46 protein-coding genes (1 of these 46 only partly in view) are annotated in these 51,892 nt (G+C 64.4%); 23 read left to right on the forward strand and 23 right to left on the reverse strand.

Annotation, left to right across the window (positions count from 1 at the left end; genetic code table 11):
- Nucleotides 1-363, reverse strand: partial view of a DUF1236 domain-containing protein gene (locus tag NKH17_RS21505; RefSeq protein WP_352647978.1) — the 5' portion only. It extends 426 nt beyond the left edge of the window; only the first 363 of its 789 coding nucleotides appear in the window; the start codon lies at nt 361-363; its stop codon lies off the left edge, out of view.
- Nucleotides 364-564: 201 nt separating this feature from the next.
- Between NKH17_RS21505 and NKH17_RS21510 the strand changes: the two genes are divergently transcribed.
- The 4 genes from NKH17_RS21510 (at nt 565) to NKH17_RS21525 (ending at nt 3,857) form a co-directional block, all read left to right on the forward strand.
- Nucleotides 565-864 (forward strand): DUF1236 domain-containing protein, encoded by a 300-nt coding sequence (locus NKH17_RS21510; RefSeq protein WP_254815751.1) that lies wholly within the window; start codon nt 565-567, stop codon nt 862-864.
- 309 nt (nt 865-1,173) lie between these two features.
- Nucleotides 1,174-2,022 (forward strand): MetQ/NlpA family lipoprotein, encoded by an 849-nt coding sequence (locus tag NKH17_RS21515; RefSeq protein ID WP_352898337.1) that lies wholly within the window; start codon nt 1,174-1,176, stop codon nt 2,020-2,022.
- Between the two features lie 100 nt (nt 2,023-2,122).
- A complete protein-coding gene (locus NKH17_RS21520) occupies nt 2,123-3,220 on the forward strand; it encodes a methionine ABC transporter ATP-binding protein (protein ID WP_352898335.1) in 1,098 nt (365 codons plus the stop codon).
- Nucleotides 3,201-3,857: a methionine ABC transporter permease gene (locus tag NKH17_RS21525; RefSeq protein ID WP_352898333.1), complete on the forward strand. Its 657-nt coding sequence runs from the start codon at nt 3,201-3,203 to the stop codon at nt 3,855-3,857. Before NKH17_RS21520 ends, NKH17_RS21525 begins: the two co-directional genes overlap by 20 nt.
- 37 nt (nt 3,858-3,894) lie before the next feature.
- Here the strand turns inward: NKH17_RS21525 and NKH17_RS21530 are convergent, their stop codons facing one another.
- Nucleotides 3,895-5,637, reverse strand: coding sequence for a hydantoinase B/oxoprolinase family protein (locus NKH17_RS21530; RefSeq protein ID WP_352898331.1), 1,743 nt, complete (start codon nt 5,635-5,637; stop codon nt 3,895-3,897).
- 1 nt (nt 5,638) lies between these two features.
- Nucleotides 5,639-7,723 (reverse strand): hydantoinase/oxoprolinase family protein, encoded by a 2,085-nt coding sequence (locus NKH17_RS21535; protein WP_352898329.1) that lies wholly within the window; start codon nt 7,721-7,723, stop codon nt 5,639-5,641.
- A 218-nt stretch (nt 7,724-7,941) separates the two neighbouring features.
- Between NKH17_RS21535 and NKH17_RS21540 the strand changes: the two genes are divergently transcribed.
- The 5 genes from NKH17_RS21540 (at nt 7,942) to NKH17_RS21560 (ending at nt 14,288) form a co-directional block, all read left to right on the forward strand.
- On the forward strand, nt 7,942-8,769 hold the full coding sequence (locus NKH17_RS21540; protein ID WP_352898327.1) for a ferredoxin--NADP reductase: 828 nt from the start codon (nt 7,942-7,944) through the stop codon (nt 8,767-8,769).
- Between the two features lie 163 nt (nt 8,770-8,932).
- Nucleotides 8,933-9,982, forward strand: a complete 1,050-nt coding sequence (gene deoC, locus NKH17_RS21545) for a deoxyribose-phosphate aldolase (RefSeq protein ID WP_352476913.1) — start codon at nt 8,933-8,935, stop codon at nt 9,980-9,982.
- A 13-nt stretch (nt 9,983-9,995) separates the two neighbouring features.
- Nucleotides 9,996-12,368: an aldehyde dehydrogenase family protein gene (locus NKH17_RS21550; protein WP_352898325.1), complete on the forward strand. Its 2,373-nt coding sequence runs from the start codon at nt 9,996-9,998 to the stop codon at nt 12,366-12,368.
- A gap of 177 nt (nt 12,369-12,545) precedes the next feature.
- Nucleotides 12,546-13,277 carry an SDR family oxidoreductase gene (locus tag NKH17_RS21555; protein WP_352898323.1) on the forward strand — a complete coding sequence of 244 codons (732 nt, stop codon included), beginning with the start codon at nt 12,546-12,548 and terminating at the stop codon, nt 13,275-13,277.
- Nucleotides 13,278-13,442: 165 nt separating this feature from the next.
- The gene (locus tag NKH17_RS21560) at nt 13,443-14,288 is read left to right on the forward strand and encodes a fumarylacetoacetate hydrolase family protein (RefSeq protein ID WP_352898320.1); all 846 of its coding nucleotides are present in this window, start codon (nt 13,443-13,445) and stop codon (nt 14,286-14,288) included.
- 44 nt (nt 14,289-14,332) lie between these two features.
- Here the strand turns inward: NKH17_RS21560 and NKH17_RS21565 are convergent, their stop codons facing one another.
- From NKH17_RS21565 to NKH17_RS21590, 6 genes are all read right to left on the reverse strand, one after another.
- Nucleotides 14,333-15,331 (reverse strand): ABC transporter ATP-binding protein, encoded by a 999-nt coding sequence (locus tag NKH17_RS21565; RefSeq protein ID WP_352476910.1) that lies wholly within the window; start codon nt 15,329-15,331, stop codon nt 14,333-14,335.
- Between the two features lie 15 nt (nt 15,332-15,346).
- Nucleotides 15,347-16,408, reverse strand: a complete 1,062-nt coding sequence (locus tag NKH17_RS21570) for a Gfo/Idh/MocA family protein (protein ID WP_352647997.1) — start codon at nt 16,406-16,408, stop codon at nt 15,347-15,349.
- A complete protein-coding gene (locus NKH17_RS21575) occupies nt 16,405-17,244 on the reverse strand; it encodes a carbohydrate ABC transporter permease (protein WP_254815738.1) in 840 nt (279 codons plus the stop codon). The genes NKH17_RS21570 and NKH17_RS21575 overlap by 4 nt, the downstream gene beginning before the upstream one ends.
- Before the next feature lie 8 nt (nt 17,245-17,252).
- Nucleotides 17,253-18,176, reverse strand: coding sequence for a carbohydrate ABC transporter permease (locus tag NKH17_RS21580; protein ID WP_023718922.1), 924 nt, complete (start codon nt 18,174-18,176; stop codon nt 17,253-17,255).
- Nucleotides 18,177-18,416: 240 nt separating this feature from the next.
- Complete coding sequence (locus NKH17_RS21585) at nt 18,417-19,676, reverse strand: ABC transporter substrate-binding protein (RefSeq protein WP_352648349.1); 1,260 nt, start codon at nt 19,674-19,676, stop codon at nt 18,417-18,419.
- 2 nt (nt 19,677-19,678) lie between these two features.
- Nucleotides 19,679-20,638 carry an N-acetylmuramic acid 6-phosphate etherase gene (locus NKH17_RS21590; RefSeq protein ID WP_352648351.1) on the reverse strand — a complete coding sequence of 320 codons (960 nt, stop codon included), beginning with the start codon at nt 20,636-20,638 and terminating at the stop codon, nt 19,679-19,681.
- A gap of 199 nt (nt 20,639-20,837) precedes the next feature.
- Here NKH17_RS21590 and NKH17_RS21595 point away from each other — a divergent pair, with 199 nt between their 5' ends.
- Genes NKH17_RS21595 through nagA form a run of 4 tightly spaced genes read left to right on the forward strand, consistent with a single transcriptional unit; the run spans nt 20,838 to nt 24,701 of the window.
- Nucleotides 20,838-21,719 carry a glucosamine kinase nucleotide-binding domain-containing protein gene (locus NKH17_RS21595; protein ID WP_352476905.1) on the forward strand — a complete coding sequence of 294 codons (882 nt, stop codon included), beginning with the start codon at nt 20,838-20,840 and terminating at the stop codon, nt 21,717-21,719.
- Nucleotides 21,716-22,498, forward strand: coding sequence for a GntR family transcriptional regulator (locus NKH17_RS21600; RefSeq protein ID WP_352898313.1), 783 nt, complete (start codon nt 21,716-21,718; stop codon nt 22,496-22,498). Before NKH17_RS21595 ends, NKH17_RS21600 begins: the two co-directional genes overlap by 4 nt.
- Nucleotides 22,495-23,526, forward strand: a complete 1,032-nt coding sequence (locus NKH17_RS21605) for an SIS domain-containing protein (RefSeq protein WP_352898311.1) — start codon at nt 22,495-22,497, stop codon at nt 23,524-23,526. Before NKH17_RS21600 ends, NKH17_RS21605 begins: the two co-directional genes overlap by 4 nt.
- A complete protein-coding gene (nagA, locus tag NKH17_RS21610; protein ID WP_352898308.1) occupies nt 23,523-24,701 on the forward strand; it encodes an N-acetylglucosamine-6-phosphate deacetylase in 1,179 nt (392 codons plus the stop codon). The genes NKH17_RS21605 and nagA overlap by 4 nt, the downstream gene beginning before the upstream one ends.
- On the opposite strand, the gene NKH17_RS21615 is transcribed toward nagA, so the two are convergent.
- The 3 genes from NKH17_RS21615 to NKH17_RS21625 form a co-directional block, all read right to left on the reverse strand.
- Complete coding sequence (locus NKH17_RS21615; protein WP_352898305.1) at nt 24,698-26,221, reverse strand: malonate--CoA ligase; 1,524 nt, start codon at nt 26,219-26,221, stop codon at nt 24,698-24,700. The genes nagA and NKH17_RS21615 overlap by 4 nt on opposite strands.
- Before the next feature lie 40 nt (nt 26,222-26,261).
- Nucleotides 26,262-26,939, reverse strand: coding sequence for a ribulose-phosphate 3-epimerase (rpe, locus tag NKH17_RS21620; RefSeq protein ID WP_352701094.1), 678 nt, complete (start codon nt 26,937-26,939; stop codon nt 26,262-26,264).
- Between the two features lie 160 nt (nt 26,940-27,099).
- Nucleotides 27,100-27,291 (reverse strand): hypothetical protein, encoded by a 192-nt coding sequence (locus NKH17_RS21625; RefSeq protein ID WP_352476899.1) that lies wholly within the window; start codon nt 27,289-27,291, stop codon nt 27,100-27,102.
- A 411-nt stretch (nt 27,292-27,702) separates the two neighbouring features.
- Here NKH17_RS21625 and dnaK point away from each other — a divergent pair, with 411 nt between their 5' ends.
- From dnaK to pmtA, 3 genes are all read left to right on the forward strand, one after another.
- Nucleotides 27,703-29,619 carry a molecular chaperone DnaK gene (gene dnaK, locus NKH17_RS21630; protein WP_023679851.1) on the forward strand — a complete coding sequence of 639 codons (1,917 nt, stop codon included), beginning with the start codon at nt 27,703-27,705 and terminating at the stop codon, nt 29,617-29,619.
- Between the two features lie 212 nt (nt 29,620-29,831).
- The gene (gene dnaJ, locus NKH17_RS21635) at nt 29,832-30,968 is read left to right on the forward strand and encodes a molecular chaperone DnaJ (protein ID WP_254815727.1); all 1,137 of its coding nucleotides are present in this window, start codon (nt 29,832-29,834) and stop codon (nt 30,966-30,968) included.
- Between the two features lie 110 nt (nt 30,969-31,078).
- Complete coding sequence (pmtA, locus tag NKH17_RS21640) at nt 31,079-31,678, forward strand: phospholipid N-methyltransferase PmtA (RefSeq protein ID WP_352879165.1); 600 nt, start codon at nt 31,079-31,081, stop codon at nt 31,676-31,678.
- 34 nt (nt 31,679-31,712) lie between these two features.
- On the opposite strand, the gene NKH17_RS21645 is transcribed toward pmtA, so the two are convergent.
- Complete coding sequence (locus tag NKH17_RS21645) at nt 31,713-32,708, reverse strand: alpha/beta hydrolase (RefSeq protein ID WP_352898301.1); 996 nt, start codon at nt 32,706-32,708, stop codon at nt 31,713-31,715.
- Between the two features lie 128 nt (nt 32,709-32,836).
- On the opposite strand from NKH17_RS21645, the gene NKH17_RS21650 reads away from it, so the two are divergent.
- From NKH17_RS21650 to NKH17_RS21660, 3 genes are read left to right on the forward strand one after another with little or no spacing between them, the layout of a single operon-like run.
- A complete protein-coding gene (locus NKH17_RS21650; protein ID WP_352898298.1) occupies nt 32,837-33,433 on the forward strand; it encodes an NADPH-dependent FMN reductase in 597 nt (198 codons plus the stop codon).
- Nucleotides 33,430-34,143 carry an orotidine-5'-phosphate decarboxylase gene (gene pyrF, locus NKH17_RS21655; RefSeq protein WP_254815723.1) on the forward strand — a complete coding sequence of 238 codons (714 nt, stop codon included), beginning with the start codon at nt 33,430-33,432 and terminating at the stop codon, nt 34,141-34,143. The genes NKH17_RS21650 and pyrF overlap by 4 nt, the downstream gene beginning before the upstream one ends.
- Before the next feature lie 27 nt (nt 34,144-34,170).
- Nucleotides 34,171-34,458, forward strand: coding sequence for a DUF1330 domain-containing protein (locus tag NKH17_RS21660; RefSeq protein WP_254815722.1), 288 nt, complete (start codon nt 34,171-34,173; stop codon nt 34,456-34,458).
- On the opposite strand, the gene NKH17_RS21665 is transcribed toward NKH17_RS21660, so the two are convergent.
- The 6 genes from NKH17_RS21665 to NKH17_RS21690 form a co-directional block, all read right to left on the reverse strand.
- Nucleotides 34,455-35,513 (reverse strand): D-alanine--D-alanine ligase family protein, encoded by a 1,059-nt coding sequence (locus tag NKH17_RS21665; protein WP_352898294.1) that lies wholly within the window; start codon nt 35,511-35,513, stop codon nt 34,455-34,457. The genes NKH17_RS21660 and NKH17_RS21665 overlap by 4 nt on opposite strands.
- 106 nt (nt 35,514-35,619) lie before the next feature.
- Nucleotides 35,620-36,501, reverse strand: a complete 882-nt coding sequence (locus NKH17_RS21670; RefSeq protein WP_352898291.1) for an SMP-30/gluconolactonase/LRE family protein — start codon at nt 36,499-36,501, stop codon at nt 35,620-35,622.
- A complete protein-coding gene (locus NKH17_RS21675) occupies nt 36,501-37,139 on the reverse strand; it encodes a 2-dehydro-3-deoxy-6-phosphogalactonate aldolase (protein WP_352972224.1) in 639 nt (212 codons plus the stop codon). The genes NKH17_RS21670 and NKH17_RS21675 overlap by 1 nt, the downstream gene beginning before the upstream one ends.
- The gene (locus NKH17_RS21680; RefSeq protein ID WP_352898450.1) at nt 37,136-38,086 is read right to left on the reverse strand and encodes a 2-dehydro-3-deoxygalactonokinase; all 951 of its coding nucleotides are present in this window, start codon (nt 38,084-38,086) and stop codon (nt 37,136-37,138) included. Before NKH17_RS21680 ends, NKH17_RS21675 begins: the two co-directional genes overlap by 4 nt.
- Entirely contained in the window at nt 38,086-38,853 is a 768-nt protein-coding gene (locus tag NKH17_RS21685; RefSeq protein ID WP_254815718.1) for an SDR family NAD(P)-dependent oxidoreductase, read from the reverse strand. Before NKH17_RS21685 ends, NKH17_RS21680 begins: the two co-directional genes overlap by 1 nt.
- A gap of 132 nt (nt 38,854-38,985) precedes the next feature.
- Entirely contained in the window at nt 38,986-40,788 is a 1,803-nt protein-coding gene (locus tag NKH17_RS21690; protein WP_352898288.1) for a GtrA family protein, read from the reverse strand.
- A 128-nt stretch (nt 40,789-40,916) separates the two neighbouring features.
- Here NKH17_RS21690 and NKH17_RS21695 point away from each other — a divergent pair, with 128 nt between their 5' ends.
- The 4 genes from NKH17_RS21695 to NKH17_RS21710 all read left to right on the forward strand — a co-directional run bounded on the left by NKH17_RS21695 (nt 40,917) and on the right by NKH17_RS21710 (nt 45,160).
- Nucleotides 40,917-41,924: a glycosyltransferase gene (locus NKH17_RS21695; protein WP_352476889.1), complete on the forward strand. Its 1,008-nt coding sequence runs from the start codon at nt 40,917-40,919 to the stop codon at nt 41,922-41,924.
- An 8-nt stretch (nt 41,925-41,932) separates the two neighbouring features.
- Complete coding sequence (locus NKH17_RS21700) at nt 41,933-42,307, forward strand: GtrA family protein (protein WP_352898284.1); 375 nt, start codon at nt 41,933-41,935, stop codon at nt 42,305-42,307.
- 216 nt (nt 42,308-42,523) lie between these two features.
- Complete coding sequence (gene gshB / locus NKH17_RS21705) at nt 42,524-43,465, forward strand: glutathione synthase (protein ID WP_352898282.1); 942 nt, start codon at nt 42,524-42,526, stop codon at nt 43,463-43,465.
- A gap of 162 nt (nt 43,466-43,627) precedes the next feature.
- Nucleotides 43,628-45,160 (forward strand): YifB family Mg chelatase-like AAA ATPase, encoded by a 1,533-nt coding sequence (locus NKH17_RS21710; protein WP_352686193.1) that lies wholly within the window; start codon nt 43,628-43,630, stop codon nt 45,158-45,160.
- A 223-nt stretch (nt 45,161-45,383) separates the two neighbouring features.
- On the opposite strand, the gene NKH17_RS21715 is transcribed toward NKH17_RS21710, so the two are convergent.
- The 4 genes from NKH17_RS21715 to NKH17_RS21730 all read right to left on the reverse strand — a co-directional run bounded on the left by NKH17_RS21715 (nt 45,384) and on the right by NKH17_RS21730 (nt 51,626).
- Complete coding sequence (locus NKH17_RS21715) at nt 45,384-47,558, reverse strand: malate synthase G (protein ID WP_352898280.1); 2,175 nt, start codon at nt 47,556-47,558, stop codon at nt 45,384-45,386.
- A gap of 254 nt (nt 47,559-47,812) precedes the next feature.
- Entirely contained in the window at nt 47,813-49,840 is a 2,028-nt protein-coding gene (locus NKH17_RS21720; RefSeq protein WP_352898278.1) for a hydantoinase/oxoprolinase N-terminal domain-containing protein, read from the reverse strand.
- Nucleotides 49,841-50,000: 160 nt separating this feature from the next.
- A complete protein-coding gene (locus NKH17_RS21725) occupies nt 50,001-50,711 on the reverse strand; it encodes a hypothetical protein (RefSeq protein WP_352898276.1) in 711 nt (236 codons plus the stop codon).
- Between the two features lie 291 nt (nt 50,712-51,002).
- Complete coding sequence (locus NKH17_RS21730) at nt 51,003-51,626, reverse strand: CDGSH iron-sulfur domain-containing protein (protein WP_352898274.1); 624 nt, start codon at nt 51,624-51,626, stop codon at nt 51,003-51,005.
- Nucleotides 51,627-51,892 lie beyond the last annotated feature (266 nt).

The raw sequence follows: 51,892 nt of genomic DNA on the forward strand, positions 1-51,892 counted from the left end.
GTCGGTTTTCATTTTGGTGTTGCCCGTGGCCTGCTGGTCAGTCGTGGCGCCAGCCTTGCCCTGAGCTTGCTCGTCGGTCTTCATTTTCGGCTTGCCCTGAGCCTGCTGGTCAGTCGTAGCGCCAGCCTTGCCCTGGGCTTGCTCGTCGGTCTTCAGCTTTTTGTTGCCCTGCGCCTGTTGTTCAGTCGTAGCGCCGGCCTTGCCCTGGGCCTGCTCGCCCATCTTGGCGCCATTTGGACAGTTGGCAGTGCCGGCTGCGCAATTGGCGCCGGACTGGTCGTCGGTCGACTGCTGCGTCTGGGCAAGTGCCGCTCCGCAGCTGACGCTGATTGCTAGCATGCTGGTGATCAGAACGCCTTTCATCAGAGATCTCCTTGGAAAATGCGTCCCTTCACCGCGTAAAACTGCGGCTAAAAAACTTTGTTCCAAATTAACCGAGCGAAACGGCAAGCGATCCGAGCGGCGGAACAAGCTCTACCCGGTGACGTTACCGACCTAGCGACCCCGTTGCGAACGGCATGACGCCGCGCAGCGCAGAGGTGGCTCAGACGAAAGGAGACGATCATGAGAATGCATCTTTCCGCAGCCGCGGCTGGGTTCTTGTTGCTAGCGGGCGTCGGCGCCGCTGCCGCCCAGGACGTGGTCATCGAACCGCAGCAGGAGACGATCGTACGCGAGTATGTGAAAAAGCAGCCTCTGGCGTCCGTCCAGCTTCCCGGCGTGGAGCTCAATGTCGGCTCGACACTGCCCGATACCGTCGAGCTTCATGAAGTTCCCAGCGTCAAATACCGCTACGTCGTCGTCGACAATCGGACCGTCCTGGTCGATCCTGGCACGCGCAGGATCGTGAAAGTCATCGAGTGAACAAGCGCGCCGCTTTGAAGGGACATGCGGCGCGTCCAGCGTTGTCGACATCCCAGACTGCTGCCCTCGTTGGGCATTCCGACGCAGAAAGGCCCGCCGTTCCGACGCACGGCGGGCCACATAGCCGAGTCAGCACGCCAGGCGGCAGGGTCCTGTGCTCGCCAGGCCAGAAACTTTGAGAGAATATTCCCGGCTCCCCATCTGGCGTGAAATACTGTTCTTTGATCTGGAGATCAGCATTTCCGATGATGCCCGCAAGGCTTCGCATTCCGCCTGGCCGCAACGATTGCAGAACCGATAGGATTGACCATGCCTGGGAACACCAACACTTTGCTTCCATTCTTCTCGGCAACTATAAGCCGGCGCGCCGGCCTCGCTGTACTTATCGCATCAGCGGTTGCGATTGTCAGCCTTGCTGCGCCGTCGTTCGCCGAGGACAAGACGGCGGTCAAGGTCGGCATCATGAGCGGCGAGGACGAGGACGTCTGGCGCGTCGTCACCGCCCAGGCGGCGGAGAGGGGCCTGACGATCGAGACCGTGGTGTTCAACGACTATACCCAGCCGAATGAAGCGCTCGAGCGTGGCGAAATCAACGCCAACGCCTTCCAGCACAAGCCCTATCTCGACAACCAGATCAAGACGCAGGGCTATCACATCGTCCCGGTCGGCTATACCGGGGTCTGGCCGATCGGCCTTTACTCCAAGAAGTACGCGAATATTGCCGACCTGCCCGAAGGCGCGGTCATTGGCGTGCCGAACGACCCGTCCAATGAGGGCCGCGCACTGCGCGTCCTGCAGAGCGAACATCTGATCAAGCTCAGGGAGGCCACAGGCATTCTTGCGACGACCACCGACATCGCCGAAAACCCGAAGCACTTGGTCATCAAGGAGCTGGACGCAGGCATCGTCGGGCGCTCGGTGGAAGACCTCGACGGGGCCGTAGTCAACACGGATTGGGCGCTTAAAAGCGGCCTCACACCGGAGAACCGCATCGCCCAGGAGGCGGTGGCCGACAATCCCTATCGCAATTTCATCGCGGTCAAGGCCGGCAATGAAAACCAGCCCTGGGTAAAGACATTGGTCGCCTCCTATCAGAACGAAAAGGTGAAGGCCGAATTCGACCGGGTCTACAAGGGAACCGGCATCAGCGCCTATTGATGCCGAGCTCGACTGGGCGCTGAAGCCCGGCATGATAAAGCGGTCCGCGCTTCAACGCGGACCGCGATCGCGTTTGCGGGACACCAATACAGGAACTTTTATGAACCAGCATTTCGCCTCGGTCACCGAAGTCACGCATCCCGTCGGCGGCCGCTCCGCGGGACCGAACGATGTCGTGCGCCTCATCGAGCTGAAGCGCCGTTTCGGCGCGACAGCGGCGCTGGACGGCGTGTCGCTCAGCGTGCGCCAGGGCGAGATCCTCGGCATCATCGGCCGCAGCGGCGCCGGCAAGTCGACGCTGATACGCTGCCTGAACGGTCTGGTGCGGCCGGATTCAGGACAGGTCTTCATCGAAGGCCGCGACATCAGCCGGCTCGGCGAGCGCGAATTGCAGCCGCTGCGCCGGCGCATCGGCATGATCTTCCAGCATTTCAACCTGCTGTCCGCAAAGACGGTCGAAGACAATGTAGCGCTGCCGCTCAAGATCGAAGGCCGGCCCAGGGCCGAACGCCTGGCGCGCGCCGCCGAGCTGCTCGAGCTTGTCGGCCTGTCGGAAAAGGCGAAAGCCTATCCGGCGTCGCTGTCGGGCGGGCAGAAGCAGCGCGTCGGCATTGCCCGGGCGCTTGCGGCGCGCCCGGCGCTGCTGCTGTCGGACGAAGCGACCTCGGCGTTGGACCCGGAGACGACGCGCTCCATCCTTGCCTTGCTCAGAGACATCAACCGGCAGCTCGGCCTGACCATCCTGCTCATCACGCACGAGATGGAGGTGATCCGTTCGATCGCCGATCGTGTCGCGGTGATCGACGCCGGGCGGATCGTCGAGCAAGGCCCGGTCTGGTCGATTTTTGCGGACCCCAAGTCGGCGATCACGCAGAGCCTGCTCGGCGGCATCCGGCCGCAATTGCCGGCGGAGATCGCAAGCCGGCTAACGCGGAACGCCGGCGTGGAGGCGATCCTCAGGATCGACGTGGCCGGTGAGGCCGCGCGAAGCCCGCTTTTGTCCGATCTTGCCTCGGCAGTTCCCGGCTCGTTCCGCCTCGTGCATGGCGGCATCGATCACGTCCAGCAGCAGCCTGTCGGGACACTGTTCCTTGCGGTCGCCGGCAGCAATGAAGCTCACCTGGCAGAGGTGATCGCGTTCTTGAAAGCCCGCCAAGCGCGGGTGGAGGTGCTTGGCCATGTCGCCGGTTCTGTTTGAGCTTCTCGTCCGTTCGATCTGGGAAACGATCCTGATGACGGCCGCCTCCGGCCTCATCTCGCTGGTTTTCGGGCTGCCGCTCGGCCTGGCGCTGGTCGCCACCGACCGCGGCGGCATCGCCGAAAACCTGTGGGTGAACCGCGTGCTTGGCGCTGTCATCAACGGCTTCCGCTCTGTGCCTTTCATCATCCTGCTGGTTGCGCTGATCCCGGTGACGCGGCTGATCGTCGGCACCTCGATCGGCACCTGGGCAGCGATCGTTCCGCTGTCGATCGCGGCGACGCCCTACTATGCCCGGATCGCCGAAGTGTCGCTGCGTGAGGTCGACCACGGGCTGATCGAAGCGGCGCGCGCCATGGGCGGCAACCGCTGGACGATCATTCGCGAGGTGCTGGTGCCCGAAGCGCTGCCCGGCATCGTCGCCGGCTTCACGGTGACGCTGGTGACGCTGATCGGCGCCTCGGCGATGGCCGGCGCCATCGGCGCCGGCGGGCTCGGCGACCTCGCCATCCGCTACGGTTACCAGCGCTTCGAAACGTCAGTCATGATCGCCGTGGTCATCGTCCTGATCGTCCTGGTCTGCGGCATCCAGTGGGCCGGCGACCGGCTGGTCGCGAGGCTGGATTACCGCAACTGATCGTTGGCCGCAAATGAAGGAATCCGAGGCCGCGCCGTCATCCGGCGCGCCTCTTTTCCGTGGCTGCCCGGTCGATCCCCAATCCATCCGCCGAGAGAGCGACCCCGAACTTTTCGGCGGCTTCTGCGGGCGTGTAATAGCCCAGCGCGACATCCCTCGCCACCAGATCGACGTCCCGCTGCAAGGGATCGCCGTAGCCGCCGCCGCCCGGCGTGCCGACGCGCACGCGGTCGCCGGCCTTCAACGCGATGTCCTGCTCCTTGGACAGGTGCGGCGGCACATGTTCCTTGCCGTCGCGGAACACGGCGACCGTGTTGACCGCGCCGTCCTTGCCGCCGAGCGCACCTTGCGGGCCGAAGCGGCCGTGATCCATGACGAAAGAGGCACGTGCGTCGCCGCGCAGGATTTCCACCTCATAGGCGAGCCCGAAACCGCCGCGATGCTTGCCGGCGCCACCGGAGCCTTCGCGCAGCGCATAGTGGCGGTAGAGCACCGGAAAGGCCTGCTCCATGATTTCGACCGGCGGCGACTTGGAGATGCCTATGGTCGAGCAGCCATTGGTCAGGCCGTCGTGACCGGCATTGCCGCCATAGCCGCCGCCGGAGATCTGGTACATGACATAATCGCGGCCGCGCGCCGGGTCGTTGCCGCCGAGTGCGAAATTGCCGCTGGAGCCAGCCGGAGCCGCCGTCACCCTGTCCGGCAGAGCCCGCACCATCGCCGCGAACACCGCCTCGGCGATGCGCTGCGAAACCTCGGCTGCGCAGCCCGACACAGGGCGCGGATATTTGGCGTCGAGGAAGGTGCCTTCCGGCCGCTTGACGATCAGCGGTTCGAAGGCGCCGGCGCTGATCGGCACATCCGGGAAAATATGGCGCATGGCGAGATACACCGAGGACAAGGTCGTCGCCAGAACGCTGTTCATCGGCCCGGCGCAGGGTTTTGATGAGCCCGAGAAGTCGAAGCTGAGCGTGTCGCCTTTTTTCTCGACTGCCAGCGCGATGATCAGCGGCTCGTTTACCACGCCGTCTGAATCGACGAAGGCCTGCGAGCGATAGATACCGTCGGGAATGGCCGATATGTTGACGCGCATCTGTTCAGCGGCGCGGCGCCGCAATTCGGCGATCGCTTCGACCGCCGTTTCGTCTCCGTAACGATCCAGGATTCCGTTGAGCCTGTCCTGGCCGATCAGCAGTGCCGCCGCCTGCGCGCGGATATCGCCAATGCGCTGGTCGGCAACACGGATGTTGGAGCAGATGATGGCGTAGATCTCCGGGTCGAGCACGCCCTTCTTGAACAGTTTCACCGGCGGCAACCGCAAGCCTTCCTGCTCGACCGCCGTTGCCGAGGCGGAGAATCCGCCCGGCACCGAACCGCCAATGTCGGGCCAATGGCCGGTGTTCGACAGCCAGCAGAAGATCTTCCCGTCCCGGTAGACCGGCATGGCGAAGCGCACATCCATCAGATGGGTGCCGCCGAGATAAGGATCGTTGACGATGTAAATATCGCCCGGCTCGGGCGGCAGGCAGCGTCCGTCGGCGATCATCTCGATCACCGTTTTGGTCGAATACTGCATGACGCCGACGAACACCGGCAGGCCCTGGCTGCCTTGCGCGATCAGCGAACCATCGAGCGCCGAATAGATGCCATCCGAACGGTCATTGGCCTCGGCGATAACAGGCGAGAAGGCGGCGCGCGAAAACGTCAGGTCCATTTCGTCGCAGACCTGCTGCAGGGCCGCCTGGAGGACCGAAAGCGTAATAGTGTCAAGCTGCGCCATCTCAGGCCTCGCCGATATCGATGATGATGTTGCCGTCGGCATCCGACCGCGCCCGGTCGCCGGGCTCGAGCACTGTGGTGGCGTCCATCTGTTCGAGGATCGCCGGCCCCATGATGACTGCGTCGAGCGGCAGCTTTTCCCTGCTGTAGACCGGCGTATCGTACCAGCGCCCGCCATACCAGACCGGCCGGATTTCGCGCCGCGCCTCTTCGAGCGTTTTGGCGCGCCCAGCCGGGTCGATCAGCCGCGACAGATCGATTGCCGGCCGTACGCCGGTGACCGAGGTGTTGAGGTTGACCAGATTGGCGCGGATTTCCGGCAGCTCGACCTTGAAGCGGGCGAAATAGGCCTTCTCGAACAGTTGCTGCAGGACCTCGCGCGTCACCGCAGACGACGGCAGCGGCACGTTAATAATATGCGTCTGGCCGACGAACTGCATGTCGGCGGAATGCGTGACGCGGATCGTCTCCGGCTTCACCGCTTCCTTGCCGATCAACTCTTCGCCTTCGTTTCGGTGCCGTTCCAATATAGCTTGGAGCTGGGCTTCATCGAGCCCCGCCACCGGCTGGTTAACCGTGTTGACGAAGTCATGGCGCAGATCGGCGACGACGCAGCCGAGCGCATTGGTAATGCCCGGCCGCGCCGGCACCAGCACCCGGGGCAGGCCGAGCTCGCGCGCCAATGCCGTCGCATGCAGCGGACCGGCGCCGCCGAAGGCGAACAGCGCGAAATCGCGCGGGTCGTGGCCGCGCGACACCGAGACCATGCGGATGGCGCCGGCCATCTTCACGTTGCCGAGCCGCAGCACCGCACCCGCCGCTTCGACGCCGGACAAGCCTGTGGCGCGGCCGATCCTGTCCTCGAATATGCCGGTGACCCGTTCGACGGTGACCGGGTTTTCCACCGCGAGCAGCTTCTTCGGCGCCAGCCTGCCGAGCACCAGATTCGCGTCGGTGATGGTCGGCTCCAAGCCGCCGCGTCCGTAGCAGATTGGCCCGGGATTGGCGCCGGCGCTTTCCGGGCCGACCTGGATCAGGCCTGCCGCATCGACCCGGGCGATCGAGCCGCCGCCGGCGCCGACCGTATGCACCGCCACCATCGGCACGTGGATCGGCATCGCATATTCGATCTCGATCTCGTTCGACACTGCCGGCTCGGCGTTGCGGATCAGCGCCACGTCGGTCGAGGTGCCGCCCATGTCGTAGGTGACCAGGTTTTCGAAGCCGGCGCGTTTGCCGGTATAGGCGGCAGCAATGACGCCGGAAGCGGGGCCGGACATGACGGTCTTGGCCGACTCACGTGTGACAAAGCGGGCCGAGATCATGCCGCCATTGCCGTTCATGATCAGGAAGTCGCGGGCGTAGCCTTTTGACGCCAGCTCCTTGCGCAGCCGCTCGACATAGCGTTCGAGGATCGGCTGCACCGAGGCGTTGACCGAAGCGGTCACCCCGCGCTCGAATTCGCGCGCTTCCGAAAGCAGGGCGTGGCCTGTCGTGATGTAGCCGTTCGGCCAAAGCTCGGCCGCTGTCTCGGCGGCGCGCCGCTCATGCGCCGGGTTGGCATAGGAATGCAGGAAATGGATGACCAGGGATTCGCAGCCGGCTGCGATCAGTTGTGAAACCGCTGTCCGCATTTCGGCCTCGTCGAGCGGGATGCGCACCGCGCCCGAGGCCTCGACCCGCTCCGACACTTCGAGCCGCAGATTGCGCGGAATGATCGGGACGAAGGTGCCCGTCATGCCATAAGCCTGCGGCCGTGTCCGCCGGCCAAGCTCGATGACGTCGCGAAAGCCGCGCGTGGTGATCATGCCGGTCTTGGCCAGCCGGCGCTCCAGGACCGCGTTGGTGGTCGTCGTCGTGCCGTGCACGATGAGGTCGATGCCGTCGACCGGAAATCCGGTGGCGCCAAGTGCCGAAACGACGCCGAACGCCTGGTTGTCGACTGTCGTCGGGGTCTTGGCGATGTGCACCCGGCCACCGTCACGGCCGTCGATCAGAAGGAGGTCGGTAAAAGTTCCGCCGACATCGATGCCGGCGACGACGCTGCCAGTCGAATCCAGCGCTTGCGCCGAAAAATTCTGTCCCATTGTCGAAACCCGAAATGCCCGAACTGCCTACATGCCCTAGTTTGGAAAGCTGTTTTACGGCGGCGTCTTGACGCAAATATCGTTTGTATACTAATAAATTCCGGACACAAGAGCTTACCGCTTCGGAGTGTGCAAACGGCACGCTGGAACCTGACCGGTTCGGGCGCGCAGGTGGAGATTTGGCGCCGGCGCTGAGCCGGCCCAGAAGGTTAGGTTTGATGAACACCACATCCGCGTTCAACACAGCCGGCTCCCGGCCGTTGCAGTTCCCGATACCGGCCAATGTCTATGCCGAAACCGTGGTCTCGGTGAAGCATTATACCGACCGGCTGTTTTCGTTCCGCATCACCCGGCCGCAGTCGCTGCGCTTTCGCTCCGGCGAATTCGTCATGATCGGCCTGCCCAATGCCGAGAAGCCAGTGTTCCGCGCCTATTCGATCGCCAGCCCGTCCTGGGACGACGAACTCGAGTTCTTCTCGATCAAGGTGCCGGACGGCCCGCTTACCTCGGAGCTGCAGAAAATCGAGATCGGCGATACCGTCATCATGCGGCAGAAGTCGACGGGCACGCTGGTGGTCGACGCGCTGACGCCAGCCAAGCGCCTGTTCATGATCTCGACCGGCACCGGCATTGCTCCCTTCGCCAGCCTGCTGCGCGATCCCGATACTTATGAGAAGTTCGAGCAGGTTATCCTGACCCATACCTGCCGCGACAATGCCGAGCTCACCTACGGCCAGGAACTGGTGGCCGCACTGGAGAACGATCCGCTGATCGGCGAGCTTACCGGCGGCCGCGTCACGCTGTATAATTCGACAACGCGCGAGACCTCCGAGCGCATGGGCCGCATCACCGCGCTGATCGGCTCGGGCAAATTCTACACCGATCTCGGCATCGACAGGCTCAATCCCGAGACCGACCGCATCATGATCTGCGGCTCGATGCATATGCTCAAGGACGTCAAGGAGCTGGCTGAAAGCCACGGCTTCCAGGAAGGCTCGCTGCATCATCCGGCAAGCTTCGTCGTCGAGCGCGCCTTCGTCGGCTGAGACGCGGCAGTTCAGAGTCTACTGGTTTGCGACCCTGATTTTGACCATACGGTCAAAAGTCGGCTGCCTCGACCGTCTTTTTCCGCTATGACCGCTTGAAGGACTCGTGAAGCGCTGCTTCACGGTCTATCTTCGGCATAACTCGCTGAACAAGGGGCAGGAGATGAGCAGCACAATCCGCGAAACCGATCTCGGCACGTCCAAGATCACGCCGCTGCCGGCGCGCGCCGCCGCCAATGCGCCGATGCCGCAAGCCCATGGCATTGCCCGCAATCCCGGCATGAGGCTCGATCTCGGCTTCATGGAATCGATGCGCAGCGTCAACCGCTCGGCGCTGGAACGCCGCGTCGCCAGCCTGACCAAAAGACGCTCGATCAAGGCCGATAACCAGGCGGCCTGGCTGCTGCGCGCCGTCGCCTGCATGGACCTGACGACGCTGAACTCGAATGACACGGAAGAGCGCGTGCGCCGGCTCTGTGCCAAGGCGGTCAACCCGTTCCGTCGCGACATCGTCGAAGGGCTCGGCATTACTGGTGAAAAGATCCGCCCGGCGGCGGTCTGCGTCTATCATCCCTTCGTCGCCACCGCCGTCGAAGCGCTGCGCGGCAGCGGCGTCCATGTCGCCGCCGTTTCGACCGCCTTCCCGCATGGACTTGCACCGCTTTCGACGCGCCTGCAAGAGATCGAAGCATCGGTCCGCGACGGCGCCGACGAGATCGACGTCGTCATCCCGCGCGGTTTGGTATTCGGGGCGAAATGGCAGGAGCTCTATAACGAGATCGTCTCGATGCGCGCCGCTTGCGGCGAGGCGCATCTGAAGGTGATCCTCGGTACCGGCGACCTCGCCACGCTGCGCAACGTCATGCTCGCCTCGATGGTGGCGATGATGGCGGGTGCAGATTTCATCAAAACCTCGACCGGCAAGGAAAGTGTCAACGCGACGCTGCCGGTCGGCCTTGCCATGGTGCGCGCGATCCGCGCCTATTTCGAGGAAACCGGCTATCTCATCGGCTTCAAGCCGGCCGGTGGCATTTCCACGGCAAAAGCCTCGCTCGATTGGCTGGTGCTGATGAAGGAAGAACTGGGCCGTCCGTGGCTGGAGCCGGAGCTGTTCCGCTTCGGAGCATCGAGCCTTCTGACCGATATCGAGCGCCAGCTCGAGCATCATCTGACCGGCCACTACTCGGCCAATCATCGCCACGCGATGGCGTGATTCGGAGCGCTTCATGAACATCCTCGAACGCTATCACGCCATGGATTACGGGCTGGCGCCGGAAGCCCGCAACGAGGCCGATGCCTGGCTGGCCGCGGGGGATTTCGGCAAGGCGCTGTTCATCGGCGGCGACTGGAAGGCAGCCAGCGGAGGCAAAACCTTCGACACCAGCGATCCGTCCTCGGGAAAGCTGCTGGCCAAGGTGTCGGACGCTGGTGCCGCCGATATCGACGCGGCGGTGTCGGCCGCCACAAAAGCGCTGCCGAAATGGAGCGCCAGCACCGGCTACAGCCGAGCCAAAGTGCTCTATGCGATCGGCCGCGCCATGCAGCGCCACCAACGGCTGTTCGCGGTGCTTGAGACAATCGACAATGGCAAGCCGATCCGCGAAAGCCGCGACATCGACGTGCCGCTGGCGATCCGCCATTTCATCCATCATGCCGGCTGGGCGCAGGCGCTGCACCGGGATTTTCCCGGCCACAAGGGCGTCGGCGTCGTCGGCCAGATCATCCCGTGGAACTTCCCGCTCTTGATGCTCGCCTGGAAGATCGCGCCGGCGCTCGCCGCGGGCTGCACCGTGGTGCTCAAACCCGCGGAATTCACGCCGCTCACCGCGATCCTGTTTGCCGAGATCTGCGCACGCGCCGGCGTGCCGAAGGGCGTCGTCAACATCGTCCAGGGCGGGCCGGAGGCGGGCGCGGCCATCGTCAACCATCCGGGCGTCCAGAAGATTGCCTTCACCGGTTCGTCCGAGGTCGGCAAGATCATCCGCAAGGCCACTGCCGGCTCGGGCAAGAAACTTTCGCTGGAGCTTGGCGGCAAGTCGGCATTCGTCGTTTTCGAGGATGCCGACCTCGACAGCGCCGTCGAGGGTCTGGTTGACGGCATCTGGTTCAACCAGGGCCAGGTGTGCTGTGCCGGCTCGCGCCTTCTGATGCAGGAAGGCATCGCCGACGCCTTCATCGCCAAGGTCAAGACGCGGATGAGCCGGCTGCGCGTCGGCAGCCCGCTCGACAAGAACACCGATATCGGCCCGCTGGTCGATTTGACTCAGCTCGATCGCGTCAAGGGCCTGATCGCCGAGGGCGCCAAGCAGGGCGCGATCTGCTGGCAGCCGGACTCGGCACTGCCCGCCGCGGGCTATTACCATCTGCCAACGCTGGCGACCGGTGTTTCGCCGGCTAACATCTTGGCACAGGAAGAGGTGTTCGGGCCGGTGCTCGCCACTATGACCTTCCGCAACACCGAGGAAGCGATCGAGCTCGCCAACAACACACGCTATGGCCTGGCCGCTTCGGTGTGGAGCGAGAACATCAATCTTGCCCTGCACGTCGCGCCGCAATTGAAGGCCGGCGTCGTCTGGGTCAACGGCACCAATATGTTCGACGCCTCCTGCGGCTTCGGCGGCTATCGCGAGAGCGGCTTTGGCCGCGAAGGCGGGCGCGAGGGCATGTTCGAATATCTCTCGGCAAAACTGCCGCTCGGCCCGATCATCAAACCCGCAAATTCTTCTGCCCAACCTGTCGAGCAGGCGGAAGGTGGCGCCATCGACCGCACGGCAAAGCTGTTCATCGGCGGCAAGCAGGTCCGGCCGGACGGCAATTATTCCTTGGCCATCGCCAGCGCCAAGGGCAAGCTTGCCGGCGAGGTCGGTCTCGGCAACCGCAAGGATATCCGCGACGCCGTCGCGGCCGCGCGCGCCTGCAAGGCTTGGCCGGAGGCGACCGCCTACAACCGCAGCCAGGTACTCTACTACGTGGCCGAAAATCTTTCAGGCCGCGCCGAAGAGTTTGCCGCCCGTTTGACCCAGCTCACCGGCGCGACCGCCAAGGCGGCGCGCGAAGAGGTCGAGCTGTCGATCGAGCGCCTGTTCCTCTACGCCGGCCTGGCCGACAAATTCGAGGCCCGCGTCCACCAGCCGCCGGCCCGCGCCGTCACGCTGGCGCTGCACGAGCCAGTCGGCGTCGTCGGTATCGTCGCACCGGACAACGCACCTTTGCTTGGCCTGATCTCGCTGGTGGCGCCGGCGCTTGCCATGGGCAACACCGTAGTCGCAGTGCCATCCGAAAAATACCCGCTGCTTGCCACCGACCTTTACCAGGTCATCGAATATTCCGACGTTCCGGCGGGCGCCATCAATATCGTTACGGGCCGTAGCGCCGAGCTGGCCGGCGTGCTGGCCAAGCACGACGATGTCGACGGGCTCTGGATGTTCGCCGATGCCGAGACCTGTGCCAAGGCGGAGGCCGAGTCCATCGGCAATCTCAAGCGTGTCTGGACCGGCAACGGCCACAGCCTCGACTGGGCGTCGAGCGAAGCAGCCGGCGATGCCTTGCTGCGCCGTGCGATCGAGGTCAAGAACGTCTGGGTGCCCTACGGCGACTGAGTGTCCCGGAGGGACGTCCGGGCTTGACGGGCCAAAAGATGTTCTTTACCGAGAAAAAACATTTGGCCGGCAGGCGAATATCGAAACAGGCGGGATGGTAGTGCCCGCCTGGCACATTGCGCCCCGGCCTTGTGCCGGTAAAAAGCCGAACGATTAAAGACGGGCGAGGAGAAAAGCATGGCGGATCTGACTGGCAAGGTCGTTGTCGTCACGGCGGCGGCGCAAGGCATCGGTCGGGCAAGTGCGCTGGCGTTCGCCAAGGCCGGCGCCGTCGTCCATGCCACCGACATCAACGAGGTGGTGCTCGCCGATCTCGGCAAGACGCCCGGCATCAAGACCCGCAAGCTCGACGTGCTGAACGACGAGGCGGTGAATGCCGCTTTCGCCGAGATCGGCGCCGTCGACGTGCTGTTCAATTGCGCCGGCTTCGTCCATTCCGGCTCGATCCTCGAGATGAAGGACGGCGATCTCGACTTCGCCTATGATCTCAATGTCCGCTCGATGATCCGCACCATCCGCGCCGTGCTGCCCGGCATGCTGGAGCGCGGCGACGGCTCGATCATCAACATGGCGTCGCTGGCCAGTTCGACCAAGGGCGTGCCGAACCGCTTCGTTTACGGGCTGACCAAGGCAGCCGTCATCGGCATGACCAAATCGGTCGCCGCCGACTATGTCGGCAAGGGCATACGCTGCAATGCGATCTGTCCGGGCACGGTCGAAAGCCCGTCACTGCAGGATCGCATGCATGCGCAGGGCGACTACGAAGCAGCTCGCGCCGCCTTCATCGCCCGCCAGCCGATGGGCCGCCTCGGCACGCCCGAGGAAATCGCCGATCTCGCCGTCTATCTGGCCGGCGCCACCTATACGTCGGGGCAGGCTTATAATATCGACGGTGGCTGGTCGATCTAAGGGGCCATTTGAAAACCCTACTCCGCCGGGCGCCTGACGCGGCTTTCTGCGCTTCCGGTGCTCACGTACTTAAGTACGCTCCGCTCCGGTTCTCGAAACCCACGCCATTCGCCGCAGCGGAGCGAGTTTGCAAACGGCCTCTGGTCGCAACTGGGAGAAAACTGCATGAAACTGCTGCGCTATGGCGAGGCGGGGAACGAACGCCCCGGCCTGCTCGATGCCGATGGAACGATCCGCGACCTCTCCGCCCATGTTACCGACATTGCCGGCAAGGTGCTTGATCCGGCATCGCTCGAGACATTGTCGAAGCTCGATCCAAAGACGCTGCCGGCGGTTTCCGGCAAGCCGCGGATCGGCGCCTGCGTCGCCGGCACCGGCAAATTCATCTGCATCGGTCTCAACTATTCCGACCACGCCGCCGAAACCGGCGCTACCGTGCCGCCTGAGCCGATCATCTTCATGAAGGCGAGCTCGGCTATTGTCGGGCCGAATGACGACGTGCTGATCCCCCGCGGCTCGGTCAAGACCGACTGGGAGGTCGAGCTCGGCGTGGTCATCGGCAGAAAAGCGAAGTATGTCACCGAGGCCGAGGCGCTGGATTATGTCGCCGGCTATTGCGTCGCGCATGACGTCTCCGAGCGCGCCTTCCAGGCTGAGCGCCAGGGCCAGTGGACCAAGGGCAAGAGCTGCGACACGTTCGGGCCGATCGGTCCTTGGCTGGTGACCAAGGACGAGGTCAAGGACCCGCAGAACATTCCGATGTGGCTGACGGTCAACGGCAAGACGATGCAAAACGGCTCGACCAAGACCATGGTCTTCGGCGTCGCTTATCTCGTGTCCTATCTCAGCCAGTTCATGTCGCTGCACCCCGGCGACATCATCTCGACCGGCACGCCGCCCGGCGTCGGCCTCGGCATGAAGCCGCCGGTGTTCCTGAAGCCCGGCGACGTCGTCGAGCTCGGCATCGAAGGGCTGGGCATCCAGAAGCAGACGTTCAGGGCTGACGTGTAGCGCACCCTTCCCTTCTCTCCTTGTGGGAGAAGGAAAAAGAGCAGCTACTTCAGCACCCTCCCATCGGCCCCAAACCGGTACGTCTTCGCCGGATCCGGCGTCGCGTAAAGCGTGGCACCAGGTTCGGCGTTGTAGACGCCAAAAATGCGCACGGTGATCAAGCCGGCCTTCTCGCAGTCGAGATAGAGATTGGTGTCGGCGCCAAGATGCTCGGCATGGACAACCGTGCCTTTCCAGGCACCGGATTTCGCATCGACGGTCAGGTGCTCGGGACGGACACCGATGGTCTTGGCCGTCTCGCCAAGCCTGGCCCCGTCGACGAAGTTCATCTTCGGTGAGCCGATGAAGCCGGCGACGAATTCATTTGCCGGCGAATTGTAAAGCTCCATCGGTCCGCCGATCTGCTCGATCTTTCCCGCGTTCAGCACGACGATCTTGTCGGCCAGTGTCATCGCCTCGACCTGGTCGTGGGTGACATAGATCATCGTGGCCTTCAGCCGACGGTGCAGCTGGGCGATCTCCAGCCTGGTGTTGACGCGCAGCGCGGCATCGAGGTTGGACAGCGGCTCGTCGAACAGAAAAAGCTTGGGCTCGCGCACCACGGCGCGGCCGATGGCGACGCGCTGGCGCTGACCACCGGAAAGCTCGGCCGGCCGCCTCTCGAGGTAGGGCTCCAGCGACAGCATCGACGAGGCGATGCCGATGCGGCGGTCGATCTCGGCCGCCGGTGTGCCCGCCTGCTTGAGGCCGAGGCCCATGTTGTTCTTCACCGTCAGATGCGGATAGAGCGCATAGGTTTGGAACACCATGGCGATGCCGCGTTTGGCGGGCGGCGTGGCGGAGACGTCCGCCCCGTCGATCACCACGCGGCCCGAGGTCGAGTCCTCCAGCCCGGCAATGACCCTGAGCAGCGTCGACTTTCCACAGCCGGATGGACCGACGAAGACGACGAACTCGCCATCCGTCACCTCGAGGTTGATGCCCTTCAGCACCTCTACCGGCCCGAAGGCCTTTTTGACATTCTCGATGTTCAGCGAGCCCACGGCTTCGTCCCTGTTCTAGAGTTTCACGGCGAGGCCGCTGCGCACGCTCTCGTCGGCGGCAAGGCAGACGGCGAGCGACTTCACCGCGTCGTCCATGTGACGGGTCAAGTCGAGATCCTCGCGAACCGCCTTCAGCACAAACGCCTGTTCCAGGTCGCAAAGATCCTGATGGCCAGGCTCGCCCTCCATCGACAGCATCTCGTCCGGTTTGGCGAACTTGCCGTCCGCGCCGGTCGCCGCACTGTGCAGGCGGATGGTCGAGGTCTTGGTGTGGGTGTCGATGTCGTCGGACCTGACGCCCTCCTTCATGACGATCGACACGCAGCCATTGGGCGAGATCACGTCCTTCACGAAGAAGGCCGTCTCCGAGATCATCGGCCCCCAGCCGGCCTCATACCAGCCGACCGAACCATCGTCGAACAGCACCTGCAGGTGGCCGTAATTATACATCGTGGGCGCAATCTCGTCGGTCAGCCTCAGCCCCATGCCGCGCACCTCGACCGGCCTGGCGTCGGTGATCTGCAGCATCACGTCGAGATAATGCACGCCGCAGTCGACGATCGGCGACGTCGTCTGCATCAACTGCTTGTGCGTCTCCCAGCTATGGCCGGAGGATTGCTGGTTGAGGTTCATTCGGAACACGTAAGGGCCGCCGAGCTTACGCGCCTCGGTGATCAGCCGGATCCAGGACGGATGGTGGCGCAGGATGTAGCCGATCACCAGTTTTTTGCCGTTGGCCTTGGCTGCCGCGACCACGCGCTCTGCATCGGCGACAGTGGTTGCCAACGGCTTTTCGACGAAGACATGGCAGCCGGCCTCGAACGCCCTCACCGCATAGTCGGCATGGCTGTCGGAATAGGTGGCGATGCAGGCGACATCGGGTCTTTCGTCGAGCAGCGCCTGATCGAAGGAACGCCGGATGCCGTAGGTCGAAAGTCCTTCGGGCAGCGGCACATCCGAACGGTTGACCAGTGCCGCGATCTCGAAGCCCGGATTGGTGTGATAGGCCAGCGCATGGCTGCGGCCCATATTGCCGAGACCAGCGACGACGACGCGAAGAGGTTGTTGCGAACTCACTTGACCGCTCCCGAAGTGATGCCGCGGATCAGCTGCCGCGAGAAGATGACGTAGAGAATCAGCACCGGCATGATCGCCAGCGACAGTGCCGCCAGAATGGCGTTCCAGTTGGTGACGAACTGGCCGAGGAACAGCTGGGCGCCGAGCGTCACTGTCTTGGTCTCCTCCGACGGCGCCAGGATCAGCGGGAACCACAGATCGTTCCAGATCGGGATCATGGTGAAGACCGCGACCGTCGCCATCGATGGGCGCACCAGCGGCAGCACCAGCCGGAAAAAGATGGTGTATTCGGACAGGCCGTCGATCCTGCCCGCATTCTTCAGATCGTCCGAGACCTGCTTCATGAATTCCGACAGGATGAAGACGGCAAGCGGCAGGCCCTGCGCCGTGTAGACCAGGATCAGCGCCGTCAGCGTGTTGACCAGCCCGCTCGCCACCATCAGCTGCAGGATGGCGACGGTGCCGAGGCGGATCGGGATCATGATGCCGAGCGCCAGATAGAGCCCCATCAGCGAATTGCCGCGGAAGCGGTATTCCGACAGCGCGAACGCAGCCATGGCGCCGAACAGAAGCACGAAGAACAGCGAGGCGACGGTGACGACAAGGCTGTTCTGGAAATAGTGGATGAAGTCGCCCTGGCCGATCACCGTGGCGTAGCCGATCAGGTCGAAGGTCCCTGGCGTCGGCGGCGTCAGCGGCGCGCCGAAAATCCCTGCGCGCGACTTGAACGAATTCATGATGACGAGGATGACCGGAAACAGCGCGATGGCGGTGTAGGTCAACAGGATCGCGTGGGCGCCAATGGTGCGGGGCAGCGAGCGGGTTGCCGTGCTCATGTCGCGCCTCAGAACTGGTAGCGACGCAGGCGCGTCTGCACGAGGAACAGGTAGACGCAGACGCCGCCGAGGATGATCAGGAACATCATCGTGGCGATCGCCGCGCCCATGTTGGGATCGCCGACCTGCAGCTGGAAACCGAAGAAGGCGCGGTAGAGGAAGGTGCCGAGAATATCCGTAGAATAGTTCGGCCCGGCCAGCGCGCCTTGCGCGGTGTAGATCAGGTCGAAAGCGTTGAAATTGCCGACGAAGGTCAGGATCGAGATGATGCCGATCGACGGCAGGATGAGCGGCAGCTTGATCTTCCAGAACTGCGCCATCCCGGTGATGCCGTCGCATTCGGCCGCTTCGATCACCTCTTCGGGAATGGACAGCAGTGCCGCATAGATCAGCATCATCGGGATGCCGACGAATTGCCACACCGAGATCAGGCTGAGCGCGGTCAGCGCATATTGCGCCTTGCCGAGCCAGGGCGTGAACAGGCTTTTCAGGCCGACAAGGTCCATCATATGCGGCGCCACGCCCCATAGCGGCGACAGGATCAGCTTCCAGGCGAAGCCGACAATGACGAAGGACAGGATCGTCGGCACGAAGATCGCCGTGCGGTAGAAGGCGGAAAACCGCAGCCTGGGGCTGGACAGAAGTGCGGCCAAAAGGACGCCGATCGGGTTCTGCACCAGCATATGGATGATGAAGAACCAGACATTGTTCCTGAGCGCGTTCCAGAAGTTGACCGACCAGTTGGGGTCACCGAACAGCATGCGGAAATTTTCCAGTCCGACGAAGACCTGCGACTGATTGATGTTGCGGAACAAGGAAAGCTGCAGCGTGCCGGCCAGAGGCAGGATCATGATCGCCGTATAGACCAGCAACGCCGGCGCCAGGAAAACGCCGATATGCCAACGGAACGGTCTTTTCGGTGCTGCGGCCATGCGTTCGGTCCCCGCGGATCAGGTCTTGCAATTGCCGTCAAAGGGCGCGGCGCCTCCCTCCCCCTCGAGGGGAGGGTGCCTCGCACAGCGAGGCGGGTGGGGTCGGCCGAGGCGGCCCGCCATCGTGGTTTCGATCGCGCTTTTCAGCAACGATCAAGCCGCAGCCTGCCTCGACCGACCCTCTCCGTCGCCTTCGGCGAATCTCCCCCTCGAGGGGGGAGACAACGCTTCGCCGCGCTCTTATTTCGCCGGCTTATACCAGCTGTCGAGGCCGTCCTGCAGCTTCTTGGCGGCAGCTTCCGGCGTGTCGGTGCCGTTGATGACGTTGGCCGATTCAACCCACGTCTCGTTTTCCAGGTTCGGCGTGCCGCGCGACAGGATCTGGTAGGTCGAGCGGATCGTCGACTTGCACTTGCCGCGCCAGGAGACGAATTCCTGGGCCAGCGGGTCTTCCATCTTCACCGGGGTGTTGTTCAGGCTGAAGAAGCCCGGCAGCGCGTTGGCGTAGATGGTGGCGAAATCCGGCGAGGCCACCCAGGACAGGAAGGTCTTGGCCGCATCCGCGTTCTTCGAGGCCGCATTGAGGCCCATGCCGATGTCGGTGTGGTCGGAGATGTAGCAGGTGTCGCCGGCCTTCTGCACCGGCGGCGGGAAGGCGCCCATCTTGAACTGCGCCTGCGTGTTGAACAGGCCGATCTCCCACGAGCCGGCCGGGTAGATGGCGGCGCGGCCGAGCGTGAACAGGTTCTGGCTGTCCGGATATGTCTGCGCCTCGAAGCCGTCGCCGAGATAGTCCTTCCACCTGGCCAGTTCCTTGAAGGGCTCGACCCATTGCGGATCGGTCAGCTTCTGCTCGCCCTTGATCAGCGCCAGGCGGCCTTCCTCGCCCTTCCAGTAGTTCGGGCCGATGTTCTGGTAGCCCATGGTCGCCGCTTCCCAGAGGTCCTTGGTGCCCATCGCCATCGGGATGTAGGTGCCGTCGGCCTTGATCTTGTCGAGCGCGGCGAAGAATTCGTCGCGCGTCTCCGGCACCTTGATGCCGAGCTTGTCGAAGGCGTCCTTGTTGTAGATGAAGCCATGGATGACGGAGGCCATCGGCACGCAGAAACTCGACTTGCCGTCGTCGGTCTGCCAGGCGGCCTTGGCGACGTCGGAGAAGTTCTCCATGCCGGGCAGGGTCGAGATGTCGGCGAGATTGCCCTTCTTGAAGAGCTCCAGCGACTTGTCGAACGGGCGGCAGGTGATCAGGTCGCCGGCCGAGCCGGCGGCGAGCTTGGCGCCGAGGGCGGCGTCATATTCGGTTGGCGCCGACGGCGCGAAGACCACCTTGATGCCCGGGTTCTTGGCTTCGAAGGCCGGGATCAGCTTGTCCTTCCAGATGGCAAGGTCGTCGCCGCGCCAGCTTTCGATGTTGAGCGTTACGTCGTCGGCATAAGCCACCCCGGCGGAGCCGAGAATGCCGGTGCCGAGAAGAAGTGCCGTCAGTAGCTTCGTTGTCATGCTCAGTCTCCCTGTTGACCTTTTTCAGGTTCGGTTTTGATGAGAACAGAGGCATGGCGCCCCTTGCTCCCCTCGATCGCGGAAAGGGCTGGCCGCAGCTTGTGGCCGGTCCCTTCCAGTATCTTCTCGGCCGCGTCGGCGCTGGTGGCGCCGGCGGCGAGCAGAATGGCGGTCTTGACGACGCCGCCGCTCTTTTCGAGCAGGCGCGCCGCCTCGTCCTTGTCGCGCCCGCTGACGGCGGCGACGATGCGTGCGGCGCGGTCGCGCAGCTTGATGTTGTCGGCCATGAGGTTGACCATGTAGCCGTCATGGACATGGCCGAGATGGATGGCGGCCAGCGTCGACAGCATGTTGAGCGCGATCTTCTGGGCGGTGCCGGCGCCCATGCGCGTCGAGCCGGCAATCAGCTCCGGCGGCGTTTCGAGCAGGATGGCGATGTCGGCCAGCCGCAGCAGCGGCGCATCCCTGTTGTTGGCGATGGCAATCGTCGCCGCACCGCGGCGCCTGGCTTCCTCGATCGCGCGGACAGCGTAAGGTGTCGAGCCGCTGGCCGAGACGGCGATCAGGCAATCGCTATTGCCGATGCCGGCGGCGGCGACCGCAGCCGAAGCTTCGTCAACGTCATCCTCAGGCCCGCCGGCCAGTGCCCTGAAAGCTTCGTCGCCGCCGGCGATCAGGATGGCGATGCGGTCGCGCTGGATACCGAAAGTGCCCGGCAGTTCCAGCGCATCGGCCAATGCCATCAGGCCCGAGCTGCCGGCGGCCGCATAGGCGAGCTTGCCGCCGCTTTTCAGTCTGCTTGCGATAATTTCGGCTGCCGCGGCAATGGCAGGAATGGCGCCGTGCACGGCCTTGGCGGCCTCGATCTGTGCGTTGGCCAAAGAGGAAAGGATGGCGTCCGGGGCCTGGATGTCCAGTCCCTCGGCATTGTGGTGAAGCGCTTCGGTGCGCGTTTCTGCCATCCGCTTTCCTCCAATCCAGAAAACAATACCAAAAAAATACCACTTGTCCACACGCATTAATGAAATCCCTGCGTCGGGATGGGACCGCAGACGAAATCCGCTGATTTCTCAACAAACTAGGCCTTAACTTTTTTGAAATGGAAATTAACCCTTGGCTATTGGTATTTTATTGGTATTATCCGCCCCGAGGAGAAATCGCGTGAAATTCGTGCTCGGCATCGATGGCGGCGGCACCAGCTGCAGGGCGGCCCTTGCAACGGCCGACGGCAGCGTCCTCGGCCGCGCCAAAAGCGGCGCCGCCAACATCCGCACCGATCTCACCGGCGCCAGGACGAACATCGTCGACGCGGCGCAGCAGGCCTTTGTCGCCGCGGGCAGGGATCCCGCACTGATCCCGCAAACGCCGGCCGTTCTCGGCCTGGCCGGCGCCAATGTCGGCACCTATAGGCAGCAGCTCGAAGCGATCCTGCCGTTCCGCATCAGCCGTGTCGAGACCGACGCCGAAATCGCGCTGGAAGGTGCGGTCGGCTCCGGCGACGGCGCCATGGCCATCCTCGGCACCGGCACCGCCTATATGGCGCGCAGACAAGGCAAGTCGCGCGCCATCGGCGGCTGGGGGTTTCAGGTCGGCGACCAGGGCAGCGGCGCCCGTATCGGTCGCGACCTGCTTGAGCAGACGCTGCTCGCCTATGACGGCATCCGCGAAGGCTCGCCGCTGACGCAGGCAATGCTCGCCATCTTCCGCAACAATCCCGAGGATGTGGTCGAATTCACCACCAACGCCAAGCCCGGCGATTTCGGCGGCTTCGCGCCCAAGGTGTTCGAACACGCCGAAAAAGGCGACGTCGTCGCTATCTGGATCCTCGACAAGGCGGTCGCCGATGTCGAGGCAGCGCTTGGCGTGCTCGACCTGGGCGGCGACGATCCGCTCTGCCTGCTCGGCGGGCTGGCGCCGCTTTACGCGCCGCGCCTGTCGGCCCGCTACCGGGCGCTGCTGAAACCGCCGCTCGACGACGCGCTGGGCGGCGCGGTGCAGATGGCGGTTCGGATTTTCGCAAACACGGCGGAGACAGCGCGATGAGCGAGGCCGCCGACCAGATATTCGCGGCGCTGAAACAATCGTCGCAGAGCGGCGCGCCGCTCTATCTGCAGCTGAGGAAGAGCATCGAGGATGCGGTCAAACGCGGGCTGATCGGACCGGGCGATGCGCTGCCTTCCGAGCGCGACATCGCCAGCAAGGCCGACATTTCGCGCGTCACCGTGCGCAAGGCGGTGCAGGACCTGGTCAAGGGCGGCATCCTCGTCCAGCGCCATGGTTCCGGCACCTTCGTTGCGCCGCGCATGGAGCGCGTCGAGCAGTCGCTGTCGATGCTGACCTCGTTTACCGAAGACATGGCGCGGCGCGGCATGGCGGTGCGTTCAGCCTGGCTCGACCGCGGCCTCTATCCGCCGTCGCCCGACGAGATGATGGTGCTCGGCCTGGCGTCGAACGAATTGGTGGCGCGCGTGGCGCGCCTTCGTATCGCCAACGACACGCCGCTGGCGATCGAGCGCGCCTCGCTATCAACAAGCGTGCTGCCCGATCCGGCGGCGATCGGTTCGTCGCTCTACGCGGCGCTGGAACAGACCGGCAACAGACCGGTGCGGGCCGTGCAGCGCATTTCCGCCACCAATCTCGGCGATGGCGATGCGCATCTGCTCGAAGTGCCGCCAGGCATTGCCGGCCTGCATATCGAGCGTATCTCCTATCTGGCGAGCGGCAAGGTGATCGAGTTCACCCGCTCCATCTACAGAGGCGACGCCTATGATTTTGTCGCCGAACTCCGGCTAAGCGGGCCGGGCGAAGAGGGCCGGTCATGAGCGCAACAATTACCCATATGCGGCGCGAGATCGACGAGATCCCGGAGGCCACCGCGCGCCTGCTCGACGGCTCGGCCGCGGTGCTGACCGAGGCCGGGCGCGGCATTCGCGAGCGCGACCCGAATTTCGTCGTCACCGTGGCGCGCGGTTCGTCCGACCATGCCGCAACCTTCATGAAATATGCCGTGGAGCTGACCGCCGGGCTGGCGGTTGCATCGGTCGGCCCGTCGATCGCCTCGATCTATGGCGCCAAGCTGAAGCTGAGCGGCTCGGCCTGCCTGGCGATCTCGCAGTCCGGCAAGAGCCCGGACATCGTCGCAATGGCGCAGGCGGCGCGGGCCGGCGGGTCGCTGACCGTCGCCATCACCAACACTGCCGATTCGCCGCTGGCACGCGCCTGCGACTACGCGATCGACATCCTGGCCGGACCGGAGCGCAGCGTTGCGGCGACGAAGACCTTCGTCAATTCGGCCGTCGCAGGGCTCGCCTTGATGGCGCATTGCACCGGCGACGACAAACTTCTGGCAGCACTCGCCCGCCTGCCGGAGCATTTTCGCAAGGCGATCGCGTGCGACTGGATGGCGCTGGCTGCGGCACTCGAGACGCCGAAATCGCTGTTCATCCTTGGCCGTGGCCCGTCGGCGGCGATCGCCAACGAGGCGGGGCTGAAATTCAAGGAAACCTGCGCCATGCACGCGGAAGCCTATAGTGCCGCCGAGGTCATGCACGGCCCGCTGGCGCTGGTCGGTCCCGGCTTCCCGGTGCTGGCTCTGGCTGCTCGCGATGCGTCCGAACCGTCGGTGGCCGATGCCGCCGACAGCCTGGCCGGCAAGGGCGCCGCCGTCTTTGTGACGTCGAGCAAGGCAAAGAGCGCACAGCCGCTGCCGCATGTCGCCACCGGTCATCCGCTGACCGACCCGCTGACGCTGATCGTGTCGTTCTATGGTTTCGTCGAGGCTTTTGCGCGCCATCGCGGCCTCGACCCCGACACGCCGCCCAATTTGCGCAAGGTAACGGAAACGCTATGAGCGACCGTTTCGCCCTGACTGGCGCCCGGATTTTCGATGGCGACGACTGGCACGACAATGCGGCGCTTGTCGTGCGCGACGGCCTCGTCGAGGCCATCGTTGCCGCCGGGGCTATTCCACCCGGTGTTGCGCGTATCGAGACCGGCGGCGGCATGCTGGCGCCTGGCTTCATCGATTTGCAGGTCAATGGTGGCGGCGGCGTCATGCTCAACGACCATCCCGACGTCGCCTCGATCGAGACCATCTGCCGGGCGCACGCGCCCTTCGGCACGGCGGCGCTGTTGCCGACGCTGATCACCGACACGTCCGAGATCACCGCCGCGGCGGTTGCGGCCGGAGCCGAGGCGGCACGGAGGAAGGTGCCAGGGTTCCTGGGCCTGCATCTTGAAGGGCCGCATCTTTCGATCGCCCGCAAGGGCGCGCATGACCCGGCCCTGATCCGGCCAATGCTGGGCCCCGACCAGGCGATGCTGATCGCCGCACGGAAAAATCTGCCCGTGCTGCTGACGACGGTGGCGCCCGAATCCGTCGAGCCCGGCCAGGTGTCGGCACTTAGCAAGGCCGGCATTGTCGTCAGCATCGGCCATTCCGATACCGGCTATGCCACGGCTCGCGCCTTTGCCGAGGCCGGCGCAACGGTGGTCACCCATCTGTTCAATGCGATGAGCCAGATCGGCAATCGCGAGCCAGGGCTGGCGGGCGCCGCAATCGATACCGGCACATTCTATGCCGGCGTCATCGCCGACGGTATCCATGTCGATCCCGCCACCATGGCGATCGCCTTGCGCGCCAAGCAGGGGCCGGGCAAGATCCTGCTCGTCACCGACGCCATGGCGACGATCGGTACCGACATGACCTCGTTCACGCTGAACGGCCGCACCATCCACCGTAAGGATGGCAGGCTGACACTTGCCGACGGCACGCTGGCGGGCGCCGATCTCGACATGATTTCCGCGGTGCGCTTCATGCACAGCGTCGTCGGTCTCGACCTCGACGAAGCCTTGCGCATGGCCTCGCTCTATCCGGCGCAAGCGATCGGCCAGTCGCACCGGCTCGGGCGTTTCGCCAAAGGCACCGCCGCCAACATCGTTTCGCTGTCGGACGATCTGGACATTAAAAGCGTCTGGATCGACGGCGCCAAAGTTTTTGCAGCTAACGCTATCCCTCCGGCTTAGCCGGTTTTGGACGTATAGAGGTCCTTATAGGTCTCGCGAAGCAGGTTCTTCTGCACCTTGCCCATCGTGTTGCGCGGCAGTTCGTCGACGAAGATCACCCGTTTCGGATGCTTGTACCTGGCAAGGCGCCCAGCGATAGCCTCGATGATCCCCGCGGCGCTGATGGTCGAGCCCGGCGCCCGCACCACGACCGCGGTGACGCCTTCGCCGAAATCCGGATGGGCAACGCCGATGACAGCGCTCTCGGCAACACCAGGCAGCGCGTCGATCTCGCTCTCGACTTCCTTTGGATAGATATTGTAGCCGCCCGAAATGATCAGGTCCTTGCCGCGACCGACGATGTGGACATAGCCGTCGGCATCGATCAGCCCGAGATCGCCGGTGATGAAGAAACCATCGTCACGGAATTCGGCCCTGGTCTTTTCCGGCATGCGCCAGTAGCCGCAAAAGACGTTTGGGCCCTTGACCTCGATCATTCCGACCTCGCCCCAGGCAAGTGTTTCGCCGCTCTCGGGATCGGTGATGCGAAGCGAAACGCCGGGCAAGGGGAAGCCGACCGTGCCGGCACGCCGCTCGCCCTCGTAAGGGTTCGACGTGTTCATGTTGGTCTCGGTCATGCCGTAGCGCTCGAGGATGGCGTGGCCGGTGCGCTCTCGCCAGGCTCTGTGCGTCTCGGCCAAAAGCGGCGCCGAGCCAGAAATGAACAGGCGGATGTTTTTCGCCGCTTGCCGGTTCAAACCGTCCTGCTGCAGCAGGCGGACGTAGAAGGTCGGCACGCCCATCAGGACAGTGGCGCGCGGCAGCTGCGAGACGATGCGGGCCGGGTCGAATTTGGTTTCGAACAGCATCGTGGCGCCGGCCATCAGGACGACATTGGTGGCGACGAAAAGGCCATGCGTGTGGAAAACCGGCAGCGCGTGAACCAGCACGTCTGCGGCAGTGAAGCGCCAGAGGTCGACGAGCACCCGCGCATTCGAGGCGAGGTTTTCGTGGCTGAGCATGGCGCCCTTCGAACGGCCGGTTGTGCCGGACGTGTAGAGGATCGCAGCAAGGTCGTCCGGCCCGCGCGCCACATCGTGGAAGTCCACGGCCGCCTCAGAGGCGCGATCGGTCAACGAACCCTCGCCCTGCCTGCCGAGTGTCACGACCGCAGCGCCCGAGGCCTGCGCCAAGGCGCCGATTTCGCTCGCTCGCGTCGGGTCGCAGACGACCAGCCGCGGCTCGGCATCCCTGAAGAAATAGTCGAGCTCGGTCAGCGTGTAGGCGGTGTTGAGCGGCAGGAAGATCGCGCCGGCACGCAGGCAGGCGAGATAAAGGAAAATGGCCTCCGGGCTCTTCTCGACCCGAACGGCGACGCGGTCGCCGGCTTCGACGCCCAGCTGCGACAGCGCATGTGCCAGTTGAGCGGAGCGCGCCAGCATTTCGCCATAGCTGATCGAGCGCCCGTCCTCTGCCTCCATCAAAAGGCGTCCGGGCGCGGGCGTCCGGGCACGGAAAGCATCGAACAGATGGTTGCTCATAAGTCCCCCCGAGCGGCTGACTCCGGCCGGACGGCGGCGGTCAGCCGGCCGCCTTGTCCGCCGCCGTCCTGATTGCCTCGATGTTTGCCCGGTAGGCTTCGACGCTGCCGCCCTTGAAGATGGCCGCACCGGCGACCAGCACGCTGGCGCCGGCGGCAGTGACCAGGGGCGCAGTTTCGGGCGAGATGCCGCCGTCGATCTCGATCCTGATCGGCCTGCCGCCGATCAGCGCCTTCACCCGCTTCACCTTGTCGACGATCGCCGGAATGAAGGCCTGGCCGCCGAACCCCGGATTGACCGTCATGATCAGGATCAGATCAAGCCGGTCAAGCACGTATTCGATCATCGTCTCCGGTGTCGCGGGGTTGAGTGACACACCGGCCTTCTTGCCAAGGTTTTTGATCGTTTGCAGCGACCGGTCGAGATGTGGCCCGGCTTCGGCGTGCACCGTGATGCCGTCGCAGCCGGCGTCGGCGAAGGCGGCCAGATAAGGATCGGCCGGGGCGATCATCAGATGGCAGTCGAAGAAGGCCTTGGTGCGGTTGCGGATCGCCTTGATCACCGGCGGCCCGAAGGTGATGTTCGGGACGAAATGCCCGTCCATGACGTCGAGGTGGATCCAGTCGGCGCCGGCGGCGGCCACCGCCTCGACCTCGTCGCCGAGCTTCGAGAAATCGGAAGCCAGCACCGATGGCGCAATCAGGGTTTTTTGAGCCATGTCCGCTTCCCGTTGTTGAGCCCGCCTTCGCCGTAATCATCTCGGCGCCGCTTGTCGACAGGAATCCGGCGTCCGCGCAGAAGGCGAGAAGCGGTGCGAGCCACTTCTCTTCTGGTGCAGACCTTTCCTCCAAGGCCTTTCCAGTGCACGGCCTTGGATTTCAGTTCGAATGGCGCCGCAGCCTGGCCGTCCGTGGCAGGAAGAGCTTGCGGTTGCCTTGTTTCACCTTCTGCAGATCGGGCTTCTTCAGCCCAGCGGCGAGCGCCAAGATCGACAATCCGCTGGCAGCCTGGATGGCGCGGCGCAAACGGCCGCCACGAGAGCGCACGAACGCCCCGTGGTCGCAAGACATGGATCTCCCCCCACAGGTCATGGGAAGGCGAAGGTCGCGCTGAGCTCCTGCTGTTCCATGAGACCATGGAGCCTCTGGATCTGTGGTCATGGGGCTTTCCTTTCCGGGGCCGCACCGTGCGGCACCTGAGCGTCTGTCGCGGGGCGAGGCGGAAAGGTTCATGGGCCGGGGCCGGGCCGGCTGGATCACCGCCGGAAAATACCGGCCTGCCGGTCCCGGATCCGATCAACCGCGATGAATGGTGAACGCCTTGCGCAGAATGCTTGCGCGCCACGCAGCCTGTTCTTATATACGCGCCAAGCCGTCCAGCGCCGAATGCCGGTTGCCGGAGCGGAATTTCTTGTGAACAGGGGCTTTCATCGGAACGCCTGTACGGGTCCTGAGAGCCTGCTTAGCGGAGAGATTAGAACAATGGCAAAAGTAATCGGTATCGATCTGGGAACAACCAACTCCTGTGTCGCCATCATGGATGGCAAGGAATCCAAGGTCATCGAGAATGCGGAAGGCGCCCGCACGACCCCTTCCATCGTCGCCATCAACAGCGACGGCGAGCGCCTCGTCGGCCAGCCGGCCAAGCGCCAGGCGGTCACCAATCCTGAAAACACCATTTTCGCGGTCAAGCGCCTGATCGGCCGCCGCTACGACGATCCGGTGACGGAGAAGGACAAGAAGCTTGTCCCCTACAAGATCGTCAAGGGCGACAATGGCGATGCCTGGGTCGAGGCCGGCGGCAAGAAGCAGTCGCCCAGCCAGATCTCGGCGATGATCCTGCAGAAGATGAAGGAAACGGCGGAGGCCTATCTCGGCGAGAAGGTCGAGAAGGCGGTCATCACCGTTCCGGCCTATTTCAACGACGCCCAGCGCCAGGCGACCAAGGATGCCGGCAAGATCGCCGGCCTCGAAGTGCTGCGCATCATCAACGAGCCGACGGCGGCCGCACTTGCCTATGGACTGGACAAGAAGGAAGGCAAGACGATTGCCGTCTATGACCTTGGTGGCGGCACGTTCGACATTTCGGTGCTCGAAATCGGCGACGGCGTGTTCGAGGTGAAGTCGACCAATGGCGACACCTTCCTCGGCGGCGAGGATTTCGACATGCGCCTGGTCGAATATCTGGCGGCCGAGTTCAAGAAGGAACAAGGCATCGACCTGCGGAACGACAAGCTCGCCCTGCAGCGCCTCAAGGAAGCGGCTGAAAAGGCCAAGATCGAGCTGTCGTCCACCACGCAGACCGAAATCAACCTGCCCTTCATCACCGCCGATGCCACCGGCCCCAAGCACCTGACGCTGAAGCTGACGCGGGCGAAGTTCGAGAGCCTGGTCGAGGATCTCGTCCAGCGCACGATCGATCCCTGCAAGGCGGCGCTTAAGGATGCCGGCCTGAAGGCCGGCGAAATCGACGAAGTCGTCCTGGTCGGCGGCATGACCCGCATGCCCAAGATCCAGGAGATCGTGAAGCAGTTCTTCGGCAAGGAGCCGCACAAGGGCGTCAACCCGGATGAAGTCGTCGCATTGGGCGCCGCCATCCAGGCCGGCGTGCTGCAGGGCGACGTCAAGGACGTGCTGTTGCTCGACGTGACGCCGCTGTCGCTCGGCATCGAGACGCTGGGCGGCGTGTTCACGCGGCTGATCGAACGCAACACGACGATCCCGACGAAGAAGAGCCAGGTGTTCTCCACGGCCGAGGATTCACAGTCGGCGGTGACCATCCGCGTCTTCCAGGGCGAGCGTGAAATGGCCGCCGACAACAAGGCGCTCGGCCAGTTCGATCTGGTCGGCATCCCGCCTGCGCCGCGCGGCGTGCCGCAGATCGAGGTCACCTTCGACATCGACGCCAACGGCATCGTCAACGTCTCGGCCAAGGACAAGGGCACCGGCAAGGAGCACCAGATCCGCATCCAGGCGTCTGGCGGCCTTTCGGACGCCGACATCGAGAAGATGGTCAAGGACGCCGAGGCCAATGCCGAAGCGGACAAGAAGCGGCGCGCGCTGGTCGAGGCCCGCAACCAGGCCGAGGCGCTGGTGCATTCCTCGGAGAAGTCGCTGAAGGAATATGGCGAGAAGGTTTCCGAGGCCGACCGCACGGCGATTGCCGATGCGATCGCGGCATTGAAGACCGCCGCCGAAGGCGACGATGTGACCGAGATCGAGGCCAAGACGCAGACGCTCGCCGAAGTCTCGATGAAACTCGGCCAGGCCATGTACGAGGCTTCGCAGAAGGAAGCCGCCGAGGCCGACGCCAAGGCTGATGCCGCCAAGGACAGCGACGTCGTCGATGCCGATTTCGAGGAAATCGACGAGGACGACGAGAAGAAGAAGTCGGCCTGAACCGCCTGACGGTACAGGTAAGCAAAAAGCCCGGCGCGCAGCCGGGCTTTTTTGCAACCCTTTGCCAGAAAAACGCGGAGCTCCCCGAAAAAATGCGGACAAAGCCTCGTAGACACTGGCATCGCGGCTCCATCACACCTAAATCGGAACAGCGTGCCGGCAAACGACGCAACGATGCTTCAAGACGTTGACTATCCGGACTGCGGGAAAACATGAAAGCTGATTTTTACGAAACGCTGGGCGTGCAAAAGGGCGCCGACGAGAAGGAGCTCAAGAGCGCTTTCCGCAAGTTGGCCATGCAGTTCCATCCCGACCGCAACCCAGGCGACCATGCCTGCGAGCACAAGTTCAAGGAAATCAACGAAGCCTACGAAACGCTGAAGGACCCGCAAAAGCGTGCCGCCTATGATCGCTTCGGCCACGCGGCCTTCGAGCACGGCGGCATGAATGGCGGGGCGCAGGGCTTTGGCGCCGGCGGCTTCGCCGACATTTTCGAAGACATTTTCGGCGACATGATGGGCGGGCGCCAGCGCCGGTCGTCCGGCGGCCGCGAGCGCGGCGCCGACCTGCGCTACAATATGGAAATCACGCTGGAAGAGGCATTTTCCGGCAAGACCGCGCAGATTCGGGTGCCGGCCTCGATCTCCTGCTCGGAATGCTCCGGCAGCGGCGCCAAGCCCGGCACCCAGCCCGTCACCTGTTCGATGTGCAACGGCCACGGCAAGGTGCGCGCCACGCAAGGCTTCTTCTCGATCGAGCGCACCTGCCCGCAATGCCAGGGGCGCGGCCAGACCATCAAGGATCCGTGCCCGAAATGCGCCGGCCAGGGCCGTGTCACCGAGGAGCGCTCGCTGTCCGTAAACATCCCTGCCGGCATCGAGGACGGCACCCGCATCCGGCTGGCCAATGAGGGCGAGGCCGGCCTACGCGGCGGCCCGTCCGGCGATCTCTACATATTCCTCGCGGTCAAGCCGCACGAATTCTTCCAGCGCGACGGCGCCGATCTTTATTGCAAGGTGCCGATCTCGATGACAACGGCAGCGCTTGGCGGCTCGTTCGAGGTGACGACACTGGACGGTACCCAGACGAAGGTGAAGGTGCCGGAAGGCACCCAGAACGGTCGCCAGTTCCGCCTCAAGGGCAAGGGCATGCCGGTGCTGCGCCAGCCCAATATTGGCGACCTCTACATCCAGACCGTGGTTGAGACGCCGCAGAACCTTTCGCGCCGCCAGCGCGAATTGCTGGAAGAATTCGAGCAGCTTTCCTCAAAGGACAATTCGCCTCAGTCGAGCGGATTTTTCGCCCGCATGAAGGACTTTTTCGAAACGTTCGGCGAGCACCGAAGCTGATCCCTGGAAACACTTCCCGAGCGTCATCAACACCTTATCCGGGGATTCGCCTTGTCTTGCACCTCGTAGCTGTTAAGTAGCATGCGAGGGAGCGTTGAGGAGGACTTTCGATGACGCGTAGTCCCGGACTGCGAAAGACGCTGGCGGAAAAGTTCGACGACGAGTTGAAGTTCTTCAAGGGCTGGATCGACAAGCCGAAGGCGGTCGGTTCGATCGTCCCGACCAGTTCCGTCACCGCGCGCAAGATGGCCTCGATCGTCGATCCGAAATCCGGCCTGCCGGTGCTCGAGGTCGGGCCCGGCACAGGCGTCATCACGCGCGCCATTCTCGCCCAGGGCATAAAGCCTGAAAATCTCTATGCGATCGAATATTCCACTGATTTCGTGCGCCATCTGCGTCAGCTTTATCCAGGCGTCAACGTCATCGAGGGCGACGCCTTCAATCTCGACGCAACGCTCGGCGACAGGCGCGACCTGATCTTCGATTCGGTGATATCGGGCGTGCCGCTGCTCAATTTTCCGGTCGCCCAGCGCATCGCCTATGTCGAGAGCCTGCTCGACCGTATCCCGGCGGGCCGGCCGATCGTGCAACTGACTTACGGGCCGCTGTCGCCGATCCCGCCCGGCCGCGGCGACTATACGGTCGAGCATTTCCATTTCGTCATCCGCAACATTCCGCCGACGCAGCTTTGGATCTACCGGCGCGGCTGAACGCACGCCAAACGTCTGGATGCCGGCAAGCCGGTCATTGCGGCTGGTTGGCCAATCGGTCCAGGAATGCCGTCAGCCTTTCGAACGCCTGCTCTCCCGCCTTGCCGTCGAGATCGAACTGATATTCATGCGGCAGGGCCGGACTGTTGTCGTCTGGAAAGAACAGCGTGTCGACCGCGACGCTTTGCGCCGTGATCGCGCGCGCGATCTGACGCGACTGCGGCGCCAGCGGATCGGCATTGCCGACCGAGACGAATGCCGGCGGAAATTGCGGCGTCAGGTGCCTGTCGACTGAAAATTCGGCAATGCGCGGGTCGTCGTCCAGCCGCTTCACGCCGAGATACGACCACATGACGGTCCTGTTGAAGCCGGCGAAAGGCCCTTCGGGCGAGATCATCGCGGGATCGTAAATGCCGCAGAACAGTGCAACGCCTTTCAGTTGCGCGCGCTCTATGCCCGGATCGACGTCCATCATGGCGGCATAGGCGGGATTGCTGATCGTGGAAGCCAGTTGAGCGACGATCTGCGAGCCGGCGGAGTCGCCGGCGAGAAAAAGTCTGTTGCGATCGATGCGGTAGCGGCCGGCATTGCCGGAAAGAAAGGCAAGCGCCTTGTTGGCCTGGAGGACTGGCGTCGGATAGCGGGCGCCGGGGGCGACGGAATAGCCGACCGAGACAGTGACGTAGCCCCGACCGGCCAGTATTTTCATGTATGCCGAGATGTCGGCCTTGTTTCCGGCAACGAAGCCGCCGCCATGCACCCAGACCACCGTAGGCAACGCCTTTGCCTGAGCGTCCACGGGAAAGAAGACGTCAAGGGTCTCGTCGGGGTCCTCGCCATAGCGCTCGTCGCGCAGTTCGCCGACATTGGCGGGCACGTGCTTTTCAAGCGCGCGGTTCTTTGCCACTGCATCCTTGTGAAAAGCGTAACGGATCAGAAGGACCGAAGGCCACGGGCTGAGGACGAAAGCGGCGTAGCCGGCGGCAGCAGCCACCGCGAGAGCGACAAGACCATAGCCTACCCATTTCAATCCCACGAGGTCCGCCCTATCCGCTGGCGCCGGTCGCCAAAGCGGCCAGCGCTAAATGCGTGCCGCAATCTCGGCTATTGATTCATCCCACGCATCGCCTATAGCTGCCGCCACAGCAAGGGATTGCGATGCCGATCATCCCGAAAATTCTCGTCGTCGCCGGTTCGGTGCGCAGCGGCGCCTATAGCGGCAGGACTGCCGACGTGGCGCAGAAGGAACTTGCCATGCAGGGCGCGGAGGTGACCCGCATCTCGCTCGCCGACTATCCGTTGCCGATCCTCGACCAGGATCTGGAAAAGGACGAAGGCATTCCCGAAAACGCCGTCAGGCTCGGCCGGATGATCGCCGCCCATGACGGCCTGCTGATCGCGACGCCCGAATATAACGGCTCCATTCCGCCGCTGCTCAAGAACACCATCGACTGGGTGAGCCAACTGCGCAAGGATGGGGGCCGGACGTTCAGGCCGCTTGCCGGCAAGGTCGCCGGCCTCTGCTCGTCTTCCAGCGGACCCTTTGCAGGGATACGTTGCATCAACCATCTGCGGGCCGTGCTGGTGCGCTGCCGGATGGAGGTGGTGACACCGGAGTGTTCGGTGCCGGAGGGCGGTAGCGCCTTCGACGACGTAGGCAACTTCCGGGACGAAAGACTACGCCAATCGATGGAGCACCTATGCCGAACGCTGATCGAAACCTCGCGCATGCTGTCAACGCGGATCGAGGCATGATCCCGGACGCCGCGCGTGCCGACACAATTCAGGAAAGGCTGATCGTCGGCCTCGACCTGCCGACGCTGAGGGAAGCCGAGAAGGCGGTGCGCGAGCTCGACGGGATCGTCTCCTTCTACAAGATCGGCTACCAGCTCGCCTTTGCCGGCGGGCTCGACTTCGCCCGCGAGCTGGCCAGCGGCGGCACCAGGATCTTTCTCGACATGAAGCTGCTCGACATCGATAACACCGTTGCCAAGGGGGTCGACAACATCGTCAGGATGGGCATGAGCATGCTGACCATCCACGCCTATCCGAAGACGATGAAGGCGGCGGTCGAGGCTGCCAGGGGCAGCGACCTTTGCCTGCTCGGGGTTACCGTGCTGACCTCGATGGACGAGCAAGACGTGATCGACGCCGGCTATGAGTATGACCCGCATACGCTGGTGCTGAGGCGCTCCGAGCAGGCGCTGCATGCCGGCATGGGCGGCATCGTCTGTTCGGCCGAGGAAGCGGAGGCGGTACGCCGCATCGTCGGCCCCGATCTGGCGGTAGTGACGCCGGGAATCCGACCGAAGGGCAGCGACCATGGCGACCAGAAACGCGTGGTGACGCCGGCGCAGGCGATCCGCAACGGCTCCAGCCATCTCGTCGTTGGCCGGCCGATCGTCGGCGCCACCGACAGGCGGGCGGCGGCGGAAGCCATTCTCGATGAAATGCGCTCGGCCTGATGCCAGGAATTAACCCGGAGAAATACCATGCCCAAGGGATACTGGATCGCTCGCGTCGATGTGCGCGATGCGGAAGGCTACAAAGACTATGTCGCAGCCGCCAAGCTGGCCTTCGACCGCTTCGGCGCCAAGTTCCTGGCGCGCGGCGGCGCGCATGAGAAGGCAGAGGGACCGGGCCGCGACCGCAACGTGATCATCGAATTTCCGTCGCTTGCGGTGGCGCATGACTGCTACCACTCGCCCGAATACCAGCGCGCCGTCGCGATCCGCCAGAAGGTGGCAGATGGCGAAATCGTCCTGGTCGAGGGGATTTAGGCGCGAAGCCGGTTCGCCGCTGCCTCCGCCATCGCATCGGCGAGGCTCAGGCCCCATTGCTTGCGACAGTAATCGCGAAAATCGAAGCAAGGCAGGCCCGGGCAGACCTCGAACTCGATGACATGCACGCTGTCGTCGGCTTCGACCCGGAAGTCGATGGAAAAGACGTCCCGCAGGCCAAGCCCGACCATCAGGCTTTCGGCGATGCGACGGATTCTTGCATCGGCTCGAGGCTGGCTGGCGTCAACGGGAAGCAGCAACGGCTCGGCGTAATTTCCCGTGGCTTTGGCCGCTTCGCCGGTATTGCCGTAAAGCGCCAAGCTGTCCTGCATGGTTTGGAAATCGCCGCCCGAATCGACAAAGGCGACGCCGAGCGCCTCAATGCCGGTATCCGGCTTCAGGCCGAGAAAGCTGGCCCGCACATTGCGTCCGGGGACATAGGGCTGGACGACGACATCGTCGCGATAGGCGGCGAATACGCGCCGGCTAAGCTTCAGCGCATGGCCGAGATCGTGACAGCGCGAATCCGGCCAGATGCCGATCTTGGCGCCGAGCCGGTTCGGCTTGACGAACCAGCCGGCCGGCGAGGCCGGCGGCGCGACCAGCCACGCGCCGTCACGGGCAAGGCCCGCCTGCGGCACCGGCAGGCCAAGCGCGCCGAGCACGGCGCCGGACCGGAACTTGTCTTGGCAGAGCGCGAACAACGCATCGTCGGCGCCGATCGCCTTCAGGCCATTCAGCCGTGCCAGAGCCGGTGCCGCGCCGCCACGGAAGTAGGCAATGCCGTCGGTCAGCGTCCAGACAAGCGAGGTCTTCGGAACTTCGCCGGCGAGAACGCTTGCGGCGTCGTCGAGCGCCACCGGCGCAAACGACAAGCCGCGCGTTTGGCAAGCGGCGGCAAGTGCGTCGAATTCAGCAGCGATGTCGGTCGATTGCGCCAGGTAGGAGGCGATTTCGGCGGCACGCTCCGGCACGTGGTTATCGGCGACCAGCCGATCGAAGCAGGCCTGTTCCGGCTCGTAGACAAGGATCAGCTTCGGCTTGCGGCTTGACATGGGTGAAACGGCTCCTGGCAGCACGATTGCCTACCATCGCACGGCGAACGTATTCGGCTTGCGCGCAACCGACGTCAGCCGGGTGCCCGCACGACAGCAACTGCCCTCAGGCAATCAACACGCGCGGCTCGAAGCGACCATTGACCGGAATGTCGAGCATAAACGTCATGCCGGCTTGCGGGTCGAGCAGGCGCTGCTTCTCGCTCTTGCCCGACCAGGCGGAGGTGACCGCGATCCGGTCGGCATTTCCGCCGACAAAAGCCGGACAGGACGGTTGCGTGACCGGCATCGCCACCGAACGGATAAGCTTGCCGTCGGGCCCATAGGCTTCGACGACGCTGCCGCCCCAGCAGGCGTTCCACAATATGCCGTCGCGGTCGAGCACCGAACCATCGATATAGCCCTTGGCCGAACGGTGGTCGACGAAGACCTTCGGTCCGCCAACCGGCAGGCCGGTCGCCGGATCGCAGCCGACGCGCATCAACAGGCCGGTGCTGGTATCGGTGTAATAGGCAATGGTCCCATCCTCGGAAAAGCAGATAGAATTGGGCACCGTGATATCCGCATAGAGCCGGCGCAGCTCGCCCTTGAAGAACCAGTAGATCGAACCGGCGCCCTTCTCCTCGCCCTTGCCCATTGTGCCGACCCAGAGGGCGCCGCAAGGATGAACGCGCGAATCGTTCGAGCGGGTGACCGTATTATCGGCCTCGATCGGCGTGTGCAGCGTCAGCTTGCCGGTCGCGACGTCGCGGACATGCAGGCCGGTCTCGGTGGCGATCAGCTGACGCCGGTCGTCGATGACGGCAATCGCACTGGCCATCTGGTGGAGCTCGTGGATCTTGACCGCACCGCCGGACAGACGCTTTTCCAGGAGCTGGCCGTTGACAATGTCGAACCAGTAGAGCGTCTCGGTGGCGGGGTCATAGCTTGGTCCCTCGCCGAGTTGGCAGACGTGGTCGGAAAAAACCGAAACGATGGTCTCGCTCATCATGCCACTCCAAACGCCGCGTCCCAAGCCTGAACTGCGGCTTTCGCCCGTGCTGCCACTTCGTCGACGCTCATTCCCGGTTTGAACAGGCTGGAGCCAAGACCGAAGACGCTGATGCCGGCTGCCTTGTAGCCGGCAAAATCCTTGTCCGAAACGCCGCCGACGGCGCCGACCAGCACACTGGCCGGCAGCACCGCGCGCATGGCCGAAATGCCTGCCGCGCCAAGCACGCTTGCCGGGAAGAATTTCAGGGCCGAGGCGCCGAGCCGGATTGCCTGGAATGCCTCGGTCGGCGTGAACACGCCGGGCATTGTCACCATGCCGTACTGCTTGGCACGGCCCATGACCTCGGCATCGATATTGGGGCTGACCAGCAGCCGCCCGGCGGCTTTGTGCAAGCCGTCGACATCGGCGGCGGTGAGCACCGTGCCGGCGCCGACCAGCGCTGTCGGAGGAAGCGCTTCGACAATGCTGGCGATAGAGGCAAAGGGCTCGGGCGAGTTGAGCGGCACCTCGATCGCTTCGATGCCTGCGCCGAAGATCGCCTGGCCGATCGCCACCGCCTCGCCTGGCTTAAGGCCGCGCAGGATCGCGACCAGACCCCGCTCGAGCTTTGGAAAAGGTGCGGTCTCGGTCATGCGGCAACTCCATTTTTGGCGATCATGCCATTTTCGCGCGCGGCTTCGGCAAGGCCGGCGCGCACCGCCTCGTCGGCGTCGACCGCCCTGAAAGCGAGCCCGGCAAGGCCGAGCGCCTCGGCATAGAGCGTGCCAAGTGCGCCCGACGCGATCAGCACGACGGGCACAGCGCTTGCTTCATAACGGCGATTTGCCGAAGCGATCTCGCTACCGATCAGCAGGCCGGACAGGCAGGCGGCGGCATCTTCGGGCCTCAGGTCCTGCAGCAGGCTGGCGGCGCGGATCGAGAACAATCTTGAAACGACGTCACCACCTTCGGCCAACGCCTTCAGGCACCAGTCCCGGAAAAACGGACTTTCGGCGACAACCGGCTTCGGCGGCTCGCCCAGCGAATGGCGCAGGATCGAGTGCGCGGCGAGCACCGAAAACAGCTCGCCGGTCGGCCAGGTGCCGAACCCGGCAACAGAGCCGTCCTCGACCAGCACCCATTTCGAATGGGTGCCGGGCATGCAGACGAGGTGACGTCCCTTTGCCGGCAAACCGGCTCCGGCAAGCTGCGTTTCCTCACCGCGCATGACGTCAGGCGCATCGGCGAAGCGTTGGGCAAGGCCGGGCACGATGCGGATGTCGCGGCGCTGGCCGGGGATGCGGGCAGCTTCGGCCAGGATAGCGCCGATCGGCGTGGGAACGCTGACATAGGGCGCCTCCAGCCAGCCCTGGCGCGAGCCGGCCATGCCGCAAATGATGACCGGCAGGTTTTCGGGTGCGCCCATGGCGGCCAGATGCCCTTCGAGAATGGACGAAAACCCTTTAGCCTGAGCGGTGATCAGTCCGTCATCGCCGCGCCGCTCGGCGAGAACGTCGCCGGTGCCGTCGAGCAGCCATACCCTCATGCGGGTGGTGCCCCAGTCGACGGCTGCGACGGAAGCTGCCTTGCTCGGTGAGATCACAGGAACCCCCCGTCGACGATCAGCATCTGCGCGGTCAGCATGCGTGAAGCATCCGACGCCAGGAACAGCACGGTGCCGACAATGTCTTCCGGCTGCATCACACGCTTGATGCACTGCTTGGCGACGTGAGCGGCGAGCGCCTGTTCGGTGACCCAGAGCTTTCTCTGCCGCTCGGTGATTACCCAGCCGGGCGCGATCGCGTTGACGCGAATGCCGTCGGCACCGAGCTTGCCGGCGAGACCCTTGGTAAGGCCGACGATCCCGGCCTTGGCGGCGGTATAGGCCGGCATATCGGGATGGTTGATGAGAAACGAGGTCGAGGTGAAATTGATTATCGAGCCGCCGCCGGCCCGCTTCATGCCCGGCGCCACCGCCTGCGCGCTGAAGAAATGCGGGCGCAGGTTGATGGCATGGTTGTTGTCCCAGAACTCGACCGTGACGTCTTCGACGGCATGACGGTCATCCTGAGCGGCATTGTTGACCAGCACGGTCACGTCGCCATGCGCCTCGGCGGCTTTGGCGATCGATACCCGCAATGCCTCGATGTCGCGTATGTCGGTCTTGAGATAGAACGGCCGCCGGCCGAGCTCCTTGTCCAACCGATCGGCCAGCGCCAGGCTCGGACGGTCGGCGATATCGATAAAGGCGACCTTTGCCCCCTGGCGGACAAAACCTTCGGTCAAGGCAGCACCAATGCCGGAGCCGCCGCCGGTGATCAGCACCGAAGCGCCTTCGAGGTCGGCAAAGCGTGCCGATGGCATCATGAAATTCTCTCCCGGTCCAATGATCTCGGTCGGCCGGCGCGCATCCTATCCAGCCGTGTCGGGCGGGCAAGGGCGAAAGAGTGGATTGGCGCGACTTATGTCCGACAAAAGGCCGCACGCGCCGCCGATCGATCAGCCGCCCACCCGGACGCGGTACAATTCGACGGCGGCTCCGCTGGTCCCGGCAACCGGCGCAAGCCATTCCGGCACGCTGCCGCGCATCAGCCCGGCAAGAAAGCCTGCCGGCGCCTTGGCTGCGAGGAGCTTGCTTTCGGCGCTGCCGGGGCACAGCGCGACGAGGCCGACGTTATGATCCGCGACGACCGTCCTGGCATCGGCATCGGACCCAAGGAAGGCATCGAGCGCCAGCAGGTTGCCGGCGACATTGCGATGATAAGGCCCGGCGAAGACGCGATGTCCGGAATAGGCCAGGATAGGCGATCCGAGATTGGAAATTGCCAGCACGGTGGTGCCGGGCAGGCGGCCGAGTGCCGCAAAGGAGGCCTTGCGCTGGCAAGCGACATCGGTGCCGTCGCCATTATCCGCCGTGGTGTTGCTGTCTTCGAAGGCTACCGAGGTCGCCGCGGCAGCCCCAGTCCAGACCGCATTCACCGAAACCAGCCAGACGGTAGCCATGCGCAGCGCCACACCGCGCGACGCGCTGGCCTCGGCCCGTTGACGCCATTTGGCAATCCAGGCGGCAAGCGGAATGACGGCGAAGGCGATCGAGAATGTCGAACCGCGTACCTGCCAGGCGCTGACGATGAAGGCCACGACCAGCAGCGCGCCGACAAGGCTGTCCTGCCGCCGCCAGCCACCGCGGCCAAGGCGAAGCGCCGTCAGCACGAGAGCAATGAGCGGCGTGGCATAGCGCGCCACCACCCCGGCCGGATCTTCAGCGAGCAGCTTTAACAGCGACTGCGCCTCGTCGATATGATCAAGCCACAGCTCCTTGAGGCGCGGATCGAGATTGGCATAGGGCGCTGCCAGGCATTGTGGGAACAACAAGACGACGACAGCGCCCAATAGCATGGCGAGCAGGCCAAGTGAGGCGATGCGCCGTTGGCGCGTGCGGCCGGCCGGCTCGATCGACGCTATGGTTGCAAGGCCGGTTCCGGCAATCGCTGTGACGACGAACTGCACGGCCGAGAAGGCGTCGCATTGCGCCTGACCCCAGGCGGACCACGGAATGGTGACGACAAAGACGAGAGCGGAGACGCCGGCAAAGCCGAGGCCGAAATCCCTGGCGATCGATCTCTCGCCATTGACGTCGAGGGCAAACAGCATGGCGACATAGGCGCCGATGGTGGCAACGTAGGGCGCGGTTTCCATGCCGACGGCCAGCATCAATCCGGCGCACAGGCCGGAGAGCAATGCCGCCGCCCTGCGCAACGGCGCTTCAAGCAACAAGCTCACGCTGGCCATGCTCAGCATCAGCTGGATATTGTGGTGATCGAGCGCGCCAGGCGAAAAAATGCCGAGGAAATGCAGTGCGGCGGCGCCGACGACGACAGCCGGCAGCACAGCGCCGTCACCGGCAAAGCTGCGTGCGGCGCGGGCGGTGAAAAATACGGTCAGGCAGAAGAGCAGCGCCGGCCACAGCACTTGCGCGACATTCTCGGCAAGCGCCGCGCTGCCGGTCAGGGCCGATACGGCGATGATGATGGTGGCGATCGGCGCATCGACCAGCCGCGACCAATGCATGACGAAGCCGCCTTCCAGGCCCATCCTGTACTGGTGGAGATCGAACCAGCTTTGGCCGGCGAGCATGTCGCGAACTTCGACGAGGCGCAGCAGATTGTCGTTGTCGCCGCCGGCATTGGTCAGTGCCGGGAAGCCGGCAAAGGCATTGACGGCAAGTGCCAGCACCGTGGCAAGCAGCGCCAGCGCGATATCGGACCTCCAAATGGAGGCGCCATCGTCGGCTGTGCTCATATCAGGACCTTTGGAGGAATACGGGGCGGCTTAAACCTAGCCTTAACAGCTTCAATAAATAGTAAAGCCGCCCGAGCGAGGCCGGCGTTTGCGCGGTCAGGGGCCTCACGGGGCATCCGGAGACGAAAATGCCACAAGACGTGCGCCATGAGCCGAGCATCGCCGTGCTGCTGCCCTGCTACAATGAGGAGCTGACGATCGGCGAAGTGGTGCGGCGCTTTCGCGAAACGCTGCCTGCCGCCGCGATCTATGTCTACGACAACAATTCGCGCGACCTGACGGCGCTCCGAGCCCGCGCCGCCGGCGCCATCGTGGTGCGCGAGCCGCGCCAGGGCAAAGGCAATGTCGTGCGCCGCATGTTCGCCGACATCGAGGCCGACATCTACCTGATGGCCGACGGCGACGGCACCTATACGCCGGAGGACGCGCCGCAACTGATCAACACGCTGCTGACCGAGCGCTCCGACATGGTGGTGGGCACCAGGCGCGGCGTCACCGACGATGGCGGCAGGACCGGTCATGCCTTCGGCAACCGCATCTTCAACAGCCTCTACAAGCGGCTGTTCGGTTCCGACTTCACCGATATCTTCTCCGGCTACCGCGCCTTCACTCGGCGCTTCGTCAAGAGCTTTCCCGCGGTTTCCAGCGGCTTCGAGATCGAGACCGAAATGTCGGTGCACGCCTCGCAACTCAAACTGCCGGTCAGCGAGATCGGGCTCGACTATGGCCGACGGCCGGAAGGCTCCTCGTCGAAGCTATCGACCTTTCGCGACGGCGCGAAGATCCTGTGGATGTTCGCCATGCTGATGAAGGAGACGCAGCCGCTGCGTTTCTTCGGCGCTTTTTCGGTGTTCTTCCTGGCATCAAGCCTGTTTCTGATGGCGCCGGTGCTGATCGAGTTCGCCGAAACCGGGCTGGTGCCGCGCATGCCGACGTGGGTGCTGTCGGTCGGGCTGCTGCTGCTGTCGATGCTGGCGGCGGTGACCGGGGTAATCCTCGATTCGGTGTCGCGCGGCCGGGCCGAGCAGAAGCGCATCTTCTATCTGTCGATGCCTTCCGGCCGCATCGAACGCGAACGCGCAAGTGCGCTCGCGACTCTGAAGACCGGACCGCGCAAGACCCCGCGGGCGGCTTAGAGCCCTAAATGGGACGCCTCGCCCGCTTCATTGTCGCCGGCGGCATCGGCTTCGTCGCCGACGCGGCGGCGCTTTGGCTGGTGTTGGCGATAGCGCCGCTCGGACCCTTCGCGGCTCGCATCATCTCGATCGGTTTTGCCCTGTCCATCACCTGGCTGATCAACCGCCATTTGACCTTCTCGCCTTCCAGCCGCGGCGTCGCGCAAGAGAGCGCACGCTATGGCGGCGTCGGCATTGCCACCAGCCTCGTCAATTATCTCGTCTATTGCGCCATGCTGTTCGCGCTGCCGATGGTGCCGCCGCTCGCCGCCCTTGCGGTCGCCTCACTGGTTGCCATGGCGCTGTCCTTCCTCGGCTATTCCAAGCTGGTCTTCGACCGCTGAAGGCACATCGCATTGGGGTCTGCGCCAAGCGAAGCGCAGCCTCATCATGACCTTGGCCGATTGGCAGAGGCCGCCGATTTCCTTATATCGCTCTCGTCGGTGCATCGGCCCGAAAAATCGGAATCGATTTTCGGCAAACACGATGCATGGATTCAAAGTGTTGGAGCGTACTTTGTGCATCCAAGTGGATCGCCCCAAGTGCGCCGGAGAGCTGCCATGCCCCTGAAAGTCGCCGTCCAGATGGACCATATCTCCACCGTGTCGATTGCCGGCGACACGTCGTTTGCGCTGTCGCTGGAAGCGCAGCGGCGCGGGCACCAGCTGTTCCACTACACGCCCAACCGGCTGTCGCTGCGCGATGGCAAGGTGTTTGCCCATATCGAGGCGATGCAGGTCCGCGACGAGAAGGGCAATCATTATTCGCTAGGCGAAGAAGTCCGCACCGACCTATCGGAGATGGACGTCATCCTTTTGCGGCAGGATCCGCCCTTCGACATGAACTACATCACCACCACGCATATCCTCGAGCGCATCCATCCGAAGACGCTGGTGGTCAACGACCCGGCCTGGGTGCGCAACAGCCCGGAAAAGATCTTCGTCACCGAATTTCCCGACCTGATGCCGGATACGCTGATCACCAAGGATCCGCTCGAGGTCGCCGCCTTCCGCAAGGAGTTCGGCGACATCATCGTCAAGCCGCTCTACGGCAATGGCGGCGCCGGCATCTTCCACCTGCATGAGGCCGATCGCAACCTCGCCTCGCTGCTCGAAATGTTCGGCCAGATGTTCCGCGAACCCTACATCGTGCAGCGCTACCTCAAGGAGGTGCGGGCTGGCGACAAGCGCATCATCCTGATCGACGGCGAGCCTGTCGGCGCCATCAACCGCGTGCCGGCCGAGCACGATTCGCGCTCCAACATGCATGTCGGCGGCCGCGCCGAAAAAACCGAGCTGACGGAACGCGAACGCGAGATCTGCGCCCGCATCGGCCCCTCGCTGAAGGAGCGCGGCTTCATCCTTGTCGGCATCGACGTCATTGGCGACTACATGACCGAGATCAACGTGACCTCACCGACCGGCATACGCGAAGTGCAGCGCTTCGGCGGCGCCGACATCGCCAGCCTGTTCTGGAATGCGGTGGAGGAGAAGCGCAGCTAGCCTCGCTTCGCGAGCGGCCGCGTTGCAAACCATCGCAGCCGTTGCGTTCAGCCGTTCCCCAAATGTTCTTGCCTTCGCCGGAAATCTGTGGTTGTCTCCGGTGACGCCGTTCGCGGCATGATCGCAAAGGCTTGGGGCAAAAGCCGCATCCGGGGTGAAGGCATGGTGGCGCGGGTTCGCACGGTTGCTTTCCAAGGCATCGAGGCCGTGCCGGTCGACGTGCAGGTGATGATCGCGCCGGGCAAGGTCAACATGCACATCGTCGGGCTGGCCGACAAGGCTGTAGCCGAAAGCCGCGAGCGGGTGCAGGCAGCACTTCATGCATCCGGCCTGTCGATGCCGTCGAAGAAGGTCACCGTCAATCTGGCACCCGCCGACCTGCCGAAGGAGGGCAGCCACTACGATTTGCCGATCGCGCTCGGGCTGATGGCGGCGCTCGGCGCCATTCCGGGCGACATGCTCGCCGGCTATGTCGTGCTTGGCGAATTGTCGCTCGACGGAACCATTGCCGCGGTGGCCGGCGCGCTGCCGGCGGCAATCGGCGCCAATGCCGAAGGCAAGGGTCTGATCTGCCCGTTCGCCTGCGGGCCGGAAGCGGCCTGGGCCGGCAAGGATTTCGACATATTGGCGCCGCGCAGCCTGATTGCCATCGCCAATCATTTTCGCGGCACGCAGGTTCTGTCACGGCCGGAAGCCGGCATCCATGCCGCGGCGCGCGACCTGCCCGACCTTGCCGACATCAAGGGCCAGGAGACCGCCAAGCGGGCGCTGGAGGTGGCGGCCGCCGGCGGCCACAATCTTTTGATGGTCGGGCCGCCGGGGTCGGGAAAGTCGATGCTGGCGCAGCGGCTGCCGTCGATCCTGCCGCCGCTGGCACCCAGGGAATTGCTCGAAGTCTCGATGATCGCCTCGGTGGCCGGCGAGCTCGGGGAAGGAAAACTCACCGACCGGCGGCCGTTCCGCGCGCCACATCATTCGGCCTCGATGGCGGCGATGGTCGGTGGCGGGTTGCGCGTGCGGCCGGGCGAGGCCTCGCTCGCCCATCACGGCGTGCTGTTCCTCGACGAGTTTCCCGAATTCTCGCCGCAGGCGCTCGATGCGCTGCGCCAGCCGCTGGAGACCGGCGACTGCATGATCGCGCGCGCCAATCATCGCGTCACCTATCCGGCGCGCATCCAGCTGGTCGCGGCGATGAACCCGTGCCGCTGCGGCATGGCCGGCGAGCCGGGCTATCGCTGCCTGCGCGGCGACCGCTGCCGCACCGACTACCAGGCGCGCATTTCCGGCCCGCTGCTCGATCGCATCGATCTCAGGATCGAGGTGCCGGCGGTCTCGGCCAGCGATCTGATCCGGCCGGACCGGGCGGAGAAGAGCGCAGCCGTGGCACTACGCGTCGCCCGTGCCCGTACGATCCAGCGTGAGCGTTTCGAACGGCTCGGCGCGACCTCCGCCACCACCAACGCGCATTGCTCGCCGTCGGTCATCGAGGAGATCGCCATGCCCGATGCCGCCGGCCTGTCGCTGCTGAGGGATGCCAGCGAAAAGCTCGGCTTTTCCGCACGAGCCTACCACCGCGTCCTGAAGGTGGCGCGGACACTGGCCGATCTCGAGGCCAGCGAGACGGTCGGCCGCATCCATCTGGCCGAAGCGATTTCCTACCGCATGAGTTCGGAGCGGATGGCGCAGGCGGCGTGAGGGACGCTCCCCTCCCCCTTGAGGGGAGGGTGGCCGCGAAGCGGCCGGGTGGGGTCAGTGGTGGGACCCTCGGCCTTGCTGTATTTCGAAACCGATCCGCGTGCGGAGCGTTGCCGTGCTCTTCCCGAGGCGCATCGTCAGAATGGGCGTCAGCGCACTGCACCCAGGACCCCTCCCGGCCCTTCGGGCCACCCTCCCCTCGAGGGGGAGGGGACGCTGGCGACTATCGCTCCTGCCCTTTCGCCTTCAATTCCAACCTCCGCGCGTGCAGCACTGGCTCGGTGTAGCCGTTGGGCTGGACGCGGCCTTTGAAGACGAGATCGCAGGCGGCGAGGAAGGCGATGGACTTGTCGAATTCCGGCGCCATCGGCCGGTAGAGCGGAGCGCCTTGGTTCTGGCGATCGACGATCGCCGCCATGCGTTTCATCGTCTCCATCACCTGCTCGGGCGTGCAGACGCGGTGATGCAGCCAATTGGCGATATGCTGAGAGGAGATGCGCAGCGTGGCACGGTCCTCCATCAGGCCGACGTCGGTTATATCTGGTACTTTCGAACAGCCGACGCCCTGGTCGATCCAGCGCACGACATAGCCCAGAATGCCTTGCGCGTTGTTGTCGAGTTCCTTCTGGATGTCTTCCTGAGACCAGTTCGGCAGCCTAGCCACGGGCACCGACAGAATGTCGTCGAGCCTGGCCTTGGGCCGGCTCTTCAGAGCCTGCTGCACGGCGTGGACGTCGACCTTGTGGTAGTGCGTGGCATGCAGGGTTGCCGCCGTCGGCGACGGCACCCAGGCGGTGTTGGCGCCGGCCTTGGGGTGCGCGATCTTCTCGGCCAGCATTGCCGCCATCAGGTCGGGCATCGCCCACATGCCCTTGCCTATCTGGGCGTGGCCGGCCAACCCGCATTCGAGGCCGGTATCGACGTTCCAGGCTTCGTAGGCGGCAATCCAGGCGGCCTGTTTCATGTCGCCCTTGCGGATCATTGGGCCGGCTTCCATTGAGGTGTGGATCTCGTCGCCGGTGCGGTCGAGGAAGCCGGTGTTGATGAAGACGACGCGGTCCCTGGCGGCGCGGATCGCCTCCTTGAGGTTGACGGTGGTGCGCCGCTCCTCGTCCATGATGCCCATCTTGATGGTGTTCCTGGCGATGCCGAGCAGCGCTTCGACGCGGTCGAAAATCTCGACGGCGAAGGCGACTTCCTCCGGCCCGTGCATCTTGGGTTTTACGATGTACATCGAGCCCGCGCGAGAATTGGCGCGGCGCCCGTTCGGGCCGATGTCGTGCAGCGCGATCAGCGCCGTCAGCGCCGCATCCATGATGCCTTCCGGCACCTCGTTGCCGTCGCGGTCCGATATCGCCGGATTGGTCATGAGGTGGCCGACATTCCTGACCAGCATCAGCGAGCGGCCGGGCAAGGTCAGCGTGCCGCCATCCGGCGCGGTATAGGTGCGGTCGGGGTTGAGCCTGCGGACAAAGCTCTTGCCGGCCTTGGTGATCTCTTCCGCCAAGTCGCCCTTCATCAGGCCGAGCCAGTTGCGGTAGACCAGCACCTTGTCCTGCGCATCCACCGCGGCGACCGAATCCTCGCAGTCCTGGATGGTGGTCAGCGCCGATTCCAGCACGACATCGGCAATGCCGGCCGGATCGGTGCGGCCGATCTGGTTGTTGTGGTCGACAACGATTTCGATGTGCAGGCCGTTCTTGACCAGCAGGACGGCTTCGGGATTGGCGGCATCGCCGCGATAGCCGGCAAACTGCTTGAGGTCGGCAAGCGTGGTGGCGCCGGCACCCTCGCCCAGCCGCAACATGCCGTTGGCGACCGAAAGCCCGTTCACCCCAGCCCATTTGCCAGTGGTGAGCGGCGCCGCCTCGTCGAAGAAGCTTTTCACCCAGGCGACGACCTTGGCACCGCGCGCCGGATTGAATTTGTTGCCTCGCTCGGCGCCGTCCGTCTCCGGAATGGCATCGGTGCCGTAGAGCGCATCGTACAGCGAACCCCAGCGCGCATTGGCGGCGTTCAGCGCATAACGCGCGTTCATCACCGGCACCACCAGCTGCGGCCCGGCGACCGAAGCGATTTCAGGGTCGACATTTTCGGTGGTCACGCTGAACGCCGGCCCCTCGGGCAGGAGATAGCCGATCTCGCGGAGGAACGTCTTGTAGGCCTCCATGTCGACGGGCGCGCCATTGTCGCGGTACCAGCGGTCGAGCTTGTCCTGCATGGCGTCGCGCTTTTCGAGCAGCGCCCGGTTTTTTGGCGAGAGATCATGGACGATGGCCGAAAAACCGTTCCAGAATGCCTCCGCCTCGATGCCGGTGCCCGGCAGCGCCTCGTTCACGACGAAATCATGAAGCTCGCGGGCAATCCGCAATCCGGCGATCTCGACGCGATCGGTCATCAGGGCTTCTCCAGACGAAAGGCTAGGCCGGGCCTTTGACATGTCAGGGTGACAGGGTCAATTCGGCTTAGGTGAAGGTAGGGCGTTTTCGCTGCCGATCTCCCCCCTCGAGGGGGAGATGGGCGCGAAGCGGCCAGAGGGGGCGGTTCGACCGGGCTCGGCCTCCTGCGGCAGAAGGAAGTCGCGCTTCATGCGAGGCGACCCCCTCTGTCGCCTTCGGCGACATCTCCCCCTCGAGGGGGGAGATTACGCGCTCACACCGCAATCCGTGGCCGTCCCGACGCGATCGCCACGACATGCGCCTCGATGAACATGCGCTGGCCCTCGACGGTCGAGACGCGGAACTCGCTGGCGATTTCGATCTCGGCGCTGTCGGTGCCGGCGTCCTTCGCCCGCCCGGCGGCAATTGCGCGCACATCTTTCTCCGCCGCCGCGATTGCCGCCGCCTCGTCGTTGAAATCGCGTACGCTTTCGCCTGAGGCGACACGGAACAGCCCTTCCTTGGGCTGGCTGACCCGCGCCTCGGCCGAGACCCGGACCTGGCCGACGACGGCGCCGAGCGCATTCGCGACATCGGTATCCTCCGGCACCACGCATCGATTGCCTACCAGCTCGGCCAGCCCGGCATAGTGCAGCGGCGCCGAGGCGCCGAGGCCGATGACCGGACGGTCGAGCGCGACGCTGAGGCGGGCGATGCCGGGATGCGCGTCGACGGCGCGCTGGACCAGGGCATGGGCGACGGTCGCAGCGCCATCCAGGCCGTCCTCGGCAAAGGCGGTCTCGAGGATGACTTCCGCCGAGAGGCGGGTCAGCGTGGTCAGCACCCGTTCCGAGATCGCCTCCGGCGAGGCGGCGATGAACTGGCCGCGGCCGTCACGCCTGCGCGCGAACAGCTCGGCACCGAGACGCGCCGCGGCCGCATCCCAATTGGCCTGCCTGCCCAGCACATGCGCGGCGTCCGATGGCGTGAAGCCGGCAACATGCACCAGCCCACGCGACACCAGCCGGTTCAAGGTGGCGTTCTGGGCATTCGAGGTCAGCAATCTGTCGAGAGCCTGCGGCACGGCACCGATCAGTTCGTAAAGCTTGGCTTCGGCACCGGTCAGTCCGGCTGCGAGCCGCTCCGGCACCCCGGTCCGAACCGCCAGGCGTCCGTCCATGCGGCCAGGATTGGGAGCCCGCAGCTGGCGTTCCAGCTCTGATGTAACCGCCTCGCCATGTATCATGCCGGCCAGCGCCAGCGGCACCAGGCGGCGCGGCCCGAGCAGGATTTTCGGGTTGAGCACGCCGTCCTCCAGCGCCACTTCGGAATCGCCGCCCAGCCCAAAGGTGCGCATGGCGACGGCTTCGACCATGGTGCGGAAGCCGCCGACGGTGGCGCCTTCCGGATCGAGCCGCGGCCGGCCCTTGTCGAGCACGGCGACGTCGGTGGTGGTGCCGCCGATGTCGGAGACCACGGCATCGTCGAGGCCGGTCATGTGGCGGGCGCCGACGAGGCTGGCGGCCGGGCCGGACAGGATCGTCTCGATCGGCCGCTGGCGGGCAAAGGCGGCCGAGACCAAAGCGCCGTCGCCGCGCACCACCATCAGCGGAGCGGCGATGTTGCGCGCGGTCAAAAAGCCTTCGGTCGCCGCGACCAGCCGGTCGATCATCGAGATCAGCCTGGCGTTGAGCAATGTCGTCAGCGCCCGGCGCGGGCCGCCGAGCTTGGCCGACAGCTCGTGGCTGGCGGTGACCGGCAGGCCGGTCCTGTCGCGGATCAGGTTCCGCGCGCTTAGCTCGTGCGCCGGATTGCGGGTGGCGAAATAGGCGCAGACGGCAAAGCCGGACACCGACTTTTCCAGTTCCGGCAAAGCTGCCTCGAGCCCGGACAGATCGAGCTTTGCCGCATTGCCGTGCACATCGTGGCCGCCGGGGCAGAACACCACGGGATCGGTGCCAAGTGCGGCCTTCAGCCCGTCGCGGGCAAGGTCGCCTTCGGCAAAGCCGATCATCACAAGTGCTACGCGCCCGCCCTGGCCCTCAACCAGCGCATTGGTGGCGAGCGTCGTCGACATCGACACCAGTTTTATGGCTGCAGGATCGGTGCCGGCTTTTTGCAGCACCGCATCGACCGCGCCCGATATGCCGACGGCCAGATCGTGGCGCGTCGTCAGCGCCTTGGCCTTGGCCAAAACTTTTCCGCCGGGGCCGCCGGCTTCCGACCACAGCACGGCGTCGGTATAGGTGCCGCCGGTGTCGATGCCGAGGAAGAGGGGTGGGGGTTTGGGCCTGGCGGTCATATTTGCGTCCGGAGAATTCGTCTCCGCCCCTTAGCGGATACCGGCGGATCGATAAAGCCGTGATGGCTCGGCCAAGATGGGAGTTCGATCTCCCCCCTCGTGGGGGAGATTGGCAGCTTGGCCGCCTACCCCACAAGAAAGGCTTGTTGGCCAAATAGGGCTACGCCCGGTTGCCCGGCGAGCCTTCGAGCGGCCTGCCGACAGAAGCGGTGGGCCGTTCGCGGCAGAAATACAAGATCGTCAGCATCACCGCGACAAGCAGGATGGCGTAGTAGATCGAGACGCCGGCATAGACCTCCGCCTTTTCCACCGGGAACGTGCGACCCTCGATGGCGGCGCGCGCCACCATCGAGGCAACCAGCGCGTCGCGGGAGAAGATCAGGTTTATTGCGGTCAATGGCAGGACCGAGGCGAACAGCAGGGCATTGCAGAGCTTCGCCCTGAGCTCGAAGCGCAGCAGCATCACGCCACACCAACTGTAAAGGGTGCTGTAGAGCGCAACGGCCGCTGTCTTCAGCGGCGTGTCCTCCACCATGAACAGGAACGGCGCGCCGTCGTCTGGTCCGGTGAGGCGCAGCAGGGCCCAGATCCCGGACAGCACACCCATCGTGCCGAGCAACAGATTGGCCCATTGGCGCTGGCCGGCAGGCTGCTCCGTCTGCGCATAGGACAGCAGCCATTCGCCCAGCGAGACGTTTGCCACCCTTACAAGGCTGAGCAGGATCAGCGAAAGGACCTGCCGGGCCGCCCATGACGCCGGCTGGCCAAGAACGGTCTCGGCAATGCCGAGCTGGTCGGCCAGGACGACGGCCGTGTTCACCCAGGCGTAATCGATACAGAGGCTGAGAAACAGCAAGACATATTTGCGCACTTTGAAATCCCCCAAGCCCGACGACCGCCATTCCGGCATATGCACGCACCGGTAGCAAAGATCTAACATCAACCGGGCGCAGTTGTCGAAGGCCGAGATTGGCGGCGAGCGCTGGGCCGCGACGCCTAATCTCCTTGAGGGGGAGATGTCGCCGAAGGCGACAGAGGGGGTCGGTACGTCCTGACGCGACCCCCAATAGTGGACAGAGGATGCCGGCGCTCCACGCGAGACGACCCCCTCTGTCCTGCCGGACATCTCCCCCACGAGGGGGGAGATTGGCAGCTTTGCCGCCTACCCCACAAACCCCACGCGCTTGTGGCTGCCATCGCAGAACGGCTTGTTGGCCGAATGGCCGCAACGGCAGAGGAAGGCGCGCTGGGTGCGGTCTACCGTGTGGCCGGTGCCGGTGACGATTTCGACATTGCCCTCCAGCTTGAGCGGGCCGTTGGTCGTCGGTGTGACGGTCAGCGGGCCATTGCGCGCCTCCAGCGCCGGCGTGTCCTTCAGCGGCGGCTCGCCCGTGGCGGTGAAGCCTGCCTTGGCGTGGCTGCCGTCGCAGAACGGCTTGTTTTCCGAGGCGCCGCAGCGGCACAGCGTGGCGCGGAAGAACGTCTCGCCGCCAAGCACGATCTCGGCGTGCACCGCCAGCGGGCCGTTCTCCCTGATGCGCACGGTGTTGACCACCGGCGGCTGCTCCTGCGGCCCGCCATCCTTGCGGATATAGGTGATGGCGCCGGACGGGCAGGCTTCGGCGAGCGCCACGATCTTCTCGACGCTGGCCGCATCCGGATGGATCCACTGGCCGGGGGCGTTGGGCTCGAAGACATGCGGATCGCCAAGCACGCAATTGCGCGAATGGATGCAGCGGCGCCCGGAAAAGCCGATATCGATTTTTTCGCCTTCGACCACTGCCATGGGTGCATCTCCTTGCTGAAGGGGTCACGCTATGGCGGCGGCCGGGACGGCGTCAAGCTGCCTGAGAGGCTGGGCGCCTGATCTCCCCCTCGAGGGCAGGGGAATCGCATATGGCGATTTTGGGGTTGAGTTTAGGCTGAGAAAGGATTCTTTGGAGAGGCAGTGAGCGAAGGAGCGACTGCCATTTCCTGCCTTGAGAGCTACTTTGGCGCGGTGCCTGATCCACGCGCGCCCAACGCCACGCACCGGCTTGGCGACCTGATCGT

The sequence above is a fragment of the Mesorhizobium sp. M1334 genome (genome assembly GCF_040317995.1).
GTDB lineage: Bacteria > Pseudomonadota > Alphaproteobacteria > Rhizobiales > Rhizobiaceae > Mesorhizobium.

Bases quoted from the DNA above. Each gene is read 5' to 3' on its own strand.
- NKH17_RS21720 (WP_352898278.1), bottom strand. From the start codon at position 49,840: ATGACCGCCAGGCCCAAACCCCCACCCCTCTTCCTCGGCATCGACACC.
- NKH17_RS21675 (WP_352972224.1), bottom strand. From the start codon at position 37,139: ATGACCGAGACCGCACCTTTTCCAAAGCTCGAGCGGGGTCTGGTCGCG.
- NKH17_RS21525 (WP_352898333.1), top strand. From the start codon at position 3,201: ATGTCGCCGGTTCTGTTTGAGCTTCTCGTCCGTTCGATCTGGGAAACG.
- NKH17_RS21530 (WP_352898331.1), bottom strand. From the start codon at position 5,637: ATGGCGCAGCTTGACACTATTACGCTTTCGGTCCTCCAGGCGGCCCTG.
- deoC (WP_352476913.1), top strand. From the start codon at position 8,933: ATGAGCAGCACAATCCGCGAAACCGATCTCGGCACGTCCAAGATCACG.
- NKH17_RS21590 (WP_352648351.1), bottom strand. From the start codon at position 20,638: ATGGCAGAAACGCGCACCGAAGCGCTTCACCACAATGCCGAGGGACTG.
- NKH17_RS21625 (WP_352476899.1), bottom strand. From the start codon at position 27,291: ATGTCTTGCGACCACGGGGCGTTCGTGCGCTCTCGTGGCGGCCGTTTG.
- NKH17_RS21615 (WP_352898305.1), bottom strand. From the start codon at position 26,221: ATGAGCAACCATCTGTTCGATGCTTTCCGTGCCCGGACGCCCGCGCCC.
- NKH17_RS21580 (WP_023718922.1), bottom strand. From the start codon at position 18,176: ATGGCCGCAGCACCGAAAAGACCGTTCCGTTGGCATATCGGCGTTTTC.
- NKH17_RS21540 (WP_352898327.1), top strand. From the start codon at position 7,942: ATGAACACCACATCCGCGTTCAACACAGCCGGCTCCCGGCCGTTGCAG.
- NKH17_RS21690 (WP_352898288.1), bottom strand. From the start codon at position 40,788: ATGAGCACAGCCGACGATGGCGCCTCCATTTGGAGGTCCGATATCGCG.
- dnaK (WP_023679851.1), top strand. From the start codon at position 27,703: ATGGCAAAAGTAATCGGTATCGATCTGGGAACAACCAACTCCTGTGTC.
- rpe (WP_352701094.1), bottom strand. From the start codon at position 26,939: ATGGCTCAAAAAACCCTGATTGCGCCATCGGTGCTGGCTTCCGATTTC.
- NKH17_RS21650 (WP_352898298.1), top strand. From the start codon at position 32,837: ATGCCGATCATCCCGAAAATTCTCGTCGTCGCCGGTTCGGTGCGCAGC.
- NKH17_RS21585 (WP_352648349.1), bottom strand. From the start codon at position 19,676: ATGACAACGAAGCTACTGACGGCACTTCTTCTCGGCACCGGCATTCTC.
- NKH17_RS21665 (WP_352898294.1), bottom strand. From the start codon at position 35,513: ATGTCAAGCCGCAAGCCGAAGCTGATCCTTGTCTACGAGCCGGAACAG.
- NKH17_RS21710 (WP_352686193.1), top strand. From the start codon at position 43,628: ATGGTGGCGCGGGTTCGCACGGTTGCTTTCCAAGGCATCGAGGCCGTG.
- NKH17_RS21535 (WP_352898329.1), bottom strand. From the start codon at position 7,723: ATGGGACAGAATTTTTCGGCGCAAGCGCTGGATTCGACTGGCAGCGTC.
- NKH17_RS21605 (WP_352898311.1), top strand. From the start codon at position 22,495: ATGAGCGCAACAATTACCCATATGCGGCGCGAGATCGACGAGATCCCG.
- gshB (WP_352898282.1), top strand. From the start codon at position 42,524: ATGCCCCTGAAAGTCGCCGTCCAGATGGACCATATCTCCACCGTGTCG.
- nagA (WP_352898308.1), top strand. From the start codon at position 23,523: ATGAGCGACCGTTTCGCCCTGACTGGCGCCCGGATTTTCGATGGCGAC.
- NKH17_RS21730 (WP_352898274.1), bottom strand. From the start codon at position 51,626: ATGGCAGTGGTCGAAGGCGAAAAAATCGATATCGGCTTTTCCGGGCGC.
- NKH17_RS21555 (WP_352898323.1), top strand. From the start codon at position 12,546: ATGGCGGATCTGACTGGCAAGGTCGTTGTCGTCACGGCGGCGGCGCAA.
- NKH17_RS21550 (WP_352898325.1), top strand. From the start codon at position 9,996: ATGAACATCCTCGAACGCTATCACGCCATGGATTACGGGCTGGCGCCG.
- NKH17_RS21600 (WP_352898313.1), top strand. From the start codon at position 21,716: ATGAGCGAGGCCGCCGACCAGATATTCGCGGCGCTGAAACAATCGTCG.
- NKH17_RS21520 (WP_352898335.1), top strand. From the start codon at position 2,123: ATGAACCAGCATTTCGCCTCGGTCACCGAAGTCACGCATCCCGTCGGC.
- NKH17_RS21685 (WP_254815718.1), bottom strand. From the start codon at position 38,853: ATGATGCCATCGGCACGCTTTGCCGACCTCGAAGGCGCTTCGGTGCTG.
- NKH17_RS21715 (WP_352898280.1), bottom strand. From the start codon at position 47,558: ATGACCGATCGCGTCGAGATCGCCGGATTGCGGATTGCCCGCGAGCTT.
- NKH17_RS21560 (WP_352898320.1), top strand. From the start codon at position 13,443: ATGAAACTGCTGCGCTATGGCGAGGCGGGGAACGAACGCCCCGGCCTG.
- pyrF (WP_254815723.1), top strand. From the start codon at position 33,430: ATGATCCCGGACGCCGCGCGTGCCGACACAATTCAGGAAAGGCTGATC.
- NKH17_RS21700 (WP_352898284.1), top strand. From the start codon at position 41,933: ATGGGACGCCTCGCCCGCTTCATTGTCGCCGGCGGCATCGGCTTCGTC.
- NKH17_RS21660 (WP_254815722.1), top strand. From the start codon at position 34,171: ATGCCCAAGGGATACTGGATCGCTCGCGTCGATGTGCGCGATGCGGAA.
- pmtA (WP_352879165.1), top strand. From the start codon at position 31,079: ATGACGCGTAGTCCCGGACTGCGAAAGACGCTGGCGGAAAAGTTCGAC.
- NKH17_RS21695 (WP_352476889.1), top strand. From the start codon at position 40,917: ATGCCACAAGACGTGCGCCATGAGCCGAGCATCGCCGTGCTGCTGCCC.
- NKH17_RS21510 (WP_254815751.1), top strand. From the start codon at position 565: ATGAGAATGCATCTTTCCGCAGCCGCGGCTGGGTTCTTGTTGCTAGCG.
- NKH17_RS21575 (WP_254815738.1), bottom strand. From the start codon at position 17,244: ATGAGCACGGCAACCCGCTCGCTGCCCCGCACCATTGGCGCCCACGCG.
- dnaJ (WP_254815727.1), top strand. From the start codon at position 29,832: ATGAAAGCTGATTTTTACGAAACGCTGGGCGTGCAAAAGGGCGCCGAC.
- NKH17_RS21670 (WP_352898291.1), bottom strand. From the start codon at position 36,501: ATGAGCGAGACCATCGTTTCGGTTTTTTCCGACCACGTCTGCCAACTC.
- NKH17_RS21515 (WP_352898337.1), top strand. From the start codon at position 1,174: ATGCCTGGGAACACCAACACTTTGCTTCCATTCTTCTCGGCAACTATA.